This is a genomic window from Streptomyces sp. NPDC014995 (genome assembly GCF_043080745.1).
In the GTDB taxonomy this organism is placed as follows: domain Bacteria; phylum Actinomycetota; class Actinomycetes; order Streptomycetales; family Streptomycetaceae; genus Streptomyces.
Genome location: NZ_JBIBVX010000002.1, coordinates 456,257 through 510,016, shown reverse-complemented (window position 1 = coordinate 510,016; position 53,760 = coordinate 456,257). Strand labels below are relative to the sequence as shown.

Below are 53,760 nucleotides of genomic sequence, written 5' to 3'. Positions count from 1 at the left end.
AACGGGCCAGCAGCCGAGCGATGTTGTTGCCCGACGGAATCATCAGCATCTTCAGCATGTCCTGCTCGCTGAACGTCCGGCCCGCCTCGAGCCCCTCGATGCGGGACTCGTGCCCGGCCTTGCCGTCTTCCACGGTCTGGGCGTCGATCTTGATCTGGGGGCCCTTCTCGTCCTTCTCGAGAGGATGCTCGCGGAGGATCACATAGGCCGTCATGATCTTGGCGATACTCGCCGTCGGGACGGGCTTCTCCTTCCCGAACGTCCAGACGGTGTCCGAGCCCACCACCCTGACCGCGGCCTGTCCCTTCTCGGGCCACGGCATGGAGAACCTCCCGCCTCCGACGGTGAAGGAAGAGGTGGTCTCGCCGAGGGCAAGGGCCGGGTCCGGGAGCGGGCGCAGTGTCTGTACGGCCAGGAAGACGATCCCGAGGAGCGCCACCAGCGGGGTCCAGATCCTGATCCGGCGGGCGAGGCTGCGGGGCAGGGACGGGGGCGGCGCGGGGGTGTCGGTCAACTGCGCGAGCAGTTCGAGTGGGGACTGCGCGTCCTGTTGGGCGACCCGAGCCGCGTCCTGCTCGGCGACCCGAGCTTCGTGCGGCGGGCCGGAGCCGTCCTGGTGGGCCGGCTGATCAGAGGAGAACCCGGGGACCTGGTCGATTGGCGGGGTTTCGGCCTTGGCCGGAGACGCGGTGGCATCGGGGCCGGGACGGTTGTGCGCCGCCGGCTGGGGCGGCTTGACCGGCGGCGCGTCGGCGGAGTTCACCGTGACGAGGTCGCTGGCGTCGGCGTCCGGATCGCCGCCCCGGTCGGGCGAGTCCGCGGTCGGCTCGGCAGAACTCGGGGAGTCGCCGGTTCTTCGGCCGACGGAGGATTCGGCGGGCGGGGTGGTCCGTTCCGCGACGGCCGGTGCCGCGGCCTCCTCGACGCTGTCCGAGGGTTCCGTCTCGTCGAAGGGCTCGCGGAGGCCCTGGGACGGGGACTCGGTCACCGGTGATCCGGGTGCCGCTGCGGGCTCGGGCGTGGTCGCGAGGTCGGCCGCTTCGTGCGCCGGCCGCCGTCCCGCGGCGTCCGTCGGTGGCGACGCCTTCTGCTCGGACGGTCCGGTGGGCGTTTCGCGTAAGGCCGTCGGACTCGGGTCACGTTCGTCGGCGGGGGTTTCTGCCGGCGAGGTGTTCTGATCGGGTGTGTCCGGGGTTCGGCCCGCCATTGATGTCCCTTTCGTGCGCCGCAACTCGGCTTCGTGCTCGGACTGGCACGTCGTGTCCCGATGCCGGGGCCGGCGCCTCTTGCCAGACGGTCCGGGCTTCCGGTCCGGGCTTCCGGTCCGGGCTTCCGGCGGGTGACGTCTCCAGCTGGGTGGATGTGCGAGGGACGCTTGCTACGACAGCGTGTCGGCGACCACGGATGCCGCTTCCGCGATCAGTTCGTCGTCGTGGTCGGCGTCTTTCGTGCCGCGGTTCGACATGATCGCCATGACGATGGGGGCCGCGTCGGGGGGCCACACCACGGCGATGTCGTTGCGGGCACCGTAGAAGAAGCCGCTTCCGGTCTTGTCACCGACCACCCAGCCCTTCGGCACGCCCGCCCTGATGAGCTCGTCGCCGGTGACGTTGGTCCGCAGCCACTGCGTGAGCTGCGCGCGCTCGGGCTCACGGAGGACGTCTCCGAGAACGTACGCGCGCAGATCCCTGGCGAACGCCCGCGGCGTGGTGGTGTCCCGCGTCTCGCCCGGGACCCATCGGCTCAGCTCGGTCTCGTAGCGCTCCATGCGGGTGACGTCGTCGCCGATCTCCTCGAGTGCGGCGTCGAGGGCCTTGGGCCCGCCGAGCGCGTCGAACAGCAGGTTGGCCGCGGTGTTGTCGCTGTGGCGGACGGCGGCGTCGCACAGCTCGCGCAGGGTCATCCCGGTCTCGACGTGCTTCTCGGTGATGGGTGAGTTGGCGATCAGGTCCTTCCTGGAGTACTTGATCACCTTGTCCATCCCGCTCAGCGAGTACTTGCGCAGTACGGCACCGGCGGCCAGAGCCTTGAACGTGGAGTGGTGGCCGAACCGCTCACCATCGCGGTAGGCGACCTCGCGCCCGGTGCCGGTGTCGACGGCGTAGACACCCAGCCGCGCGTCGAACTCGCGCTCGAGCTCCTTGAACTCGCCGGCGTACGGCTTCGCGGCCACACTCGGCCTCGTCGTCGCCGCGGACGGAGACGACGGGGTCGACGTGCCCGACGAGCCCGACGATTCGCCTTGGCCGCAGGCCACGAGCAGGACGAGGGCGAGCGTGGCCGGCACACCAGGAACGGCGCGCCGAGCACGGATGCGCTGCATGGTCCAAAACCTCCGGGGTGTTCCGCAGACGGGGATGCATAGGGGACGTACCGGCACGGAACGGCATGGAAAGGCACGGCTCCATCCCGGTACGTGGTGATGAGTGCCAGAGCCATCCTTGGCCTCGGGCGACCACGCGGTCCAATACGCCGACGCGCTGTTCCATGCCGAACCGGCATGGGACTCGGGTCGTGGATGTGGCGGGAGCGTGTCCCGCGTTCGTCCGGGCAGCTCGTGCGGGAATGGGCGCGGGTCCGCGCCCTCGCGCCGCAACCCGCTGACCGGCCCGCCAACTGACATGGGCTCACCCGGTGACCGGGGCTGTCGAAGGCGGCTCCGACGCGGCGGTGCGGGCAGCGGCGGCCGCCCGTACGACTGCCGTCCTCGCGGGCTGACTGCCACAGGGTGAGCGGGTGGCGCCGTACGGGGCATCCCGTAGAGACACGCCACCGTCTCGGGTCCGTCTCGTTCGGCCGCGTTCACGGTCGGCTGTGGCCGTACTGGTCATCGTCCGCGGCCGTTCGGGGGATAGGCGGGTGGCCTCCGGCGCGTTCCCGCTCCATCGGGGCATTCCTGGGGGGAACGAAAAGGAGACATGATGCCGCTCTATCTATCGAGGTTCAGCTACACGCCGGAGACCTGGGCGAGACTGATCGGCCACCCCGAGGACCGCACGAAGGCCGGTCAGTCGTACATCGAGTCCGTCGGCGGGAAGCTCCACGGCTTCTGGTACGCCTTCGGCAGGCACGACGGCTACTGCCTGTGGGAGGCCCCGGACAACGTGTCCATGGCCGCGGTCGCGCTGGCCATCAGCGGGGGCGGCGCACTCAGCTCCTTCGAGACGACTGTTCTCCTGACCGTCGAGGAGACACTGGACGCCCTGCGCAAGGCCGAGTCCGTCCAGTACCGGCCTCCTGGCGCGTAGGGGTCAGGACCCCGTCGCTCCCCTCGCACGGTGATCGACGACGGCACGTCCCCGGCTCCTGATTCCGCGGTCCACACGCACCTGACCGCGGGGCAACACCTCGTCCACGAGCGCGAGTTCCTCGGGGTCGGCGTCGAACTCCCGCAGTTCATCGGGGCCTTGGCCGAACGGGAGGTGGCCGACGGGCACGGCGGCAACAGCTGCGCGGCGCTGTCGAGCAGTTCCGCGAGGGATCATGACCGCCACCCCGTTCGACCACGCCCACCGGGCCGGGTGCCGACCCACGACGATTTCACGGACCGCTCCCGGCGGTGCCCTCCGACCTCGCGCGAACCCCCAGGTCAAAGACCTGGGGGTTCACCATTGCCGTGAGCGCCCTTACTCGTGCGGGTGCAGAACGACCTTGGTGTAGCCCTCCACTCGCTTGTCGAACTTCTCGTATGCCGACGGCGCCTGGTCGAGGGGGAATTCGTGCGACACGACGAAGCTGGGCTGTGCACGGTCCTCGATGATCAGGTCACGCAGCTGACGGTTGTAGCGCTTGACGTTGCACTGGCCGGTGCCCACGCGCAGCCCCTTCTCGAAGAGGCGCCCAATGGCGACCACCAGCATGCCCTGCTTGGCCTGCTCGTCCGGTCCACCCGGGTCGCGCGGCACGTACAGGCCCGGCACACCCAGAGCACCCGTCGGCCGGACCGTCTCCACCAGCGAGTTCAGCACGGTCGCCGGCTCCTCGCGATCCTCACCGCGCGCCTGGGCCTGGTAGCCGACGGCGTCGATGCCCTTGTCCGTGCCTTCCCCGGCGGTCTGTTCCTGGATCTGCTCGACCGGGTTGCCCTGGGTGAAGTCGATCGGTACGGCGCCGATCTCCTCGGCCTTCTGCAGCCGCTCGGCCACCCGGTCGACCACGAACACCTTGCTCGCCCCCCGGAGGATCGCCGAGTAGGCGGCCATCAGCCCGACCGGACCGCCGCCGTAGACGGCGACGCTCTCACCGGGGCGCACGTCTGCCAGCTCGTTGCCGTGGTAGCCGGTGGGGAAGATGTCGGCGAGCAGGACGAAGTCGGTCTCCTTCTCGGTTCCCTCCGGGAGCTTCAGGCAGTTGAAGTCGGCGTAGGGAACCCGTACGTACTCCGCCTGGCCTCCGACATAGGGGCCCATCGCCACATAGCCGTAGGCGCCGCCGGCGAAGCCCGGGTTCACCGTCACGCAGAAGCCGGTGAAGCCCGCCGTGCAGTTCTTGCAGAAACCGCACGCGACGTTGAACGGCATGACGACCCGGTCCCCACGGCTGAGGGTCGTCACGCCCTCACCGGCGTCCTCGATGACACCCAGGTTCTCGTGGCCGAAGACGATCCCCGGCTCGGCTGCGGTGCGGCCTTCGTACATGTGCAGGTCGGAGCCGCAGATGGCGGTCGACGTGACGCGTACGATCACGTCGTTCGGGTGCTGGATCCGGGGATCTTCCACTTGCTCGACCGCTACCTCGAACGGTCCCTTGTACACGACAGCCCTCATTGTCGAGCACCTCCACTGAGCGTGCTTGCTCGATCACGTATGGAAACGGCAGTCAGGGAGACCTCTCCGTTCGTCGCGGAAACGAGCCTCGATCCACGCATCCCGACTGACCTTCTGTGCTTTTCCTCATATTCCAGACTGGTACACGATGAGATGATTTGCATCTAAGGACTGCGAAGTCTCGTTTCTGTACGGTTCGGAGAGGATCAAGAACCTTGACACGACGTCTCGGCGTGTTGCTCGTCCCGGTGTCAGGGCTGTCCGGCACCAGTTATCCGGTGGGGACCCAGGTGGCCATACGGGGCACCGGAGGATCCGTCGACGGCTTCGTCGGCGGTGACTGGCTGCCGCTCGCCTGGTGGGAGTTCGCCGACACCCAGCCGGACGACACACCCACCACGTGACCCGGGGTGCGAGCTCCGGGCCCGGCCCGCGCGGGCCGGGGGCCTGAGTCGCACTGGCGCTCTCATTCCCGGGCTCGGGCGTCCCGCCTTCCGGCCAGGACGAAGAAGAGGCCCGCGAGGACGAAGAATCCGATGCCGACGGCGATCCCGGTCAGGACCGTGTCGTAGGAGGCGTTCGCCAGCCGGGGCACGCTGTTGGCCGGCGTGCCCGCGCCGGACGGGTGTGACCGAGGGACGCGCCGTGGGCGTCTCGCACCAGCAGGACGCGGCCCGGGACACCGCCGGGGAGAAGTAGGTCAGCAGGCGCACCCGCTCGATCCGGGACCCCTTCGTGCGCTCACCGGTCGGTGTCCGTGCGGCGGACGATCGTCGGGCTCATCGGCAGTCGTACGTGAGGTGGGTGGCGGTCGTGTGGGGGGTGGGGGAGAGGATGCGGAGTTCGGCCCGTGCGGTGTGGTGACCCTTGCCCTGGAAGGTCCACAGCAGGTGCAGACGTGCCTGCCGCTGGCCCTGGACGAGTTTTTCGCGCAGGACGCCCGAGGCGGTGCCGTCGCTGCGGATCCACCGGTAGGAGAGCGTGCCCGGCCGGCCGTTCGTGGTGACGAGGCCGACCAGGTCCGCGGTGTCGTCGCAGCCCAGGGCCGTCGGCCGGGCCGTCACCGCGACCTCGTGCACCGCGACGGGCGGTCCGAGGCGCTGCCAGGCGAGGAACGCGATGACGGAGATCAGCACCAGCGCGGGCAGAGCGTGTCGGCGCGGATGCCGGCGTGGGGGGCGCGGGGTCGGCGGCACGGCGGGCAGCGTCCGGGAAGCGCGGGTGAGCTGTGCGCCGGCGGCGGTGACCCCCGGGCCGAACCGCAGCACGGTGCCCTCGACGCGGTCCGGCCGGGTCGGCGTGACGAGGGTGCTGGTGTCGTCCGGCTCGGGTCGCTGGATCCAGTGGCTGGCGAGCACGGTCGCGCTGTACTCGGTGTCGGCGGATCCGAGCACCCGAGTGGGCTCGCCGTCCTCCGCGGGCCCGGGGATGCGGTCGTTCCGCGCGGTCATCGGAGCTCACACTGCCTGGTCAGGAGTTGCTGCGACGCACCGCCGTCGGCGGCGTCCGGAGTGGTCGTGACCCGCACCGCCCAGTAGCACCCGGCGTTCTGGAAGGTGTGGTCGAGCGTGAGCGCGTACCGGGTGGAGCCGCTGCGTTCGAAGGTCTGGGAGACGCCGTCGGGGCTGCCGAGCCGCCCTTCGGTGGTGCCCGTGAACCACGAGACCGTGAGGGAGACCGGCCCGGTGCCGTCCGTGGTGACCTCGATGACCGCCGTGGCGGTCGTCGCCCCCGTCTGCCGGAAGTCCGACACCGCGACGTCCTTGACGGCGGGAGCGGTCGGCGGGGCGGGGGAAGAGGGCGGCGGCGATGCCTCGCCGGTCGTCCCGCCGGGCGTCGTCGTCCGGGGGTCCGCGACCGTGGGGACGGGCGCCACGGGTTCGCCGGTACCGGTGGTCCCCGGGTCCGAGGGGGACGCGCTGGTGGGCGCCACGGTCGTGGGGATCACGGTGGGCGTCGGGGACGGGGACGAGCCGGCCGACGCGGTGGGAGCGGTGGGGGCTCCCGATTCCGCGGCGGGCTGGGCGCTGGTCGTGGCCAGGGCCTGCGCCGCCTGCTGCGGCGCCGCTCCCGGGGTGCGCTGGCTGCCGTAGGACAGGACGACGGCCAGCACCACGGCCGCGGCGGACACGAGCAGCCCCGGCCGACCGGGCCGCCACGAGCGCGCCCGGCCGTGGCCCGGTTCCCGACCCAGGACGGTGCGTGCGGTGTCGGTGGACGTCCGCGGGGCGCTGCGGGCCGAGGGCAGCAGCAGCGGCAGCAGTGCCACCAGCGCGGCGAGCCGGCCGCGGCCGCGTTCCTCCCAGTCGGGCCCGTAGGCGGCGCGGGCGATCGTCTCGAGTTCGGTGACGAACGCCTCGGCGTGCGCGGGCCGTTCCTCCGGGTCCTTGGCCAGACCCCGCCGCACCAACTGCCGCACCGCCTCGGGGACTTCCTCCGCCGGGACGGGCGCGTCGACGTGTTGCAGCGCGAGTTCGGCGAGATTCTCGCCCCGGTACGGCTTGTGACGCGTCAGGCACTCGAAGAACGTGGCGGTGGCCGCGTACACGTCGGCGGCGGGTGAGGCGGGCGCGCCGGTCCACTGTTCCGGGGCCATGTAGGCGGGGGTTCCCGCCGCGCCGCCGCTGGTCCCGGCGTCCACTGCGATGCCGAAGTCGACGAGTTTGGACGATCCGTCCGGTGCCACCAGGACGTTCTCCGGCTTGTAGTCGCGGTGGACGACGCCGAGACGGTGCGCGTCGGCGAGGCCGAGCAGCGATCCCTTGAGGACCACGAGCGCGGCCTCGGCATCGAGCGGGCCCCGACCGGTCAGCAGGGTCCGCAGCGAGACCCCGTCGACCAGTTCCATCACGATGGCGGCACCGTCCGGGCTCTCGACGTACTCGTACAACACGACGACGTACGGGCTCCGGAGTCCGCCGAGCAGCCGCGCCTCCGCCCTGAAGTCGTGCACGAAGCCCGGCCGGGTGCGCAGTGACTCGCTGAGGTACTTCACCGCGACCGGAACGCCGGTCTCGTCGTGCACGGCCAGCACGACCCGCCCGCTCGCCCCCGACCCGAGCTCGACTGTCTCGGTGTATCCGGGCACTGACCAGCTGTTCATTCCGCCCCCAAGGCCGACGTCGCGCCGGAGCCTCCCCGCTCCGACGTTCGGGCCATGTGCTGGTAGACATGTTTTCGGCCACCGCGGTTGCGGTGCGGCCCCCACGGGTCCGGATCCCGGCGCAGGCCACCTCACCGGTCGGACGGCGAGCGGGGCCGCGGGACGGCATTGGGACGGCATTTCCTCGCCACTCGTGCACCAGGATCCACACCAGGAGCTTCATACCGTTTTTCGTACAGGGATATATGGAGCCTGAATGGCCCCTAGATTAAATAATTATCCAGGCATCCCTTCACCCGTTTGCCGCGCATCTGTCTAAGTGGGGCGACGTTAGTCGGGATATGAATAAGGCAACCAGGGAAGGGCTCTATCGCCTCCTCGTGGATCCCGAGCGAGAGTGTGGGGCCGCCAGTCGGGTGACGCCGGGTCCCTACACCTACGACCCCGCCCCCCTGCGCTCGTCGGTCGCCGGGTGCGAAAGTCCGACAATGGGCGATCTTCCCGTTGCCCCCATGATGGCCGAGTCCCTGCTGCGGGAATTCCTGGACGTCATGAGCGCGCTGGAAGCCGATCTCGCGCAACGATGGATCACGTCCGAAGGTCGATGCCCTTTCCCGAGAGCGGAATAACCAGGCTGCGTCATGTACGACGAAGGAATCGATCATCACCGCGTGCGCTCCGCCGACAACCTGGGGATGCGCAACGACACCGGCATGGGCCGGCACCGAGCCCCGACCCAGGTCTTCTCGGCACCTCTGATGGCACCGGACGCGGCCTGGGACCCGGCGGAAGAACTGGCCTGGATGCTGCAGGAAGCGATGGAGGAGCGGCAGGCCCCGAGAACCCCCACGGCCCGGGACGAGGAATCGGTCACCGCCCCCGCCCCCGGCACGCCCCTGGGGAACCTCCAGGAGATCACGGCGGAACTCCCCCCGTTGCAGGGCATGTCCCGTGGTCACCGTAAGGTGCCTGACCGCAAGCGGCCGAGCGCGATCCAGACCACCAGCTATCTCATCGCCGCGCTGACGGCGGTCATCGCCTCCGTGGTGAGTTTCTTCAGCGGAATGGTCGCCTGCGATCCCCTGCGCGTCGTGGCCGCGGCCCGCGTGCACGGCGGCATCGTCGCCTGGTGGCCCCTGCTGGTGTACGGGCCCTGGCTGGTCGCGTCGCTCTCCATCCTCCGGGCCGCACTGCAGCAGCGCCGCGCCGTGCACTCGTGGTGCATGGTCCTCCTCTTCTCCGCCATCGCGATCTTCCTGTGTGTCGTCCAGGCGCCGAAGACCTTCCTCGACACCACTGCGGCCGCCTTGCCCGGACTCGCTTCGCTGGCCTGCTTCCAGCAGGCCGTCCGTCAGATCACCCTGACCCGCGCGCCCCGACGGTCGATGCCCCGGCACCGGCTGAGGCCCTCGCCCGTGCAGGACACCTCCGACGGAGACCTCACCGGCGCGGTGACGACCGGGGCCGCTCACCCGCAGGGCGCGTGCCGGGCTCACGACCAGCTCCGTCCCGAAGCGGCCACCCGGGGCCGGAACACCAACGCCCCAGCGCCATGACGTGCGGGGGCGGTGGCGTCCGGCCCTCCGGGAGATGAGCGTGCCGGGGCCGTGATCGCCGCCCGCCGGAACAGCGGATCGGGCGCGGCGCCCGTCTCGGCCGGGACGCCCGCCTCCTCGTCATCTGACCGCCCCGTCGGAAGGGACTCGGATGGACCTGCATGACAGCAGCACGACCGAGCAGGCCGTCCTGGCCGTCCTCACCGGTACCCCGCTCGCGGAGGCCGCCGACTGGGCGCGCTTCTCGCCCGAGCATCTCGCCGAGGCCGCCGAGCGGTACCGCTCGGCGGGACGCGCGGCCCTCACGACCCGTCCGGAACCGTCGGGGTGGCACCAGGTGAACATCGAGTTCGCCGACTACCCGACCGCCGAACTCACCTTCCTCACCTACCTGCTGCCGCCCCTTCGGCAGGCGACCGACACCGGGGCGGTCGGGTCCTGGTGGTTCGGCCGCAAGTACCCCTGCTGGCGCCTGCGAGTCGCTCCCGGTCACGAGACCACGGCCCAGGAACTGTCGGAGCACCTCGTGCGTGCGCTGAACAGTGCGGTGTCGTGGGGTGTGGTCAAGCGCTGGTGGTCGACGCTGTACGAACCGAAGACCACGGAGTTCGGCGGCCCGGAGGGCATCAGGATCGCCCACGACCTGTTCCACATCGACAGTGTCGGCGCCCTCGACTACCTGCACCGGACGAGTACCGCCGACAACGGGGTACTGGACGCCAGGACGACCTCGCTGCTCGTCATCAGCGACTTCCTCCGCGCCGCCGGCCAGGAGTGGAGCGACCAGGGCGACGTGTGGGCGCGCGTCGAGGCGCAACGGCCCCTGCCCGACGACGTTCCGGTGGACCGTGTCACCGCCATGACCAGCAGGCTCCACGACCTTCTGACGACGGACGCCGGTCCCGCCCGCACGAACACCGACCACCTCGCGCCGTACGCGGACTGGGCGGCCGGAATGCGGCACGGCGGCCAGGCCCTCGCGCTCGCCGCGAACGCGGGACTGCTCGGCGTCGGCACCCGCGGCATCCTGGCCCGGCACATCCTCTACCAGTGGAACCGCATGGGCTTCACCCCGCGCCAGCAGGGCATCTGGGCGCGAGCGGCACGCGAGACGTTCCTCGGGGCCTGACCACGCGAAGGCCGCGAGCGATCGAGGCCCGACGCCGAGGCCCAAGGCCCGACGCCCGACGCCCGCCACGATCGAGGCCCGAGGACCGACGCCCGCCACGATCGAGGCCCGAGGACCGACGCCCGCCACGATCGAGGCCCGAGGACCGCGCGTCACGACCTCCGGTGGCTGCGGGCCTTCCGGCCCCGCCCGGCCGAGTTCGCCTGCCCGCTCAGAGCATGGTGATCAAGGCGGTGGCGGCGAGGACGGCGAGGAGGACCAGGGCGGGGCCCAGCGGAAGGCCGTGGTCGCGTGTCCGGCTCGGCTCGGTGGGGCGCAGTTCCGCGTGGGCGTGCAGAGCGGCGACTTCCTCGACCATACGGACGTAGGACGGCCGCCGGTTCAGCCGCCGTTCGATCCTCGGCACGCCCAGGCCCGGCAGCTGCCAGGTACCGCCGTCGGACAGGCGCATCTCGACGTTGCCCTCCCTGGTGTACCGGGCGGCCCGCAACCGGTCCCAGGGGACGTGCCGCACCGTGAAGGCTCCGGTCAGCCACAGACCTGTGCTGTCCGCGGTGACACGCCAGTTGAGCAGCGCGGCCGCCTGACCGGTCCACCAGAAGATCCCCACCAGCGGAAGGACGTCCCAGCCGAACCCCTCCGTCGCGAGGGAGTGGGCGAAGTATCCGATGCCCGCCAGGGAACCCGCGGCCAGGGCCAGTCCCCCCGCTCGGGAGACCGGCCCCGGCCCCCAGCGCAGGGGACGTGCCGTGGGCGTCAGGGTCGCGGCGACGCGGTCCGCCCGGCCGGGGGAGCGCGGGTGCTCGGGGTCGGAGGCGGGGTTCGGGTCCGTGCGGTCCCACAGTGCTCCCCCGCCGGTTCGAGGCGGCCGGACCGGGCTGGTGGTGCGGAACACGACGGGGTGCGCGTTGCCGGAGGTGGTGGGAGTCGTGAGAAGGACCAGTTCGCCACCGTCGTGCGGGGCACCGAACATGACGGCGTCGCGCAACCGTGTGTCGCCGGCGGGGAGTCGCTCGTCGAAGTGCGCCGGGCGCTCGGTCTCCCTCGGCACGTCGCCGTCCAGTGCGACCGGGAGGCAGAGGCAGGCGAAGAGGGGGGTACGGCCCGACGGGTCGTCGGCCGCGTAGACCCAGGTGCGGCCGTCGTGGTCGGTGCGGTGCAGCACGCGCAGGGTGGGCACCGGTGCGCGGCGCAGCAGGGCGACGCGGCGGCGGGCGAGGACGCCCACGGTGAGCAGGGACAGGCCGGGCAGTCCGACGGCCAGGGTCAGCAGTTGCCGGCCGAAGGCGTCGTACGGCTCGGCCGCGAGGCGCCGCCACGAACCGTCCTCCAGCACGGTCACCGCGCCGCCGATGCCGTAGTCCTCCGGAAAGGCCGCGTCGACGGTGAGGCGCCGTGCGTCGTCGGTGCGGATCCGCAGCGACTCCTCGCCCCGTCCGATCACCTGCGCCGGGGTGCGTACGGCGCCGGCCGCGTGCCGCTCGTCCGCGCGGATGCCGCTCAGCCCCAGGGCGACCGCCCCCGCGGCCACGGCACACAGCAGCAGGCCGGCAGCGAGGGGGACCGTCCCGCGCCACAGTGGCCCGACGAGTCCCGGCAGCGGGTGCCGTACGCCGGCCGCCCGCTCGGCGAGTCGCCGCTGCCTCGTCCGGGAGCCGAGCCTCGCGCGGGCCGCGGCCCAGCCGAACGCCAGGGCCGCGATCACCGCGATGTTCGCGATCCGGGACGCCGGTTCGGCGCCCGGCAGCTCGACCCACGCCACGACGGCCGCGAGGGCGGGTGCGGCGAGCACCGTCAGCTCCGGCAGTCGGGCGAGCCAGTACAGCAGCCCGGCCGCGAGGCCGTTCTGCACCATGCCGACCCAGTCCGGGCCGCACGGTGCCGCGTCACTGCACACCGGCACCGGTTCCACCGCGATCGCCCAGGCCACGGTGGCCACGAGCGCCAGGACGGACCAGAGCGGCCACGTCCAGGGCGCGGGGCGGGCGTGCGCCCACGCGTCGGCATCGACGGACAGCCAGGCGGGCGCACCCGCGGGACCGGAGCCGGAGGGCGCGGGGACGGGTATCTCGGACACGCGAGGAGTATGCGGCACGGTCCCGCGCCCCTCGCGAGGCGGCCGTGACCGGGCGTCCGCCCAGACCGTGCCCGGGCGTCCGCTCAGGCCATGACCGGGCGTCCGCTCGGCCGTCCCCGGTCCGCTCGGGGAGAAGCTCTGGCGGAAGCGGTCTGGGCCGGGCCGGGTCGTCGCGGATAGGGTGCGAGGAACGCGCCGGGAGCGGCGCGAGGTGTGCCGGGAAGCCTGGTCGGCGCTTGCAGGGGCTCTGTGCCCATGTGTCGACGTGCCCGGAGGACCCGCTGTCTTGCCGCTGCCCCGCGTTCCCCGTACCGGCGCCGGTACGAGTCCGCACGCCCACCCCAGACGGTCTCCCCGACTTCTGCCGGCGCGGCATCCCCACAGCGGCGCCGGCACAGCGGTGCCCCCACAGCCGCCGGCACAGCGGTGCCGGCCGCCCGCCATCTGCTCGGCCGGCCTCGTGCCGGGACGGCCACGGGGGCCGGGCTCTGCCGGACGGGCGCTCGTCGCCCACCCGGTCCACCACGTGGGCGCTCTTCGCCCACCCGGTCCACCACGGCAGACGCCGTTCATCGACCCGCCGGGCAACGGTCCGGCCCGAGTGAGGAGCACCATGCCCCAACGACGTATCGGGTTCGTCCTGACGGCCGTGGGGACACCGCTGTCCCTGGCCGGGGCCGCGATGTACGTCCTGCCCGGACCCGGCCTGCCGTTTCTGGCCATGGGCCTCGCGGCGCTCACCACCGGGTTGGTCGTGCTCGCCGTGACCCGCCGCGCCTGACCCTCCGCCCACCACGACAGGAGTGCACCCATGATCTGGCAGTGGATCGGCCTCGCCCTCTTCTCGCTCACCCTGCTGCCGGTCGGCGTCGCCCTGCTCACCGGGCACGTGCCGCGACGGCTGCGGGACCGGCCGGCCCCGATGCGACCCCGGGGCGTCACCCTCCTCGCCCTCTACACGGCCGTAGCACTGAACGCGATCCCCCGCCTGGCCGGCGCTCCCGAGGCGATCACTTTGGCCGCCACCGCCGTCGCCGGGCTCCTGGCCGTCGCGGGATGCCTGTGGGCGGCGGTCGCCACCCAGCGGACCAGGAGCGTCGCACGATGACCGGCCGCACCCGCGTGTGGCGGCATGCCGGATCCCTCACGGCCTGGTGGCTGCTGCTCGCCCTGGTCCTGTGGGTCCTGGGCCGGGCGGCCGACCAGGATGTCTCCCTTCCCGGTTGCGTCGTCTCCGGCGCGTTCCTGGTCGGCTTGGGCGAAGTCGGGGACTGGCTGCGCCGACGCCGGCGAGCGCACCGCGCGCGACGCACGCCGAGGTGAGCAGCGCCTTCCGGTCACCGGGACGAACGCCGACGCTTCAGCGGGCGTCAGGCGTCGGGCGTCGGGCGACGGGCGACGGGTGGACGGCGGGGACGGCATCGCGGCGCCGGCTTCGTCGATCGCGGTGAGCCCACTCGGTCGGGGGCGCGGCGCGGGACGGGCTCACAGGGCGTTCGGCGAATCCGTGCAGGAGTGTCACACAGACTGCACATAGCCCGTCGCAGGTGTCGTTAGCGTTGCTGCCCACTCCCTTCCCCGTACGAACGCGGCCACACCACGGCCTCGAAGGTCGTCGGCAGGTCAACTCAGGAAGGCCGCAGATGGACTACTGCTCCACGTGTCGTCGGCATCTGAACGGCGCCCTCGTGTGCCCCGGGTGCGGTGCCTACGCACCCGACATCGCACCGAGCGTCGTCGACGGTCGCACCGTTGTCGCGCGGGTCGCCACCGCGCCCACGGGCACGGTGACGAGCGGCGCGGGGGCGTGGGAACCGACGGGCCGGGCGGCCTGGCACGAGGAGCCTGCCGGTGACACGACGGCGGTGGGGGCCCGCACGGATGGACGGGACGAGGCCCCACAGGCCGACCCGTCCGGTGACCCGGTGGCCGTGGCGACCGCGCCGCCGGGGCGGGCGGCACGGCGTCGGCAGCTGGCACGTTGGAAGAAGACGCAGCGCCGTGCCCTGGTCGCGACGGCCGTCGCCTTCGTCGGAGGCGGCCTGACCGTTGCCTCGAACCCGTTCGACCGGCATTCCACCGACCGGGCCCTGGCGACCACGACACCGGACACGGCGGGCATGGGCGTCGCGGAGAAGCCGCTGGAGCAGCACGACCTGCCGGTGGCGGACGCGCCCACCACTCCCTCGCCCTCTCCCACCCGACCCGCTCGGTCGACCGTGGCCGAGGACGCGCGCCGCGAGCCCACCACGCCGCCGGCCGCCCGGCCGGACGCCGCGGCCGTCCCTCCGGCTGCGGTGCCGGCGGCGCCGCAGCCGCGGACCACTCCGGTCTCCGGCTCCGACGCCGCCGTTTCCGACGCCGCCGGTACCGGCGCCGTGGGCGATACCGGTGCGGCGGTGCCGCAGTCGGCGGCGCCGCCGGCTGTCGACGACGCCGCGGACCCGGAGGCGTCGCAGCCGAGCCCCGAGCCGTCGGCGACGTCGCCGGAGAAGGTCTGCCTGCTCGTGATCTGCCTCGGCTGAGCGAGCCACGGGCTGATGCGCCGCGCCTCGCGGCCGGTGCCAGTGATCCCGGCCCCTCGACGAGGCCGTTCCTGCCGGACGCGCGGCGTCGGGCAGGAACGGTGGGTGGAGCGGCGGTTCAGCGGAAGTTCACGTCGCTGCACAGGAAGTACGTCTGGTCCATGTGCGACGCCTGCCAGATCGTGTAGACGACGTGCCGGCCGCTCAGGCCCGACGTGTTCACGTCGATGGAGTAGTTCTGGCTGGGCGCGTACTTGCCGGTGCGGGCGACCAGTTGCAGGTCGCTCCAGCGCAGCGGCTGGGTCGTGGGGTCGACGCCCTGGCGGGTGACGTAGACGAGGAAGTAGTCCGCGCCGTGGCTGGCCTGGTCGTAGAGCCGCACGGTGAAGTTGCTCGAGACGTCCGTGGTCTTCCAGGCGCCCACGGTGTCCAGGGAGTTGTAGCGGCCGCCCTCGGTGCGGCCGCCGCTGCACAGCTGGCCGTCGGGGACGACCGCCTGGAAGTTGCCCGCGGAGCCGTTGCGGTACAGGCCGTTCCAGTTCCACATGGCGTTGGGGTTGTCCTGCCATGCCTGCCAGCACATGGGGTCCTGCTGGGCCATGGCCGGGTTCTGGAAGTCGCTGCCCCAGCGCAGCCAGCAACCGTAGTTGCGGGACGCCGGGTCGACGACCGAACCGTGGGCGGCGGCGGTGCCGCCGGGGATCAGGCTGAGGAGCAGTGCGGCGAGCACGCTCAGCAGGAGGGCCGGACGGAACCGGGCTCGACGCATGTCGTGATCATGACAAGATGTACGGCGTAACACGGTCTCCCTCTTTCCATGTGGGGGATGTGGAGGGTGGCGGGGTGCGGGAGCTGCCGCTGTGGGGGGTGCGGGGTCGCCCTGGGAGCGCTCCCACACTGGACAGGCTGCGCCTCGCCAAACATGGTCGCAACGTCGGATCGCGCCACTTTCGCGCCGTCCGTGGCGCATTCGATCCGGTTCCGGGCCGCCGAAGGCCGAGGGGTGGTACCGGACGCCGCCGTCGCGGGCTTGGCGCGCAATTCGCGGTACGCGGCGACCGTTCCGGGGGGGCGGCGAGACGGCGCCGGTGAGATCCGGCTGTGGGCGTCGAGGAACCGGCGGCCTGGGAGCACACGGCGTCAGCGGCGCGCGAAGGCCGTACAACAGTGGGAGCGAAGTCCTGACAGTCCCTTGGGACGGTACGGCCCGGACAGCCCCCGGGCGGTCCGGTCGGTACAGCCCCCGGGCGGTCCGGTACAGCCCCCGGGGCGGTCCCGTCGGTACGGGCGGCGGCCGGCCCCGGCGTCTGTCAGTGACGTCGGGGAGACGCCGGGGAGGCGCCGGGGCCGGCCAGGTCCGCGGCTACAGGGCCGCGGCCTCCTCGGTGGTGAGGAAGCGGAGGTTCTGCACGTGCTCGTTGACGAACATGGGCACGCCGTCCGAGGCCAGGTACCACCGCGGCTTGCCGACGCTGTCGGCGATCACCCGTCCGTTGACGCGGAGGTTCTCGAAGGTGACGTCCTTGACGAGGTGCTCGGCGTCGAGGCCGACGATCATCGAGAGGTCGGCGTTCTTGCCGTTGTAGGTGAGGTCCTTGACGTAGACGTTCTCGATGCCGCGGCCGGCCGAGGTGTTGTACTTCGGGTTGTACTCGACCCGCATGTGGATGAGCTGGCCCCAGCGGAAGTCCTCCACGCGGATGTCGTCGAACGTGACGTCCCGGACGAGGTTGCTGTCGCCGACCATGAAGGCGATGGCGCCCTGGTAGGTCACCTGCGGCTCACGGTGGTCGAGGATGTCGATGTTCTCGTAGGTCAGGTTCTCCAGCATCTCGGGGTTGTCGGAGTTGCCGTGCACGCCGATGTTGATCGGGTGGGCGACGTCGGCCCAGAGGGAGCAGTTCTTGACCGTGATGTTGCGGGTGTCGCCGTAGAAGTCCCAGCGGTGGGTGTAGAGGGCGATGCTGTCGTCGGAGGTGCGCAGGAAGCAGCCGTCGATCGTGACGTTCTCGGAGCAGTAGAGCTGGATGCCGTCACCCCAGCCCTGGTGGCTGAAGGCGCGCACGTTCTTGATGCTGATGTTCTGGCACTCGGCGACCCGGATGTTCTCGTACCGCGGGTTGAGGATCGTGATGCCGTCGATCGTGACGTTCTCGCACTTGCGGATCAGCATCGCGCCCCACTTGGAGTTGTAGATCACTCCACGGCCGGTCACCCGGGAGTTCTCCACCCCCTGGATGTCCACGAAGGCGTTGAGGACCGCACCCGGAGCCAGGTAGACGGTGGTGTTGCTGGGCACCTTCAGCTCGCCGTCGGCGGGCGTGTGGAAGCCGGGCCCGAAGTACATGACGTTCTTGTCGCCCTCGGCGGGCGGGTTCTGCTCGATCGGGTTCGCGAGCAGGTGCAGGCAGTCGAAGATCTTGTCGTCCGCCTGGACGACGACGTTGCGGGGCCGGTCCAGGGTGAAGCGCGCGGTGCTGCCCAGTACCTCCGGGGTGATGCCGTACGAGTCCGGGCGGACCCGGAACTTGTCGACGCCGCCGGGGTTGTAGGTGACCTCGACCTCGACGGTGCCGGAGAAGTCGAACATGGCCACGGAGGAGTTCTGGAACCTGTTGCTGCCGCTGACGGGGTCGATCTGCGACAGCTTGGCCAGGTAGACGTCGAGTCTCTGCCAGCTGCCCCCTGCCGGGCGGACCTTCACGGTGAAGGCGTTGTTGAGGGGCACCTGCGGAAGGGTCGGGTGGCTGACAACGATGTCGGCGGCGGCGGAGGTCTTCTGCTGCGGGGCGGCAGCGGCCTGCGTGGCGCCCACGACACTGCCGGCGAGGCCGGCGACAGCGACGGCGCCGGCTGCCTGGAGGGTGGTTCGCCGGGACATGGACGAGCTCATGGGGACTCCTTGACGGACGTGGCGGCGCGGCCATCTGTCGCCGGGGGTGGAGTCCGGCACCGCGGTCGCCGCCCTACCGGCCGGCCGCCGGGACGTACGGGGCCGACGGCCGGGGAGGCGTGCGGTGGAGCACCCACCGTGGGTACAGATGTGGCGCAGGGTCGTACGGGTGTGGCGTAGGGGGCGGCCTGATCTTGTGGCCACGCGGAAACGCGCGTCAAGGAATCGGCTGATTTTCGAAAATACCGGGGTACGTCCGCCGGGTATCCCGTCGGGGCGCAACGGGGGTCTCACGGGGGCGGTGCGCGCTTGGGGGTCAGTGGGCTGGTGGGTTCAGTGGCGCGTGAGGTTCGCTGGACGCGTGAGGTTCGGTGGGCACCCGTGAGGTTCGGTGGGTGTCAGGGCCGGGCGGAGGTCTGGGTGTCAGGGCCGGGCGGAGGTCGTGGGTGTCAGGGCCGGGCGAGCGCGCACGGCGGCCCGCTCAGTTCGTCTGCCACCCTCTTCGGCTGTCGATCCGCTCCCACTCCGCGGCCCACTGGGCCAGACGGCGTCGCTCCAGTCCCAGCCGCACCACCCAGACGAGGCCCAGGACCGTCCCGCCGGCGGCCGCCGCCGCCAGCACACCGCCCGAGACGGCGTGCAGCCGGCTCTCGACCTCGGTCAGCGGCTCGGCCGTGACGCGGCCCTTGCCGTCCGTCCACACGGGGACCGTGCTCCCGGACGGCGCCTTGGGCGCCACCCTGACCTCGTCGGTGTACGTCCGGCCGTCCGGCGCGGTCCAGCGCACCGTCGCCCAGACGCGGTGGTCGGTCGTCGCCCGCGCGGCGACCCGGTCCTTCGCGTCCTCGACCAGCACGGCCGAGACCTGGCGGTTCTGCACCCGCTGGCGTGCGGCCTCCGCCTCGACGGCGTCCGCCGTCGCGAAGCCCGCGACCAGGCCGCCCAGCAGGGCGCACACCCAGGCGGCGAGGACGATCCACGCCTCGACGAGGTCGCTGCGGCGCCTGAGCGGATTCCGCCGCCACCTCCACAGACGCACCCTTCGACACTGTGGCGCAGCCATCGGCCGACACCCCCTCGTGAGCATCGACAGCCCGCTTCCAGTGTGCGCCCCTCGGAGGCGCCGCGTATGTTTCGCGTCCGGGTTCTGGCTTGCGCCCGACCGGTGTACGACCCTGGGCACAGGTACGTTTCCGCGGATGAGGAGCCGACCGTGCGCGCTCGTGACCTGGCGGTCGAATACGAGACGGTGAGCGTCGACAGCGACGCCATGGAGGCGGCCCGGCTGATGGCCGAGCACAGGCTGCCGGGCCTGCTGGTCCTCGACGAGCGGGGGGAGCCGAGGGCCATCCTGCCCGCCTCCCAGATGATCAAGGTGCTGGTGCCCGCCTATGTGATCGAGGATCCGACGCTCGCCTCCGTGGTGGACGAAAAGCACGCGGACCGGCTCTGCCAGGCGCTGGCGGGCCGCCGGGTCGGGGACTGCCTGCCCAGCAAGGTGGATCCGCCGCCGATCGCCGACCCCGACGACACCGCGCTGGAGGTGGCCGCGCTCATGGCCCGGGTGCGCAGCCCCTTGGTGGCGGTGGCGCGGAAGGCGAAGGCGGGGCCGGGCGGCGGGCGGGGGCGCGGACACGCGCACGGACGCGGGCACGGTCACGGGGACCGGGACGGTCACGGGGACCGGGACGGTCACGGGCCCACCCAGCTCCTCGGCGTGATCACCGCCTCGCATCTCCTGCACGAACTGCTCGGCGCCGCGGAGCCACCGGTCGCGCCCTGATCACCACCGGTACGCGCCGCGGACGACCGTCGGGCACGGCGGACAGCCGTGGCGGTGACCGCGGTGGCGACCGGTGGCGACCGTGGTGGCCGACGGCCTCGTGGTGAGGATCTTCGGAGACGCGGCGGAGCGGCCGACGTCGGTGGGGCCGGTGAGGGCTCCAGGCCCGCGCGGTACTCGTGAAGCGGGCGTGCCGACGATTTTCGGGGCTGACGTATACCCCCTAGGGGTATAGACTGGCGTGCGTGAGGCCCCGACCGAGGCCACACTGGATGGGATTGGGGATGAAGGTCATGGACCACAGCGCTCATCACACCGACACCACGCACGGCCACACCGCCCACGACGGTCAGGGGCACGTCGCCCACCAGGGGCACGGTCAGGCCGGGCACGACGGTCACGGTCCCGCCGGGCACACCGTGGCCCACGGTGCTCACGCGGGGGCGTCCTGGGGCACGGCGGTGAAGGCGACCCTGCACTGCCTGACCGGCTGCGCCATCGGCGAGATCCTCGGCATGGTCATCGGCACCGCGCTGCTCTGGGGCAACGTGCCCACCATGGCCCTGGCGATCGCGCTGGCGTTCCTCTTCGGCTACTCGTTCACCCTGTTCGCGGTGGTCCGGGCCGGGCTGTCCCTCAAGGCCGCGATCAAGGTGGCGCTGGCCGCCGACACCCTCTCGATCGCCGTGATGGAGTTCGTCGACAACGCCATCATCGCCCTCACGCCGGGCGCGATGGACGCCCACCTGTCGGACGGACTGTTCTGGTCGGCCCTGCTGGGCGGGTTCGCCGTCGCCTTCCTGATCACCACCCCGGTCAACAAGTGGATGATCGGCCGGGGCAAGGGCCACGCGGTCGTGCACGCCTACCACTGACACCGCCCCGCTCGGTCGTTCCGCAGGGCGGTGAACCCGGGCACCGACACGGACGTACTCCATGTGGACACCACCGTCGCGCCCGCGTCACAGCCCCCACCTAGGATGAGGCCCGTGAACCGTTCCGAGCAGCGCACCGCCCGACCGCCCGCGCGGCGGTGGCGGGCGCTGCTCGTGCTGGGGCTGCTGGCAGGGCTGCTGGGCATGCACGGTCTGGCGCCCGGCGGTGCCATGCCGGAGCACTCGCACGCGGAGCCCGTGACGGCCACCGCCACGGCGGCCGCCGCCCACGACGGCTGCTCCGGACACGGGGACTGCGGCGGGAACCCCGTCCACCACGCCGATCCGACCTGTGTGTCGGCCGGGGTGAGCGGCGGGCCGGTGCTGCCCGCGCTCGTTCCCGACGCGGTCGCCGTACCCGTACACGCCGACGCGGTGTGCCCGTACGCGGCCGTCGCCCCGGACGGCGCCCGCGCGCCACCGTCCCTGGCGGAACTCCAACTCCTGCGGATCTAGACACCGCTCACCGCACCGCGTCGCACGACCTCCGTGACGTGGCGCACCGGCCTGTCGACATCCCTTTCACCGAGCAGGAGTTCACGCATGACCACCACCCGTACCCTGACGCGCCGCCCCGCCCTGACGCGCCGTGCCGCCCTTGCGGCCTCGGCCGTCACCGCCGCACTCGTCCTCGCCGCCTGTGGAAACGACGACGGCGGCAGCGCCGCCGGCAGCGGGCACGCGGGCCACAGCGCCTCGTCGTCCGCGAGCGCCGACGCCACCGCCGGCGCGCACAACGCCCAGGACGTCGCCTTCGCGCAGGGCATGATCCCGCACCACCAGCAGGCCCTGGAGATGGCGCGGCTCGCCGCCGACCGGGCCTCGTCCCCCCAGGTCGTGGACCTCGCCTCCCGGATCGAGAAGGCCCAGGACCCGGAGATCAGGACGATGAGCGGCTGGCTGAAGGCGTGGGGCGAGGACGTGCCGGCGTCCGGTGGCGCCACGGAGTCGTCGATGCCGGGCATGGACCACTCGGCGCACTCCGGCATGCCCGGGATGATGGACGGCGAGGACATGGAGAAGCTGGAGAAGGCCTCCGGTAAGGCCTTCGACACCATGTTCCTGACCATGATGATCGAGCACCACGAAGGTGCCGTCGAGATGGCCACCACCCAGAAGAGCAAGGGTGAGTACGGGCCCGCCACGGCGATGGCCGACGACATCGTCACCGCGCAGACCGCCGAGATCACCGAGATGAACAAGCTTCTCGGCAAGAACTGACGCCCCCGGGAGGGGCGAGGCCCGTGCCGCCGTGCCGGCCACCGGTCTCCCCCTCCCGCCCCTCGGCAGCCCGGCCTCGGCCCGGCGCGCCCGACGGGCGGTCACCCGGCGGACGCGGCGCCGCCCCCTCGGGCGATCTCGTCCGGGTGGGTCCGGTCGGCGGGAGGCCTGCTGCTGTCGAGCCAGGAGTCGAGGGCGGCGGAGTCGTCCGAGCAGTCGAGTGTGAGGTGGAGCCTGGTCCCCGTGCCCGACGGGTACGCGGGATAACTGCGTTGCTCGCCGCCGGCGAAGAGGTGCCGGAGGGCGTCGGCCACGCGGCGGGCGGCTTCCGGGTGCTCGGAGACGATGCGGACCTCCACCCGGACCCGCTTCCCGGGACCCTTCCCGGACTTTTCGGGCGTGCCGGACATATCAGAACGGGGTGCGGTGTCGGATGCCATGCGGCGGAACCTACCCCGGACCCGGACGGCCCGCGTTGCCCAGCGCCCGAGGACGAGACCGGCCCGGTCACCGGTGTACGACGTGCCCTCGGTCACGTCCACGCTACTCCCGGGGCCGGGGCGACGACGGGAGCGGGAACGCGACGGGTCGGTGTTCGCACGCGGGACTGTTCCGCGCGATGGCGGCAATCTGTCACGGCAGCAGCACATATCCGCGCCCGGCGGAGTTAGGGTTGTGGCACCAGGCAGATGGTGCTGAGTCTTCGGAGCACGGGTGCCGAGCACGCCCGGGTCCCTCGCCGCGTCCCCGAAACGAAGGTGCCATGCCCGCTGAGAACCCCCCTGCCGTCGGCAACCTCGACAACGACGACTACCCCGCCTACACCATGGGGCGAGCCGCCGACATCCTCGGCACCACCCCCGCTTTCCTGCGGGCCCTCGGCGAGGCCAAGCTGATCACACCCCTGCGCTCGGAAGGCGGCCACCGGCGTTACTCCCGCTACCAGCTGCGGATCGCCGGCCGCGCCCGGGAGCTCGTCGGCCAGGGCACCCCCATCGAGGCCGCGTGCCGCATCATCATCCTCGAGGACCAGCTCGACGAGGCCCTCCGCCTGAACGAGGAAATGCGCGAGAAGCTGGGCGGGCGCGGTACGGATATCTAGTGCCGCCACCACAGAAATTCCCGCGGCCACGGGATGGGGGCCGGGAAACGCGTGGGGTTTTCGGCTGACGTGTGTTAGCGTGATACCAGTTGCAGTTTTGGTTACCAGAGACTTGTTTCTTTGCGGCGCTTTCCGGGTCTTTCCGGAGGGGTGATCATCGCGGCGACTCGGTATCCGTAAAGTGCGGATACCGGCACTGCCCCCAAGGGAGATTCAATATGGCATCTGGCACCGTGAAGTGGTTCAACGCGGAAAAGGGCTTCGGCTTCATCGAGCAGGACGGCGGCGGCGCTGACGTGTTCGCCCACTACTCGAACATCGCCACCTCCGGCTTCCGCGAGCTTCAGGAGGGCCAGAAGGTGACCTTCGACGTCACGCAGGGCCAGAAGGGCCCGCAGGCCGAGAACATCGTTCCCGCCTGACGCTGACGCGAACCAATGTGGCTGGGGCCCGCACTCTCGGGGTGCGGGCCCCAGCCACATTGTTTTCCCGTAACACGGCCAGGACTGGCCTTTTTTTTCGCGTTTCTTCGGCTCATTCTTGCGAATCCTCGTGCGGCTCTGCACCGCCGGAAGGAATTCCTCGATACGTGCCGCATCGAGGAAGGTTCCCCATGAACCCCGCACGTAGCACCGCTCGGGGCAACAACCGCTTCCGCACGCAGGACACCCGTCGGCAGGGCGCCCGCCCGGCCACCCGGCGCACGAACGGCCAGGGATCCCGGCCCCCCGCGCGCCGCGGGGAGTTCGCCCTGCCGGCCACCCTCACCGAGGCGCTGCCGGCGGTCGAGGCGTTCGCCGAGCTCGACATGCCCGCGCCGCTGCTGACCGCGCTCCGGTCCGAAGGCGTGACCGTGCCCTTCCCGATCCAGGCGGCGACGCTGCCGAACGCGCTGGCGGGCCGGGACGTCCTGGGCCGCGGGCGCACCGGTTCGGGCAAGACGCTCGCCTTCGGCCTGCCCCTGCTGGCCCGGATGGACGGACAGCGCGCCGAACCCCGGCAGCCCCTCGCCCTCGTCCTCGTCCCCACCCGGGAACTGGCCCAGCAGGTCACCGACGCGCTCACCCCCTACGCCCGGGCGCTGCGTCTGCGGCTCGCCACGGTGGTGGGCGGCATGTCGATCGGCCGGCAGGCCAGCGTCCTGCGCGGCGGCGCCGAGGTCGTCGTGGCGACACCCGGCCGTCTCAAGGACCTCATCGACCGGGGCGACTGCCGTCTGGACCGGGTCGCCGTCACCGTCCTGGACGAAGCCGACCAGATGGCCGACATGGGCTTCATGCCGCAGGTCACCGCCCTGCTCGACCAGGTGGACCCGGGCGGCCAGCGGCTGCTGTTCTCGGCCACGCTCGACCGCAACGTCGACCTCCTGGTCCGTCGCTACCTGCACGACCCCGTGGTGCACTCGGTCGACCCGCCCGTGGGCGCCGTCACCACCATGGAGCACCACCTGCTGCACGTGCACGACGCCGACAAGCACGCCACCGCCACGGAGATCGCCGCCCGCGACGGACGAGTGATCATGTTCCTGGACACCAAGCACGCCGCGGACCGGCTGGCCAAGCACCTGCTGTCCGTCGGTGTGCGCGCCTCGGCCCTGCACGGAGGCAAGTCCCAGCCGCAGCGCACGCGCACGCTCGCCCAGTTCAAGGACGGCCACATCACCGTCCTGGTGGCCACCAACGTCGCGGCCCGCGGCATCCACGTCGACAACCTCGACCTCGTGGTGAACGTCGACCCGCCCGGCGACCACAAGGACTACCTGCACCGCGGCGGACGTACCGCCCGGGCCGGCGAGTCCGGCACCGTCGTCACCCTCGTCCTGCCGCACCAGCGGCGCGCCGTGGACCGTCTGATGGCCGACGCCGGCATCACCGCCCGCACCGCCCGGGTCCGCCCGGGCGAGGCCGAGCTGATCCGCATCACCGGCGCCCGGACCCCGTCGGGAGTGCCCGTCGTACTCGCCGCCCCGGTCGCCGAACGCCCCAAGCGCGCCGGGGCCGCCGGCCGCGGTCGGAGCGGACGGGCCGGCCGGGGCCGTCGTTCCTCCCCGAACGCCGCCCGCTAGGCCGGCCCCGACGAAGCGAGCAGCCTTGCCGAGAGACGCCTTGCCGAGAGACGCCGTGCACGCGGAGGAGAAGCCCTTGACGCCCGTTCCGACCCTGCCCCACTGGGCCGACCAGGCCTACGGCACCGGCCTGACCGCCCGTGACGCCATGGACGTTCCCGGACCGCAGGTCGACGACCGCATGACGGTGGACGTGGCCCTGTCGGTCCTCATCGGCGCCCGGGTCCCGCACCTGCTCGTGCGGGACGACGACGGCCGCTGCTGCGGCCTGGTCACCCGGGCCCAGCTCGCCGCCCACCGCGGCGGCTCGTGGTACAGCGACCGGACGCGGCTGCGGGACATCCCCCTCGACCGCGGCCCGTTCACCTCCTCCGCGGCGGGCCTCGGCGACGCCGAGGCCGCCATGCGGGTCCGGACACTGGACGTGTCCCCCGTGGTCGACGCGCAGGGCTACGCCCTGGGCGTCCTCGCGCTCACCCCCTGACCGCTCGCGCGCGGTCGCCCCTCCGGCGTTCCTCCCACACCCTGTTGAGGCATCATGCGCTGTGTCATCGCACGTTTCCCCTTCGACCTGATCAAGAGCGAGGTCGAGCAGTCGATGGAGGGCATCACGCCCGAGCCCGTCACCGGAGTGTCGGTGACCATCGGCCGCCGCAAGTACCCCGTCAAGCAGGTCGGGGAAGTGATCACCAAGCAGGACCGGCGCGACTTCACCGCGCACGAGATGCGCAGGGCGCTGACCCGGCTCGGCTTCACCTGCCACGACGCCCCCGCGGTCACGCCGGCCCCGGAGGTCCCCTCCGGAGCGGCCCCGTGGATCAGGTAACCCCTGTTTCGTGCCCCGCGCCGTCGGCCCACTCGACTAGGCTCCTCAGGCATGTCGCACCCTGACGATCTGCTCGTGGACATCGCCGCGCTGGTGGAGTCGGAGCACAGCAGTCGGATGTCCCTGACCGTGGTGGTCCCCGGAGCCGTCATCACCGGCCGGCTGGCCCCGGAAGCCATGTGGAAGGAGCGCGTGGCCGAAGTGCTGCGCGACTCCGCGGACCTGGGGCACTTCGCCGCAGCGTTCACCGCGGCCGACGACAGCGGCGCCGCACCGGAGGACGGGAACCGGCCCACGCACCTGCACTTCCATGTCGCCCGGATCCTCCAGGGCAGCTTCGGCATCCCCGACACCGGTGGCATGTACCGCGTCGCGTTGCGGGACGTGAGTGCCTGGACGGTCGGGGACATCGGCTACTCGGACCAGTGAGCCGAATCGGCGGCCGGACGTAGTCCGGCTTCACCGCGGACGGCCGGGTGCCGTCCGGGACGGGACGGGATCGCACCATGGACGTGACCGCGCGCACCTACCGGATGCCCCTGCCCCGGCTGACGCTCTCCCCGGGCGCCGGCCACGGCCCGCTGGACGGCGCCTGGTGGCCCCGCTGCGACGCGCTGGAACTGGAGCTGCCGGCGCTGGTCGGCTCGCTCGACCCGGGTCTGGGCACCGTCACCCGGGTCACCGTGGACACCGCCGCCTGGCCGGACGCCCCGCGAACGGTCCTGGCCCCCGGCCACGCGATCGAAGTGGCCCTGACGGACGTCGATGTCGAGGCGCACGCCATCACCCTGGACTGCGGCACCGTGGGGCGCCGGCAGCTGCTGGTCATCCCGCCCGGCGAGTCCGTCGCGGCGGCCACCTGGCTGCTGACCGTCGCCGCCGATCCGCGCAACGCGCTGAACGCCCCGCATATGCTGGCCCTCGCCGAGTCCGGCTTCGACGACGAGGCCGACCGGCGGCGGGACGGAGGTCCCGGCATCTGGTGACACGGCGGCGAAGACGCCCTCCCCGCGCAGACCCCCCAGGAGAGTCGCGCACGGTCAGCCGGTCTCCCGCGCGGTGGGGTCGAAGCGGTAGCCCACGCCCCACACGGTCTGGATCAGGCGGGGTCGTGCCGGGTCGTCCTCGACCTTTCCGCGCAGCCGGCGGACGTGGACGGTGACGGTCGACAGGTCGCCGAAGTCCCAGCCCCACACCTCCCGCATCAGGTCCTCGCGGCCGTACGCCCGTCCCGGGTGCCGCAGGAAGAAGGCGAGGAGGTCGAACTCGCGCAGGGTGAGGGCGAGTTCGGTGCCGTTCTTGGTGGCGCGGCGGGCGGTGGGGTCGACGGTCAGGCCGGCCGCGCCCAGCGGGTGCGCGGCCGCGGCGGGCCGGGTGCGGCGCAGCACCGACTCCACGCGCAGGACGAGTTCGCGCGGGCTGAACGGCTTGGTGACGTAGTCGTCGGCGCCCACCTCCAGACCGAGGATGCGGTCGTCCTCGTCGCCTCGGGCGGTGAGCATGATGACCGGCACGGGGCCCTGGCCGCGCAGCCGGCGGCACACCTCCAGGCCGTCCATGCCGGGCAGCATCAGGTCCAGCACCACCAGGTCGGGCCGGTGCGCGGCGGCCCGGGCGAGGGCCGTGGGGCCGTCGTCGGCACGGTCGACGACGTAACCGGCCCGGTCCAGGTATCCGGCGACGACCTCCGCGACCGTGGGGTCGTCGTCGACGACCAGGACCCGGGCGGAGGCCGTGCGCGGGGCCGGTGACTCGTACGGCTGCTGCATGCGTCCAGCCTCGCACCGCGCCCCCGGTCCGTGCCGCCGCCCGGGGTTCCGCGCGCCCGGACGTCCGCGTTTCGTAAGGAGCCGAAGCCCGGTATGTCCTATTGGCGTTCGTAGGGTGAGAGCCGTGACCACCACACCGCAGGACGTCGACGTCGTGCTCCCCTGCCTGAACGAGGCCGAGGCCCTCCCCTGGGTGCTGGCCCGGATCCCGGCCGGCTGGCGCGCCCTGGTCGTGGACAACGGCTCCACCGACGGTTCGGCCGACGTGGCCCGCGCGCTGGGCGCGACCGTCGTCCACGAGCCGCGCCGGGGCTTCGGCGCCGCCTGCCACACCGGGCTGACCGCCGCCACCGCCGACGTCGTGTGCTTCTGCGACTGCGACGCCTCCCTCGACCCGGGGCTGCTCGTGCCCTTCGTGCGGGAGGTCCGGGCCGGTGCCGCCGATCTGGTGCTCGGGCGCAGACGGCCGCACGGCCGGGGCGCCTGGCCCGCGCACGCCCGGGCCGGGAACCTCGCGCTCGCCCGGCTGCTGCGCCGCCGGACCGGTCTGCGGCTGCACGACCTCGGCCCGCTGCGCGCCGCCCGCCGCGAGCCGCTGCTCGCCCTCGGCCTCACCGACCGGCGCAGCGGCTACCCGCTGGAGATGGTGGTGCGTGCCGCCGACGCGGGCTGGCGGATCACCGAGCACGACGTCCCGTATCTGCCGCGTACCGGCGCCTCGAAGGTGACGGGCACCTGGCGCGGCACCTGGCGGGCGGTGCGGGACATGAGCCGCGTGCTGAACGAAGCCCCCGTGCACGAGGGAGGGACCGCCCGGTGACCACACTCCTCGTCATCGCCAAGGAGCCGCTGCCCGGCCGGGTCAAGACGCGGCTCACCCCGCCGTTCACACCGCGGGAGGCGGCGGCCCTCGCCGAGGCCGCCCTGGCCGACACGCTGCGGGCCGTGGCCGCGACGCCGGCCCGCCGGCGGGTGCTGGTGCTCGACGGGCGGCCGGGCCCGTGGCTCCCGTCCGGCTTCGACGTCGTACCGCAGTGCGCCGGCGGGCTCGACGAGCGGCTCGCGGACGCCTTCGCCCGGTGCGACGGGCCCGCCCTGCTGATCGGGATGGACACCCCGCAGGTGACGCCGGAGCTGCTCACCGTGGACTTCGCCGACTGCGACGGGTACTTCGGGCCGGCCGAGGACGGCGGCTTCTGGGCCCTCGGGCTGGCCGAGCCCGATCCGGGTCTGCTGCGGGGGGTGCCCATGTCGACCGCGGTGACGGGGGCCGTGCAGCGGGAGCGGCTCGTGCGGGCCGGGCTGCGGGTGCGGGACCTGCCGCGCCTGCGCGACGTCGACACCGCCGCCGACGCCCGGGCCGTCGCCGCGCTGGCCCCGCACGGCCGGTTCGCCGCGCGGCTGGCCCGGTTCACGGCGGCGGCGAGCCGATGAGCACGACGGTCCCGCCGGCCCCGTCTCCGTGGGCCGTCTCCGATCCCTACGCCGCCGCCCTGCGGGCCGGCCGTGGCCCGCTGTTCCTGCGCCGCGGCGACGGCCGGCTGCTGCCGCTGGAGGTGGAACGCTGGTGCGGGCGCGCCGACGCGGTCGACCGGGCGGTGCTGGACCGGTGCGAGGGGGCCGTGCTGGACGTGGGCTGCGGGCCCGGCCGGCTGGTGGCGGAACTCGCCGCCCGGGGCCGTACCGTCCTCGGCATCGACGTCAGCGAGGCCGCCGTCGCCCACACGGTACGGCTCGGCGGGCAGGCGCTGCGGCGCTCCGTGTTCGACCCGCTGCCGGGGACGGGGCGCTGGGGCACCGTCCTGCTCATGGACGGCAACGTCGGCATCGGCGGCGAGCCCCGCGCCCTGCTGGACCGCGCGGCCGCGCTGCTCGCTCCCGGCGGCCTGCTGGTGGCCGAGACCGCGCCGGTGGACGTGGACGAACGCGCCCAGGTGCAGCTGGTCGACGCCACCGGCACCCGCGCCGCCGGCCGCCCCTTCCCGTGGGCGCGGCTCGGCACGCCGGCCCTGCTCGGGCACGCGGCCCGGGCGGGCTGGCGGGCCGCCGATCAGTGGACGGCGGGCGGCCGCCGCTTCGTGGCCCTGCGCAGCCGCAGCGCCAGCAGCAGCGCGGAAACGCCGAAGAGTACGGCCGTGATCAGCAGCCAGCGGACCAGGAAGCCGTCCGCCGACAGCCCCGCGCCCAACCGGTAGCGCCGGTCCGCCCGGCCGCTGATCAGCGGGAACCACACGAGCAGGAGCAGGCCGGAGAAGGCCGCCGGCACGCGCACGTACGGGGTCCACTCCCGGTGCCCGGCCGCGCCCAGCCCTCGTACGACCGCACGGTCGGCCGCCGCGTACAGGGGCAGCAGCACCAGGTCGTGCAGCAGCGCCGCCCCCACGAACCACAGGGCCACCCCGAACCAGTCGTCGGCGAACAGCCGGACGCCCGCGTAGGCGGCGAGCGCGAACGAGCAGGCCAGCAGGAGGAGTTGGAGAGGGCTGCCGATCACGAGCCGGCGGCGGGTCGGTCGCATCACAGGTCTCCGAACGTCATGCGGGCCACCCACTTGGTGTTCAGCACGCCGGGTGCGGCGGGCACGATGATCCGGGCCGGGTAGCCGTGATCGGGGCTCAGATCCTCGCCGTTGACGGACAGGGCGAGCAGGGAACGCGGGTCTGCGACCTGGTTGGCGCGCAGGGCGGCGCGGCGGAAGGCGCCGCGCCGCTGGAGGGATTCCACGAAGAGGTCCGGTGGGTCCCCGTCGTGTCCCACGAGTGCGGCGAGGTCCCGCAGCCGTACGCCCCGCCACCACTGGTCGGACGTCGACCAGCCCTCGACGCAGGCGATGGGCAGCGACGAACTGTGCGCGGGGAGCCGGAGGAGGTCGGCACGGCTGAGGCGGACGGTTCCGGTACGGCCGGTGAGCACGAGCCGCCACGCGTCCTCGCTCGTCGCCGCCGCGGTGATGCCCGCGTAACGGGCCGTCTTGTTGATCTGGAAGCCGTTCGGGCCGCTGCCCGGGTCGGGGCCGCCGTGCGGGGTGAGCAGGGCGGTCTCCCGCAGCGGCCCGTCGAAGCTGCGGCCGGCGCTCGTGCCGAACAGCAGCAGCGAGCCGCCGCCGACCAGCCACAGCGCCCCGCGCCGGGAGACCGTGGGCGGGCCGGGGCGGGGCGACACCAACGAGTCGCCGGGATCACCGCCCTCGCCGCCGTCGTCCCCGCCGCGCACGTCCCCGCCCACGCCGCCGCCCTCCTCCCGCATCCGCCGCACGTTCCGCACGGCCGCCGGCGCCTTCAGGACGGCGTGGACGACGAACGCGGTGAAGAACACCCATGCGCCGTAGAAGTGCAGCGGGTAGAAGGAGCCGGGGAAGACGTAGTCCAGCTGGACGTTGAGGACCCCGGTCACGAACTCGAACAGCGCTCCCCCGACCAGCAGGAGCAGGGAGATCCGTTCCAGCGCGTGGGCGAGCGAGCGGGCCGGCGGCAGCGCGAACAGCCTGGGCACGACCGACCACAGCTTGGCCAGCAGCACGGGGATCAGGGTGATGCCGAGGGTGACGTGGACGCCCTGGGTGAGCCGGTACAGCCAGTGCGGGTCGGTCGGCCAGGCGAAGAGGTAGAAGCCCAGGATCCCCTTGTCCGGTGTCTTGTCGTTCACCGGGGACAGGTCCGGGTTGTAGGCGGCGTACGAGACGAGTCCCGTCACGAACAGCACGGTGATGCCGGCGAGCAGCACCAGGCCGAGCACGGAGGTGAACCAGGGGCCGCGCAGGGGGCTGCGCCAGAAGCCGGGCGAGGTGGGGAGCCGTGGGACGTCGGGGTCGCGCATGTCCCGACGGTAGGCCGGGACACCCCCGGGACGGGGTGCGCGACCCATGACGAAACGCTGACGTCCGGCCCGGACGACGCCGCGCGGCCCACCGCCCGGCCTAGCGTGCCGCTGTGACCCGCACCCACCGCCGCGATCTGTACGCCGTCCTGGCCGCCGCCCTGCTCGTCACCGCGGCCGTACTGGTCGGCCGCCACATCGAGCGCACCCATCACACCCTGCACGTCAACTGGCCCCCGCTGCTGGGCTCCTGGGGGCCGCACGCCGGCCCCGGCACCCCGGCCGCCCTGCTGGTGGCGGTGGCCGTGGTGGCGTACGGACCGGTCCTCGCCGCCCGCCTGCCCTGGCGGGCCCTGCTCACGGCGGTCTGGGGGACCACCACGGCGTGGATCCTCTCCCTCGCCCTGATCGACGGCTGGCAGCGGGGCATCGCCGGCCGGCTCACCACCCGCCATGAATACCTCCAGGTCATCGACCGCTTCCACGACATCCCCGGCGCCCTGGGCGACTTCACCGGGCACATCCTGCTCGACTCCCCCGACAACTGGCCCGCGCACGTCGCCGGTCACCCGCCGGCCGCCACGCTCACCTTCGTCCTGCTCGACCGGCTCGGGCTGGGCGGCGGTGGCTGGGCGGGGACGTGGTGCGTCGTCGTCGGCGCGACGGCGGGCGTGGCCGTGCTGGTCGCGGTGCGGGCACTGGCCGACGAGGGGCTCGCCCGGCGGGCGGCGCCGTTCCTGGTGCTGGCCCCGGCCGCCGTGTGGATGGGCACGTCGGCCGACGCGTACTTCGCGGCGGTCGCCGCCTGGGCGGTGGCGCTGCTGGCCCTCGCGGTCACCGGACGGTCGCCGGGCCGCGCGGCGGCCTCCGGACTCCTGTTCGGGCTCACCTGCTACCTCTCCTACGGCCTCACCCTCTTCGCGCTGATCGGTGCGGCGGTGCTGCTGCTCGGCCGGCGCCACGTCCGGGAGCGCCCGGTGCTGCTCGCCTGGCTGCTCGCCGGGGTGGCCGTCGTACCGACGGCGTTCACCCTGGCCGGGTTCGACTGGTGGGAGGCGTACCACCTGCTGGTCACCCGCTACTACCAGGGCGCGGGCGGCGTCCGCCCGTACGGCTACTGGGTATGGGCGAATCTTGCCTGCACGGTGCTGATCACGGGCCTGGCGACGGCGGCGGGGCTGCGGCGCACCGGCGCCGTGCTGCTGCGGCCGCGCACCGAGCCGGGCGGTCGCGTCCACCTCTCTCTCCTCGTGGCCGCCGCCGTGCTCGCCCTCCTCGTCGCCGACCTGTCCGGCATGAGCAAGGCCGAGACGGAACGCATCTGGCTCCCCTTCGCGCTGTGGCTGCTCCCGTCCTGCGCGTTCCTCACCCGCCCCCGCGCCTGGCTGACCGCCCAGGCGGTGCTCGCGCTGCTCCTCAACCATCTGCTGCGCACCGGGTGGTGACCCGGGGCGGGAGCGCGGAAGCTGAAGCCATGACCGTCGACGTGACGGCCGAGCGGGTCGTCCCGCTGCCGCCCGACCGCGTGGCCGCCTACGAAGAGGGGTGAGCACGGCGATGGCGTACGACGAAGGCCTGGCGCAGCGCGTCCGCGAACGGCTGGGCACCGACCCGGAGATCGCGGAGAAGCGCATGTTCGGCGGGATCGCGTTCCTCGTCCGCGGCAACATGGCCGTGGGCGTCACCGGCGACGACCTCATGGTCCGGGTCGGCCCGGACGCCACGGACGCGGCGCTCTCCCGGCCGGGCACGCGCGTCTTCGCCATGACCGGCCGCCCCATGCGCGGCTGGGTCCTGGTCGACGGCACCGCGCTCGCCGAGGACGACACGCTCGCCACCTGGATCGACGAGGGGCACGCCTTCGCCGCGTCCCTGCCGGCCAAGTGAGTCGGGCGCGAGCCACGCCCCGAGCGCGATCGCGCCTGCCACTGCCCCTGCCCCTGCCCCTGTGACCGTGACCGTGAGTGTGACTGTGACGCAGGTCACTTTCTGTTGCCGATGACCTCGCGTGCCCCCGCCGGTCCTCCCTACGAGAACACCGCAGCACTCCAGGACGGACGGGACACCACCGACATGACCGCAGCCGTGAAGGGCCCCGCCAGCTACTTCCCCTCCATCGAGAAGAAGTACGGCCGGCCCATAGCGGAGTGGAAGGAAATCATCCGCTCCTCGCCGCTGACCAGGCACATGGAGCTCGTGAACTGGCTGAAGGCCGAGCACGGGCTGGGGCACGGTCACGCCAACGCGCTCGTCGCGCACACGCTCGCGGAGGCCGACGGTCCGCGTTAACCTCCGCCCAGTCGACCGGTTTGACCAGTTAAGGGAGTTTTCATGGCTTCGCTTCTCAACCCGTATCTCAGCTTCGACGGCGACGCCCGGCAGGCGCTGGAGTTCTACCAGGAGGTCTTCGGCGGCACCCTGGCGCTCAACTCCTACGGCGACTTCGGCCAGTCGGACGCCCCGCAGGCCGACAAGGTCATGCACGGCATGCTGGAGACGCCGAACGGCTTCACCCTGATGGGCGCCGACGCCCCGCCCGGCATGGACCTCACCCCCGGCAACACCTTCGCCGTGAGCCTGAGCGGCGACGACGACGCCGAGCTGCGCGGCTACTGGGAGAAGCTGTCCGCCGGCGGCTCGGTGTCCGTGCCGCTCGAGAAGCAGGTGTGGGGCGATGTCTTCGGCATGTGCACCGACCGGTTCGGCGTCCCGTGGATGGTCAACATCATCGCGTCGCAGAGCTGATCGCAGAGCTGATCGCAAAGGTGACCGAAGGCCCCCGGGTCAGGGGGCCGGCGGTGCGGGCGGGGCGGCCTGGACGAGGCCCGTCTGGTAGGCGACGACGACCAGTTGGGCACGGTCGCGCACGCCCAGCTTGGTCATCGCGCGGTGGATGTGGGTCCGTACGGTCAGCGGGCTGAGCACGAGGACCTCGGCGATCTCGGTGTTGGACCGTCCCTCGGCCGCCAGCGCCATCACCTCGCGCTCGCGGCCCGTGAGGTCGGCCAGGCGTTCCGGGGGTGCCAGGTGGGTGCCCGGGGCGGGGGACGCCAGGAACCGCGTGATGAGGGTGCGGGTGGCGCCGGGTGAGAGGAGGGCCTCGCCGGAGGCCACCGTGCGCAGCCCGTCCAGCAGGGTGTCGGCGGTGACGTCCTTGCCGAGGAAGCCGCTGGCACCGGCGCGCAGCGCCTGGGCGACGTAGTCCTCGGTCTCGAAGGTGGTCAGGATCAGGACGCGGGTGGCGGCCAGCTCCGGGTCGGCGCAGATCGCGGAGGTGGCGGCGAGACCGTCCGTGCCCGGCATCCGGATGTCCATGAGGACGATGTCGGGGTGGTGGGCGCGGGTCAGCTCCACCGCCTCAGCGCCGTCGGAGGCCTCGCCGACCACCTCCATGTCGTCGCAGGAGTCGATCAGGATCCGGAAGGTGGCCCGCAGCAGGGCCTGGTCGTCGGCGAGCAGGACACGGATCGTCATGGCGTTCGTTCTTCTTCCGGGGCATGCGAGTGCAGCGGGAGTGCCGTGGTGACTTCGAAACCGCCTTCGGGGCGGCGGCCGGCGCGGAGGTCGCCGCCGACGGACTGGGCGCGTTCCCGCATGCCCATCAGGCCGAAGCCACGGCCCTCCTCGGCGGTCGGAGCGGTGGGGGTGGCCGGTGTGGCGCCGGCGGTCGCGGTTCCGTCGTCGGTGACCGTGATCGTCAGCCGGCTTCCGGAGTAGGCGAGGCGGATGTGCGCCGCCTGCGCGGCGGAGTGCTTGGTGACGTTGGTGAGCGCCTCCTGGACGATCCGGAAGGCCGTCAGGTCCACTCCCGGTGACAGGGGCCGCGGCTGCCCGTCGGTGGTGACCGCTACCTCGAGCCCCGCGGACTCGCACGCCGAGACCAGTTCGGGGAGGCGGTCGAGTCCGGGGGACGGCTCCAGGGATCCGGCGTCCGGGTCGTTCGGCTCGCGCAGCAGGCCGACGGTGGCCTTGAGTTCGCGCAGCGCCGAGGAGGTGGTGCCGGTCAGGTCGTCGAGGATCTTCCGCGTCTGCGCGGGATGAGTGCGGGACAGGTGGGCCGCGGTGCCGGCCTGGGCGTTGGCCAGGGCCAGGTGGTGGGCGACGACGTCGTGCAGCTCGCGGGCGATGCGCATGCGCTCCTCGGCGACCCGCAGCCGCGCCTCCTCCTCACGGGTGCGTTCGGCGTGCTCGGCGCGGGCCTGCACCGCCTGGAGGTAGGCGCGCCGCAGCCGGGTCATGTTGCCGGCGGCCAGGGGCAGCAGCAGCCAGAAGAACGGGCCGATCGTTCTGAGCAGCAGCGACAGGTGGTCCATGGAGTCGGACACCGCCGCCGCGACGACCACCGCCACCATGGTGGTGATGCCGTAGACGCGGGTGGTCCTCCGTTCGGTGAGCGTGGCCAGCCAGTAGAGCGCCGCCATGACGGGAGCCAGCAGCAGGGGGGTGAGCAGATACCCCAACGCGATCGTGATGCTGGTGCAGACCGCCGTCACGACGACGGCGGTGCGCGGGTGGCTGCGGTGCTTCAGCAGGGCGAGGCAGGACACGCCCATGAGGAGGGTGGCGGTGCTGTCCTGGTCCGGCGGGTCGGCACCGGGCAGGGTGAGCAGGCTGCCGAGGGTCGCGCAGCCCATCAGCGGCAGGACCATGGCCAGGTCCACGACGAAGGGGTGTCGGTACGAGAACTCCTCCAGGCGGTCGGCGTAGCGACGCTCCAGGCTGGTGCTCATCGGGCTCTCCGGTCGGTGGGCTGGGTCCATCGTGGACGTCTCCGGACGAGGACGGCGAGCGGGGCCGCCCGTGACCTGGGCCACGAACGGCCCCTCCGGGCGGCCCCTGGTGGGGGCGGGACGGTGGGTCAGGAGTGCGCCGCTTCCAGGCCGGCCGCCTCGGCCGGGGCCGGGTCCGTCTCGGAGCGGCCGCTGAGCGCCTCTCCCTCGACGTCGACGCGGGGCAGGATCCGGTCCAGCCACTTCGGCAGCCACCAGGCCTTGTCTCCGAGGAGGGCGAGCACGGCGGGCACGATCGCCATCCGGACGACGAAGGCGTCGAGCAGGACGGCGGAGGCCAGGCCGAACCCGATCATCTTGATCATGGAGTCGCTCTCGCCGATGAACCCGGCGAAGACCGCGATCATGATCAGGGCGGCGGCGACCACCACGCGGGCGCTGTGCCGGAAGCCGGACGTGACCGCCTGGCCGGGCCGCTCGCCGTGGACGTACGCCTCCCGCATCCGGGAGACGAGGAAGACCTCGTAGTCCATCGCGAGCCCGAAGACGATGCCCACCAGGAAGATCGGCATCAGGCTCATGATCGGGCCCGTCTGTTCCACACCGAGGAGCTCCGCGCCGTGCCCCTGCTGGAAGACCACGACGACCGCGCCGAGGGAGGCCAGCACCGACAGCAGGAAGCCGAGGGCCGCCTTGAGCGGGACCAGCAGGGACCGGAACACCACCAGCAGCAGCACGATCGCCAGGCCGACCACGACGATCAGGTACGGGACCAGCGCGGCCTGCACCTTGTCGGCGATGTCGATGTTCAGCGCGGTGGTGCCGGTGACCTCGAAGGCCGCCCCGGTCTCCGACTCGACCCCGGGCCGCTCACCCCGGATGGTCTGCACCAGCTCCTTGGTCCTCTCGTCGGTCGGCGCGGTGGACGGCACGACCTGGAAGACGGCGGTGTCACCGGCGGCGTTGAAGCGGGCCGGGGAGACGGACACGACGCCGTCGGTGGCGCCGATCTCCTTCGCGATCGTCTCCGCGGCACCCTTCGCGTCGTCGTCCCCCTTGGCGTCCACGACGACGGTCAGCGGCCCGTTGAAGCCCGGCCCGAAGCCTTCGGCGAGCGCGTCGTAGGCACGGCGCTCGGTGGTGGAGGTCGGCTTGGCCTCGTCGCCGGGCATGCCCAGTTGCAGGTCCGTCATCGGCACCGCGAGGGCCCCGAGCCCGATCACGCCGAGGAGCAGCACGGGGACGGGCCGGCGCAGCACGAACCGCGCCCAGCGGGTGCCCCCGTTGTTCTCGGTGCTCTCCTCGATACGGCCGCTCTTGCGGGCCCGCCGCCGGAGCACGGCGTTCGGCCAGAACCCGAGGAACGCCGGGACCAGCGTCAGCGCGATCAGCACGGCGACGACGACCGCGCCGGCCGCGGCGAGACCCATCTTGGTGAGCATCGGGATGCCGACCACCGCGAGCCCGGCGAGCGCGATGACGACGGTGAGCCCGGCGAAGACGACCGCCGACCCGGCGGTGCCCACCGCCAGCCCGACCGCCTCCTGCGGCGCACGGCCCCGGGCGCGCTCCTCGCGGTAGCGGGAGACGACGAACAGGGCGTAGTCGATGCCGACGGCGAGGCCCAGCATCATCGCCAGGGTGCCGGTCGTGGTCGACAGGCCGAGGGCGTCGGACAGGGCGAGGATCGTGGCCATGCTGACGCCGACGCCGATGACGGCGGTCAGCAGCGGCAGCCCGGCCGCGGCCAGCGAACCGAAGGTGACCAGCAGGACGACCGCCGCTATGGCGATGCCGATCACCTCGGCCGTCCCGCCCGCGCCGCCGCTCTCGCCCATCGCGCTCCCGCCGGCCTCGACGGTCAGCCCGGCGTCCCGGACCCCGTCGATGGCCCGCTCCAACTGCGCCTTGCTGGCGTCGGTGAGGTCGGTGGCCTTGACCTTGTAGGTGACGGTCGCGTACGCCGTCGTACCGTCCTCGCCGACCGCCCTCGCCCGGAACGGGTCGACGGCGCTCGCCACCTGCGTGCCGTCGGCCAGCTCGGCCACGGCCTGCTCGACGGCCCGCCTGTTCTCGGCCGCGGTCACCTTCTCACCGCCCGGCGCGACGAACACGACCCGCGCGGTCGCCCCGTCGGCCGTGGCCCCGGGGAAGCGCTCCTCCATCAGGTCGAACGCCTTCTGGGACTCGATGCCCGGCATGGAAAACTCCTCGTCGGAGGCTCCCGGTGCCTTGAGCGCGCCCAGTCCGACGGCGGCCAGGACGGCCGCCCAGACCAGGGCGACGTACCAGCGTCGCCGGAAGGCCAGACGGCCCACTCGGTAAAGGAAAGTAGCCACGACAGGGGATCTCCACATCTGATGCCGACGGTCCGCCCAGGCTCCCCGGGCCGGGCCCGTCCTGTCGTCGTGCACCTGCCGACAATCCCCCCTACTGAGAACGCAGTACGAACCGGCCACCGGATCCACCACGGGGACTAGTGGGGGGGGCCGGCGGATCGGAGCGCGGAGGCGAACGCCGGTCCGGCGGCTCGGGGCGCGCGCGTGATGCGGGTCCGGCGAATCGGACGCGAACGTGATGCGGGTGCGGCGGATCGGGCGCGGGCGTGATGCGGGTCCGGGGGATCGGGGCGCGGGGCCGTTCCGCGTCCCGGTCCGGCGGGGCCAAGGCACGGAGGCCGGCGCCGGTCGGGGCGCACCAGGGCACGGAGACCGCTCCCGGCCCGGCGCACCAGGGCACGGGGCTGGTCCCGGCCCCGAGGGCACGCAGGCTGGTGTCGGTCCGGCGGATCAGGCCGCGGGCGGCGGGCGGTGACTCACCGTCGGCGACCGACGGCAAGGCAACCCCCCGACGCGCGAGCAGGGCCTGACCGGCGAAGCATGCCGGTCAGGCCCTGGCACCGCCGTCCTGCGCGGGTGTCATCCGCCGTCAGTGAGAGGAGCGCGGGCCGGGAGGGTGCCGGGGGTGGCGCGGTCGGCGCCGGCCGCGTCGGCGAGGGCCTCGGCAGCGGCTTCGGCGGCCTGTGCCGCGTCGTCGGCGGCCTGGGCGGCACTGTCGTCCGAGGGCCGCTCGCGGGTGGCCGGCGACTGGGGAAGCACCTCGCTGAAGGCGCGGGACACACCCTGGAGCGCGGACGTCATCTCGCTGGGGATCACCCAGAACGTGCTGCCCGAGCCCTGCGCGAGCTGGGGCAGCATCTGGAGGTACTGGTAGGCGAGCAGTTTGGGGTCGGGGTCGTTGCGGTGCACGGCCTGGAACACCTCGTCGATGGCCCGGGACTGGCCCTCGGCCTGGAGGATCGCGGCGGTGCGGTTGCCCTCCGCGCGCAGGACGGCAGCCTGCTTGTCGCCCTCGGCGGTGAGGATCTGCGACTGGCGTTGTCCTTCGGCGCCGAGGATCGCGGCCCGCTTGTCCCGCTCGGCCCGCATCTGCTTCTGCATCGCGTCCTTGATGGACTGCGGGGGGTCGATGGCCTTGATCTCCACCCGGTTGACCCTCAGCCCCCACTTGCCGGTGGCCTCGTCCAGCACGCCACGGAGCTGGCTGTTGATGGTGTCGCGCGAGGTGAGGGTCTTTTCCAGATCCATGGAGCCCACCACATTGCGCAAAGTGGTGACGGTCAACTGCTCGACGGCCTGGAGGAAATTCGCGATCTCGTAGAAGGCCGCCCGCGGGTCGGTGACCTGGAAATACAGGACGGTGTCGATCTCGACGACCAGATTGTCCTCGGTGATGACCGGTTGCGGTCTGAAGGAGACGACCTGTTCCCGGAGGTCGATAACCGGATGGACGCGGTCGATGTAAGGAATGACGAGGCTGAGGCCGGGTTTCAGTGTCCGGTGGTAGCGGCCGAGTCGCTCGACATTGCGAGCACGCGCCTGGGGCACGATACGGACCGCCCGCACCACGGTGAAAACCGCGATCAGTGCGACGATCAGGCCAGCGATGAAAAACGCCGAGGTCTCCATGGTTTCAGTCCCGTGGGTAGACGAGCGCGGTGGTGCCACTGATCTCTATGACGTCGACGGTCGCTCCGGGAGGGATCACCAGAGTCTCGTCGTAGGCGCGGGCCGTCCACTCCTCGCCGTCGATGCGGACCCTGCCGCCCAGGCCCGTCACCTCGGAGACGACATAGGCGGCTCTGCCGATCAACGCGTCTATGCCGAATCGCTCCGCCTGGGGCTGGAGCACGTGGCGCAGCGCGATGGGCCGCAGGAACACCACGCTGACCGTGGCACCGACGGTGAAGACCAGGAACTGGAAGGGAAGCGGCAACCCGACCGCGGCGGCTCCCGCGGTGACCAACGCGGCCGCGCCCAGCATGCCGAGCGCGGCGGTGAGCGTGAAGATCTCCGCCACGGCCAACACAGCTGCGATGATCAACCAGATCAGCCATGGATCCATTGCACGCCTCTTCTGACTGGTGCGGCTGTGAAAGAGCTGAACCGTCACTCTTCGGTCACCGACACACCCCATCAGTAATTTTACCCATTCCTGAAAGAATGGACCCTTTCCGGCGGAATCCGAAAAGGAAGCGCGTGAACCCCCGGTCCTGGGACCGGGGGTTCCGGGTCACACGCCTATCCGTCGTCCCCGCGGCGGCGCGGACCGGTCACCGCGGCGGTCACAGCGTGACCTGTTTCCCGCCGAGGGTCACGACGAGCCGGCCGTCCGAGGCGAAGGACCAGCCCAGGGCACCGCTGTACGAGGAGCAGCGGGAGCCGTTGGAGCCGGTCCAGAACTGGTTGGAGCTGTCGGCGTCACCGACGGTCTTGTCGTTGGAGCCGCTGACGGTGAAGCGGCACGACGTGTTGTTCCGGAACACCGACGTCCCGGCGTCCCAGGAGTAGTTGCGCTGGGTGTTGTCGACGCTGAGGTTGTTGGAGACGGCCATCGAGCCCGGGTTGCTGTTGTACGTGAACCCGTGCTTGCCGTTCTGATAGGCGATGCTGCGCCGGACGACGTGGTTGACGGCGATGTCGTCGCCGCCGAGCTTGTAGCCGTTGCGGTCGCCGTTGGAGTTCACGGTGCCGTCGCTGAGCGTGCCGTTGCCGTAGGCGAGGGAGTCCTCGATGGTCACCGGGCCGATGGGGCCCGTGTCCGGCTTGGTGTAGAGGTCCCAGCCGTCGTCGATGTTGTGGTGGGCGACGGCGTAGCGGAAGACGTTCCCGGTTCCGGTGGTGAGCTTCGCGGCGAACCCGTCGGCGTCCTCGCCGTCGGAGTCGGCGTTGTCGTGCGACTCGGCGCTCAGGACCAGGTTGCCGGACGGCCACTGGGCGGTGGGGGTGCTGGAGGAGATCCGTCCGAGCTGGAGCCCCGTGTCGCGGTTGTAGCGGGTCACGGTGCGCTCGATGACGTTGTGGCTGCCGCCGACGTAGATGCCGTTGTCACCGGCGCGCTCGACGACGATGCCCTTGACGTGCCAGTACGAGCCGTACAGCTGGAGTCCGCGGTTGGCCGCGCTCTCGGTCTGCGCCGCGAAGTTGAGGACCGGGGTCTCGCCCGGGTAGGCGGTCAGGGTGGTACGGGCGCCGGCGGTGCCGCTGTTGGTCTGCGGGATGGTGACCGTCGACGCGTGGGTGTACGTCCCGCCGCGCAGGTAGATCGTCCCGCCGGCGGCGACGCGGCTGATCGCCGAGGTGAGGGTGGTGGGGGCGGACTGGGTCCCGGCCGCGCCGTCGGTGCCGTTCGGCGCCACGTACAGCGCGCCGCTCGCCGGAGGTGTGCTGCCGCTGGTCTCCACGTCGAGGTAGTCGATGTTGGCGAGTCCGGCGGCCGTGGTCGGGCTGAGCCGGACGGTGTTGCTGCCCGCGTTCAGCGTGACCGTCAGGGTCTTGGTGACCCAGGTCGACCAGGCGCCCGTGGCCTCGAAGGACGGCGTCTGCACCGTGGTGCCGTTGACGACGAGCGAGGCCGGACGGGCGGTGGTGGTCCCGTTGGCGAAGCGGACGTTGAGCGTCGCGGTGCCCGCGGTGGCCGCGTTGACGGTGAACTGGGCGTGGGCGCCGGTCGCGTTGGTGCCGTTGCAGAATCCGCTGCCGGAGTAGCCGGCCCAGTCGGAGTCGATGGTGCCGGTGCAGACCGCCGGGGAGGTCTCGGCCTCGTAGCGGGTGGTCGCGGCCTGCGCCGCGGGGCCGGACAGCGCGGCGAGCGCGCCTGCCAGCAGGCCGGCGCACGCTATGGCGGATCTCAGACGCATCGTGGGGTCTCCCTCTCCAGGACGGTGCGGGTCGTCGTCTGGCTGGAAAGCGCTTTCCATGGGCAGCTTGGAGGTCCGGCCTGAACACGTCAATAGACCTGTACGTGATTTTCGTTCACATGAGTGGACGACGGGCGGCCGAGGGCCGGCCGGATCGAGGGCTGCCGCGGGTGTCATACCAGGGAATGAAGGAGGCAGGGGTTCCCTCGTCCTGACCGAGTGGTCAGCTGTCTGATCGCCCTCAGGCTGCGCGCAGAGCGGCGTCCAGGGCGCGGACGAGATCGCCCACGCGCCCGCCTCCGGGCGGTGCCGCGGGCAGGCGGCCGAGTACCGCGACGACCGCTGGTGGTGCGTGATGACGCGCCCACGCGAGGGTCCCCGAGGTGACCCGCTGCTCTTCTCCCGATGCCAGCTCTTCCGCTCGCGCCGCGTGCGCCGCCGCACCGAGGATGTGCTTCACCTGATGGGCGCTCGCCTTGGGATGAAGGTACGCGGCGGCGGCCGCGTGGCTTGCCGCTCGTGCCGCGTCGGCCGCACCGGGCGAAGCGGCTTCCCGTACCGCTTCCTGCCCCTGTCCCTGTCCCTGTGCCTGTGCCGCTTCCTGTGCCGCTCTGTACGCCGCCCACGCGCTCTGCCGCAGAGCGGCCGTGCGCCGGCCGCCCGCGGCGAAAGCCCGTGCCGCATCGATCGCGTGGCGCGGGCGCGTGTCGGCGGGAAGGCTCCGTTCGAAGACCGACAGCACTCTGCGCGCGCACTCAGCCGCGTAGCCCGCGATCTCACGCAGTTCGTCTTCGCCCAGCTCGATCGTCTCCGGCTCCGTTGGCACGGCTCCATCCTGCCAACTCGCCGATCGGCGCGGAGACACTCTCACGAGATCGTCTCCGCTCACCCGCCGGCCACCGCCCGCAAACCGCCTCCGGCATGGGAAAGTTGTTGTGCCACGTGATCGGATACGCCTAGCTTTGCCCGTCATGACCATGACGCGCAGAGCGATCCTCAAGGGCATGGCGGCCTCCCCGTTCGTCGGAGTCGCCGGCAGCCTGATCTCCCCCACCGCCGCGCACGCGGCCACCATCGACGCCGGGCAGTTCACGCTCACCAGCCGCTCCGCCAACCGGTACGGCGAGTTCGCCGACCTGGCGGCCGGGCTGGCGGGCGTGCTGCCCAAGGTGGACGCCGCCACGGTCATCGCCGGGACCAACCGCAGCGCCACGCGCCTGACCGCCGCCCCGAGCACGGCCGAGGCCTTCCAGACCGGGTTCGCCTGGGACCCCGCCGACCAGGCCGTCGACTACTGGATCCCGCAGGGCGTCACCACCAGCGCCGACGCCTTCGGCAACGGGCTCTATCCGGCGGGCGGCGGCAACAGGGTCGTCCTCGTCTCCTGGTTCTTCGAGACCGACCCCGACGCCGACGGCGTCGACGAGTACCCGCTCGACAAGGGCATGCGGCTGACCTTCGTCGACTACAACGACCCGGCCGCCCCGCGCTACCAGCACGTGCTGCTGGTCGAACCCGTCACGACCGCCACCGGCGCCCCCTCCTTCAGCCCGGTCCGCAAACACGCCGGCGGCATCATGTGGTACGGCGACCTGCTGTACGTCGTCGACACCTACAAGGGGCTGCGCGTGTTCGACCTGCGCACCCTGTTCAGGGTGACCACCGGGGAGGGCGACGTGTGCGGTCTGCACACCGACGGGCAGTACTACGGCTACGGTTACCAGTACGTCCTGCCGCAGAGCCACGCCTACGACAACGCGGGAACCTACCTGCGCTACACGACGATCGGCCTCGACCGCGCCAGCACCCCCGACTCCCTGGTGATCAGCGAGTACTCGACCTCCGGCACCGTCAGCTACACGGACGGCGCCTTCAACGGCACGGGTGCGCCCAGCACCGCCACCCCCAAGGTGGTCCGCTGGAACCTCGACTACACCACCCGCCATCCCGCCTCGCTCACCGCGACCGAGGCCGTGAGCGTCGCCCAGCAGAAGATCCAGGGCGTCGTCTCCCGCAACGGCAGGCACTACCTGTCCGTGAGCAACGGCCCGTCCGGCACCGGCGCCCTGCGCACCTTCACCTCCGGCGCCGCCACCGCGAGCACCGTCTGCGACCTGGCCGTGGGCTGCGAGGACCTCAGCTACCACAGCAGCGGGGCGTCCGGCTGGGCGTACGGCGAGTCCGTGATCTGGAACGTCAGCGAGTACGCCGGCAAGCGCTACGTGTACGCGGTCCGGGCGGACGGCTCCTAGACGTCCGCCCGGTCCTGAGGTGGGCCGCGGTCGGCTGATCGGCGGCCGGGAGACCTCCGGGGGCGTGCAGGCGCCGGACGCCCCCGGGTGCCGCTTTCCTAAACCGCGCTCTACTGCCAGGTCGCGGTGTCGGGGTCGATGCCGTGGGCGCGCGCGCCGGCGTCGATGATGCGACGGAACCACCCGGCAAGGCCGGCGCGGATGCCGTCGTAGTGGGCGGCGAATCCCGGATCGGCCTCATACATGCGGCCGAGACAGACCTGCATCTGCCTGGTGAGGGGGAAGTACGAGGAACTGAAAATCTCGCGGTGCCACTCGACGAGTCGATTCGCTTCCGGGCCACCAGGTGTGACGCCGGCGTCCATCGCATCCCCGAGGGCGCGTTCGAGGCCGGCCATGGCGTCGGCGACTGCCTGCCATTCCTGCGGACCGCGGGAGGCCGAGAGTTCGGCGTACTGCCGCCATTGCGTCGTGTCTCCGTAGCGCCGACGGGCTTGGGCGGGCCAGTCCGGGTTCCACCGGGGGCCGAAGATCGCGGCCTGCTGCTCGGCGGTCAGCAGCAGGCCTCGCTCGTGGGCGTCGATCATCCGGTCCAGTCCGGCGCTGAGCTGCTGGAGGCGGTCGATCCGCTCGGCGACCTGGGCGCGTTGCGCGCGCAATGCGCCGGGCACGTCCGCGGTCGAGTCGTCCAGGACGGCCTGGATCCTGTCCAGGCCCAGACCGATCTCGCGGTAGACGACGATGCGGTGCAGGCGTTCCAGATCACCGGCGGTGTAGAGCCGGTATCCGGCGGCCGTGCGCAGCGACGGTCGCGCCAGACCGATCTCGTCCCAGTGGTGCAGCGCGCGGACTGTCACGCCCAGACGCGTCGAGACCTGACCGACGGTCAGGCCATCGACGTCAGTGGCATCAGGCATGCCCCCCATTGTCGCCGCGGCCGTCGCCCGGTGCGGTGATACCCACGGCTTCAAGGTTCCGCGCCTCCTGACTGGCCGGATCGAGGGGCTTCGCCGCGGTGAGGACGATCCGTGCGTTCTCGGGGGTGATCACCTCCACATCGCGGGTGTTCCAGGGGGTGTCCCGTGGACCGTCGACCGAGTCCGGGCGCAGCGCACGACAGGCCTCGACGAGGGAGTCGACCTGGCCGAGCACGCACGCGAAACTGAGGCTCATCGCCGGCGTCTCCTCCGGAACGCTCTCCGCCGAGACGAGGAGCACGTCCTGGAACGCCCACCGGCGCAGATGCGCGAGCCTGCCGGGGATGCCGAACAGCTCGAAGAACCCGAGGCCACGAGTCCAGAAGTCCACCGACGCCGCCAGATCGCTCGTGGGGATCGTCACGAACGCGGGCATTCCGTAGATGCCACGGAACAGCTCCGGCGCAACGGCGTCCGGGCCGGGCGCGGGCACGGGACTCATCTCGAACGCGTTGAAGTAATCGTTCATGCGCCCCACCTTCCGGCCTCACGCAAGGTGAGGGTCAAGCCGGTTCCATGAATCTCGCCCGCCCCGGCGACGCGCCCGACGTTGTGGCCGGGTACGCCTGGGGCCGGGCCGTCACCGTTCCCCGTCCGCCGGGACACGATCGCGGGGTCCCGGCGGCACGGGCGCGTGGCGGACGGGTTCTCGGCGGACAATGGGCCCATGAGCATCGTCAAGATCAACGTACTCACGGTTCCCGAAGAGCAGCGCGAGACGCTGGAGAAGCGGTTCGCCGCCCGGGCGGGCGCGGTGGAGGGCTCGGACGGCTTCGAGTGGTTCGAGCTGCTGCGCCCGGTGGAGGGCACCGACACCTATCTGGTGTACACCCGCTGGCGTACCGAGGAGGACTTCCAGAAGTGGATGTCCGGGCGGGGTCAGGCGGCGCACGGCGGCGGCTCCGCGGAGGGTGGCGGCGAGCGGCCGAGGCCCGCCGCGACGGACGCGACGCTGTGGTCCTTCGAGGTGGTCCAGCAGGCGGCACCGAAGCAGGGCTGACCGCCCGTCCCGGGCGGCCGGGTGGGTCCCCGGCCCGGCGGCGGGTGCGCCGGGCCGGGGACCGCCGTCGTCAGGCGCCGTCCGTCACGGTGAGCGTGCCCTTCAGGCTCAGGCCCGCTCCCGTGCCGTCCTCGGGCGCGGCCGTCAGTTCCCAGGTGTACGTGCCCGCGGCGACCGGTGTGCCGTCGGCGAGCGTGCCGTCCCAGCTCGCGGTCAGGGCGGCGCCCGCGGCGGTGGCGTCGAGGGTGCGCAGGACCTTCGTCTTGCGCTTGATCACCAGGCGGGCTCCGGTGGCCGGCTTCGACAGTCGCCACACCGGGTTCCAGGTGGCGCCGGCCGTGCGGGTGTGGACCGCGGGCACGGTGCTCGCGGTCACGGCGAGCGGCTGGGCCGGGACGCCGCTCGGGACGACGTGGGCCTGCCCGGCGCCGTCCAGCCAGGCGACGCCGCCGCCGAACTTGTCGACGTCGTGGTTCTTCCAGTTCGACACGGCGGGCAGGTCGGTGAGGGTGCGCGGCTCGCTCGCGGTGCCGGTGTGGAAGTCGGTGAGCCGGAGCTTGCCCGCGGCGGTGTCATGGTTGACGACGAAGCCGTCGCCGAGCTCACCGCGCTCGGGCAGCCCGATGGTGGCGCCGGTCGCCAGGTCGTACACGCCGAACGGGGTGGACTGGTCGCCGCCGACGACGTCCTGGCCCAGGCAGTCCCAGTACACCCAGCGGCCGACGGTCTGGATGTCGCGGATCACGCAGGAGGCGCCGACCGTGTACGAGGTGACCGTGCCGGTCGCCAGGTCGCGGGCCTCGATCCGTCCCCCCGTACCGTCCGTGGTCCACAGCCTGGAGCCCCACAGCGCGGCCGCCGGGGTGGTGAGCCGCTGCACCACCGCCGCCCCGCCGGGCGCCTCGAAGTCGATGACCGCCCGCTCGTCGCCGCCGCCGTACACCGCGTACCGTCCGGCGGCGTCGCGCAGCCCGCGCCCGGTGGTGGCGGGGGTGTAGCGGTCGAAGGGGACGACCTGGGTGCGGGAGCCGGACGCGGTGGCGCGCACGACGATGTCGCGCTGGGTGGCGTCGTCGTGCCGGACGTGGACGACGGAGCCGTCCCCGGCGCCCAGCGGCTGGCCGTAGGCGTCGCCGAGCGGTGCGGTGGTCAGTTCGGAGCGCTCGCCCGCCGACGGCGTCCCGGTGAGCGTCACCTTCCGCGTCAGGTAGGCGGGGCGCGGCGCGCTGTCCTCCTCCTTGGTGACCAGTTGGCCGCCGGAGAGCGCGATCCCGCGCACCACGGCCGGTCTGGAGGGCACCCCCGACAGCGTGCGCAGGACCGGAGCGCCGTCGGCCGCGACCTCGACCCGCCGCACCGCCCAGTCGCCGGCGTCCGCGCCGCCCACGGTGACCGCGCCGCCGCCGGGGACCTGGAACAGGTCGGGCTGGGCGGCGGCCAGCAGCGTGACCGGTGAACCGCCGCCGATCGGGGTGGCCCTGAGGGGGCCGCCACGGCGCAGCGGCGGGTTCTGCTCGGTCGCGGCGGCGGGCCGGTAGCCGGTCAGCAGCCAGTCGCCGGCCAGGCCGACGACGGGGATGTCCTCGCCGTTCGACGGTACGGCGACGGAGGTCCGGGTCCCGGCCGGGTCGTCGCGGCGGACGACGCGGGCCGTGCTCATGCCCTGCTGGTACCAGGCGATGTGGGTGGGCGAGACGGCGGCCTGGATGTTCCAGGACTCGTCGACGGCGACGCCGGAGGAGACGGGCGTGAGGGCGCCGGTGGTCAGGTCCAGGACGCCGAGCGTCCGCCCGTGCAGGAACCGCACGACGGCGACCTGTCCGTCCCCGGCCACGACCGGATACCGGTCGAACCGCTCCCCCTCCGCCGGGTCGACCGGGGTGTCGACGGTGACGCCGTCCCGGACGCGGAGGAGGTGCAGCCTGTCCACCTGCCACACCTCGTTGTACGACACCGTCAGCACCGTCCGCCCGAACGAGCCGACCGTGTACTGCCCGTCCGGCACGGTCAGTTGCGTCGACTCGCCGGTCGCCGGGTCGCGCAGCTCGACGACGCCGCTCGCGTCGACCGGCACCGGCAGGATGTCCGTCCCGGCGCCGTAGTAGCCCTGCTGGCCCGGTACCTTGCCGGTGAAGTTCTCGACCGTGCGCTCGGTCCCGTCGTAGCCCCGCCACTGGTACGTCGGCGTCGAGCCGTCGGTCGTCTCGCGGCGGTGGAGGTAGCCGGTGTCGCCGGCGGCGTACAGGGTGTCCTGCACCGGGACGTACTTCACCGGGGTGGGCAGGACGAGTTCCGAGGCCGTCGTCGGGTCCACGGCGTGGGCGGCCGGAGGAAGGGCGAGGACGGGGACGGTGGCGACGGCCACGACGAGGGCCAGGCGGCGGGCGCGACGGCCGGCGGGCGGGAACGGGAGACGACGAGCGTTATCGGGCGTGCGTTCGAATGTGAGGCGCATGTTGATCACAGCGCAGGGGGCGGTGGAAACGTCACAGCCGACGCACAGGCGGTCACGCGGGCGGCCGTACGGGCAACTGCGCCACCTCACGCACCGGTTACATTTGCCTCAACCCCTGGTTGCGGCGCGGTGATCGAGCCACCATGGGCCCATGACTCTGGCCGAACGCGCCATGGAACGACTGCGAGGCTGGCCCGACCTCAGTACGGGACAGGCCAGTTGTGGCGCAGGACGGGCACTGCGCTCCGTCCACAGCGAGATACTCCACTTCCACTCCGACCGGGACGTGGACCTGCACCTCACCGTCCCGGCCATCCAGCGCATCCATCGCGACCTGCGGGAGTCGACGGCGGTACGGCTGGTGCCGGGCTCCCGCTGGGTCACCGTCCACCTCGACTGCGACACGGACGTCGACCTGCTGATGAGCCTGGTCAGCGTCGCCCTGAAGGCGCACCTGGCACAGGCGCCGGACACCGGGCCGTCCGCCGCCTCCTGCAACTTCCGCCGCGTGACGCTGGTGCCGCGCGACGACCCCGACGAGCGCTGAGAGCGCGCGGACGGACGGGGGGTCGGCGTGGTGTTGAGGGGGCGGCGCCGGCCCGTCAGGCCGGTGGCTCCCCCAGTCCCGTCGCCCGGCCTTCCGCGTCCCAGCGCACCTCGAGGACGCGGGTGACGGCGTCGCGGTCGAGGGGGCCGAAGACGTGCGGGAACAGGGTGCCGTCGGGGACCCCGGGAGGCGGGGCGGGCGCCGCCGCCTCCCACGCGCAGCGCGCGCCGAGGCGGTCCTCGTCGAGGACCAGGGCCAGGAGCGGCCGGGGCGCGGCACGGTAGAAGGCGTTCACGACGGCGAGGGTGGTGGCCTCGTCGGGCGAGCAGTGCACGAAGCCGTCCTCGTCGAGGGAGGCGGGCGCGTAGGGCCGGCCGGGGTGGGCGTCCCACTCGGCCCTCGGTACGACGTGGTAGATCATTCGCCCGTTTGTACAGCAACCCCGGCCGCCGCTCACCCCGCCGCCGCGGCCAGGAGCGCGTACGGGACGAGGATGGCGGGGAGGGTCAGCAGGCGGGGCGCGAGCGGGCGCTGCTTCGACTGGGGCCGCAGGATGTCGAAGACGAGGATGAGGAGCAGGACCAGGGCGCCGAACAGGAGCAGCCCGAACCGGACGAACCCGCTGCTCTCGATCTGGTCGTACGTGCAGTAGTCCATGGTGGGCGCCTGGAGGTCCTCGTACGCGCAGTGGCCGTGGGCGGCGTACCAGCGGGCGCACACGACGACCAGGACGGTCGGAATGCCGATCAGCAGATTCACCAACAGGCCCGCCAGGTACCGGCGGACGGTGACGGCGGGCGAGTTCCCCACGGGGGCGGCGGCGGACATCCCGCCACCCTACGGCGTGCTGATCGGCTCAGTCCTGGACGGCGGCGTAACCGACGAACTCCGCCCAGGCCCCGGGGGCGAGGGTGAGACAGGGGCCGTCGGTGACCTTGGAGTCGCGGATGTGGATGGTGGCGGGGGTGGTGGCGACTTCGACGCAGGAGTCGCCGTCAGGGCCGCTGCTGTGGCTGCTCTTGAACCACGCCAGCGCGACCTCGACGCAGGAGTCGCCTTCGGAGCCGCTGCTGTAGCTGCTCTTGAACCACACAAGGTCGTCGCGGGTCATGTCTCCCCCAGCAGTTGCTTGATGAAGGCCACCGACTCACGCGGCGTGAGCGCCTGAGCCCGGATGATGCCATACCGCAGTTCAAGGATACGGAGGTGCTTGGGCTCAGAGACCGGTCGGCCGTTGAACACGGCCGGAGAACGCCCCATGGATGAGCCGTCACCGAACTTCAGCACCTCAATACCCCCGTCCACCCCAGCGTGTTCCTCGCGATCCATTGGCATGACCTGAAGCTCGACGTTCCGCAACTGACCGATTTCCAATAGGTGTTCCAACTGGCGCCGCAGTCCGGCCTTCCCTCCGAGCGGACGCCGTAGCGTCCACTCCTCAAGGACGAATCCGAGTTCGGGGGCCGGGTCACGCTCAAAAATCGACTTGCGGGCCACACGAGCGGCAATGAACCGCTCCACCTCGGCCTCGGTGTACGCAGGACGGCGCATGAGTAGCAACCCGCGCCCGTACTCGGGTGTCTGCAACAACCCATGGATGCTCAGCGGATCGTAGAGCTGGAGCTCCACCGCCTTCGCCTCGAGCTCGGCGATCTTCCGTACCTTCTTGGGGTACTGGACCTTCTCCACGTCCTTCTTCATCGCCGAGAGCAATCCCCCCGCCCCCAACACCTCGTCCGCCTTGTCCAGATACTCAGGCCGAGGAATCCGCTTCCCGCTCTCGATCTTGTAGACGAGATCCTCGCCGTACCCGACCGCCGCCCCGAACTCCGCGGCCCGCATCCCCACCGACTCCCGCCGCAGCTTCAGCTGCCGTCCCACCGTCTCGACGACCGCCACACCCCACTCGTCGTCCGGATCCACCTCCCACCCCGGCTCGTCCGCCTCGCCCTTGAGTCGTGCCGCCTCGCCGTCGACCAGCATTCCGTGCCCCTCCTGTCGTACCCGCCGCCGACAAGCCCGGACACCACCGGACAACCAGCGGACAGTCACCGTACGCAACGGCTTCGTCACTGTTCACGGTAAGCGCGCCCGGCCACTCTGGGTGACGTGATCGGAGAAACCCCTCAACTCGGCTCCCCCATTCGCAACTTCTACGTCCAGCTGTCCCCGACGCCGCGCGGCGCCCGCCTCGCCCGTCTGCTCGCGACCGGGCAACTCCGTTCCTGGGGCCTGTCCTTGGACCCCGCGGAGCTGATCGTCGGCGAGCTCGCGGCGAACGCCGTCACGCACGGCCGTGTCCCCGGCCGGGACTTCCGCCTGCTCCTCCACGTCATCGGCGACACCCTCCGCATCGAGGTCACGGACACGCGCAGTGACCGTGTGCCGTACGTGGGACAGGGCGGCGTGGACGGCGAGTCGGGCCGGGGACTCGTCCTCGTGGACGCGCTGGCCGTCCGCTGGGGGGTGAGCGAGGGCCCGGCGCCACGCAAGACGGTGTGGGCGGAGGTCCGTCTGCCACCGGAACCCGGGGCACCGTGCCGCGGTGCCAGGGGCGGTCTTTCCCAAGGACCACATGGGTGAAAGAACCCGACCAAGCCCCACCCCTCCCGCCCGAGCCGCAAACTCACTCGCCTGGGTGAATATGCCAACTCAACTGGATTTGGGGGCCATTGCCTGCTCTACGCTCAGCGCGACCACGGCAGACATGCGACGGCCCCCGCCGGGACGGCAATCCCAGTGCGAGGGCCTAGCCACAGAGGAAGCAACACCTTCCCAATGGATACGCAAAACCCTAGCGCGCCCACGCCCGCCGAGTCCGGACTTGCCGAGAACAACCACCCGAACCGGGGGCACCGTCACTCCGGGCACGGCGGTCTCGTCCACGAGAACTCCCGGCACACCGAGCAGTTCACGGTGATCGGCAACCACCTCGCCCAGCACCAGGACCTGTCGCTGCTCGCGATCGGCCTGGGCGTGCACATCCAGTCGCTGCCGAAGGGTGCCCGGGTCGACATCAAGTCGCTGGCCGCCCGCTTCCCCGAGGGAGCCACCCGGATCGCCGCCGCCCTGCGGGAGCTGGAGACCCACGGCTACCTGCGCCGCACCCGCGAACGCGTGCCCGGCGGCCGGATCGTCACCCGCACGGTCTCCTGCAACCGGCCCGGCCACCGCCGTCCGGCAGCCGACGACCACAGCCCCTCCCCGCCGCCCCGGAAACGCCCGGCGCCCCGCAAGGCGTTGCCCGCCGTCCCGCGACCGTCGTACCCGGCCCCCGACCTCCTCAGGACGGCCACCGAGGTCCTGGCGGGCCTGCGACGCCACGACCCCCGTCTCCTCCTGTCCGCCACCGACGCCGAACACCTCGCCCCCGGCGTGGCCGCCTGGCTGGAACGGGACGTCACCCCCACCGCCGTACGCCACGCGCTCACCAGCGACCTGCCACCCGAGCCCCTGCGCCGCCCGGCCGCCCTCCTGGCCCACCGCCTCGCCGCCCAGCTCCCGCCCCCACCCCCCTTCCGCGCCCCCGAACCACCCCCGCCCGCCCGGCACCCCCTCCGCAACTGCGACACCTGCGACCGCGCCTTCCGCGCCCCCGAACCGGGCCGCTGCCGCGACTGCCGATCCGATCCCCCCGGAGTCCACCTGGCATGAAAGCGACGCTCCTTGCCCCTGGGCACGGACGACGAGGAGCGAGCACCGTGACCATCGCCCCGGAGAACGCGCGGCAGGGCGCCTCCCACCGCTACCGCGCCACGCGGGACGCCCCCTCGGGCCCCTGAGGTCTCACGCCTCTTCCTCCAGGGCCTCCCGCAACTCCCCGCGTCGCCGTATCCCCAGCTTCCGGTAGGTGCTGGTCAGGTGGGTCTCCACGGTGCGGCGGGCCACGTGCAGCAGGTCGGCTATCTCCGTGTTGGTGCGGCCGTCGGCGGCGAGTCCGGCGATGCGGCGTTCGCTGTCGGTGAGGGCGGCGGAGCCGGTGTGGGCGGTGGCGCGGCGGCGGGCGCCGCCCGCGCGGAGGGCGTCCTCGGCGC

60 protein-coding genes (2 of these 60 only partly in view) are annotated in these 53,760 nt (G+C 72.2%); 32 read left to right on the top strand and 28 right to left on the bottom strand.

The window, feature by feature from the left end; genetic code table 11:
- Together ACF1A1_RS06735 and bla are read right to left on the bottom strand one after the other, a co-directional pair.
- On the bottom strand, positions 1-988 hold the 5' portion of the coding sequence (locus ACF1A1_RS06735) for a D-alanyl-D-alanine carboxypeptidase (RefSeq protein ID WP_391646133.1). Its footprint begins 767 nt before the window's first position; the window shows 988 of its 1,755 coding nt (coding positions 1-988); the start codon lies at positions 986-988; the stop codon falls past the left edge of the window.
- Between the two features lie 390 nt (positions 989-1,378).
- Entirely contained in the window at positions 1,379-2,323 is a 945-nt protein-coding gene (bla, locus tag ACF1A1_RS06730) for a class A beta-lactamase (RefSeq protein ID WP_391646131.1), read from the bottom strand.
- Between the two features lie 598 nt (positions 2,324-2,921).
- Between bla and ACF1A1_RS06725 the strand changes: the two genes are divergently transcribed.
- Both ACF1A1_RS06725 and ACF1A1_RS06720 read left to right on the top strand, forming a co-directional pair.
- Positions 2,922-3,248 carry a GYD domain-containing protein gene (locus ACF1A1_RS06725; protein WP_391646409.1) on the top strand — a complete coding sequence of 109 codons (327 nt, stop codon included), beginning with the start codon at positions 2,922-2,924 and terminating at the stop codon, positions 3,246-3,248.
- 30 nt (positions 3,249-3,278) lie between these two features.
- Complete coding sequence (locus ACF1A1_RS06720; protein WP_391646130.1) at positions 3,279-3,620, top strand: hypothetical protein; 342 nt, start codon at positions 3,279-3,281, stop codon at positions 3,618-3,620.
- A gap of 6 nt (positions 3,621-3,626) precedes the next feature.
- Here the strand turns inward: ACF1A1_RS06720 and ACF1A1_RS06715 are convergent, their stop codons facing one another.
- Positions 3,627-4,766 carry a glutathione-independent formaldehyde dehydrogenase gene (locus ACF1A1_RS06715; protein ID WP_391646128.1) on the bottom strand — a complete coding sequence of 380 codons (1,140 nt, stop codon included), beginning with the start codon at positions 4,764-4,766 and terminating at the stop codon, positions 3,627-3,629.
- Between the two features lie 215 nt (positions 4,767-4,981).
- On the opposite strand from ACF1A1_RS06715, the gene ACF1A1_RS06710 reads away from it, so the two are divergent.
- The gene (locus ACF1A1_RS06710) at positions 4,982-5,170 is read left to right on the top strand and encodes a hypothetical protein (protein WP_391646126.1); all 189 of its coding nucleotides are present in this window, start codon (positions 4,982-4,984) and stop codon (positions 5,168-5,170) included.
- Positions 5,171-5,232: 62 nt separating this feature from the next.
- Here ACF1A1_RS06710 and ACF1A1_RS06705 read toward each other — a convergent pair whose 3' ends face one another.
- The 3 genes from ACF1A1_RS06705 to ACF1A1_RS06695 all read right to left on the bottom strand — a co-directional run bounded on the left by ACF1A1_RS06705 (position 5,233) and on the right by ACF1A1_RS06695 (position 7,869).
- A complete protein-coding gene (locus ACF1A1_RS06705; RefSeq protein WP_391646124.1) occupies positions 5,233-5,361 on the bottom strand; it encodes a hypothetical protein in 129 nt (42 codons plus the stop codon).
- 184 nt (positions 5,362-5,545) lie between these two features.
- Entirely contained in the window at positions 5,546-6,217 is a 672-nt protein-coding gene (locus tag ACF1A1_RS06700) for a hypothetical protein (RefSeq protein ID WP_391646122.1), read from the bottom strand.
- The gene (locus ACF1A1_RS06695; protein WP_391646120.1) at positions 6,214-7,869 is read right to left on the bottom strand and encodes a protein kinase; all 1,656 of its coding nucleotides are present in this window, start codon (positions 7,867-7,869) and stop codon (positions 6,214-6,216) included. Before ACF1A1_RS06695 ends, ACF1A1_RS06700 begins: the two co-directional genes overlap by 4 nt.
- 671 nt (positions 7,870-8,540) lie before the next feature.
- Here ACF1A1_RS06695 and ACF1A1_RS06690 point away from each other — a divergent pair.
- Together ACF1A1_RS06690 and ACF1A1_RS06685 are read left to right on the top strand one after the other, a co-directional pair.
- Positions 8,541-9,425, top strand: a complete 885-nt coding sequence (locus ACF1A1_RS06690) for a DUF2637 domain-containing protein (protein WP_391646118.1) — start codon at positions 8,541-8,543, stop codon at positions 9,423-9,425.
- 151 nt (positions 9,426-9,576) lie between these two features.
- A complete protein-coding gene (locus ACF1A1_RS06685) occupies positions 9,577-10,554 on the top strand; it encodes a thiopeptide-type bacteriocin biosynthesis protein (RefSeq protein ID WP_391646116.1) in 978 nt (325 codons plus the stop codon).
- A 211-nt stretch (positions 10,555-10,765) separates the two neighbouring features.
- On the opposite strand, the gene ACF1A1_RS06680 is transcribed toward ACF1A1_RS06685, so the two are convergent.
- The gene (locus ACF1A1_RS06680; protein WP_391646114.1) at positions 10,766-12,631 is read right to left on the bottom strand and encodes a hypothetical protein; all 1,866 of its coding nucleotides are present in this window, start codon (positions 12,629-12,631) and stop codon (positions 10,766-10,768) included.
- Positions 12,632-13,244: 613 nt separating this feature from the next.
- Between ACF1A1_RS06680 and ACF1A1_RS06675 the strand changes: the two genes are divergently transcribed.
- From ACF1A1_RS06675 to ACF1A1_RS06660, 4 genes are all read left to right on the top strand, one after another.
- Positions 13,245-13,412, top strand: coding sequence for a hypothetical protein (locus tag ACF1A1_RS06675; protein ID WP_391646112.1), 168 nt, complete (start codon positions 13,245-13,247; stop codon positions 13,410-13,412).
- 30 nt (positions 13,413-13,442) lie between these two features.
- Positions 13,443-13,739 (top strand): hypothetical protein, encoded by a 297-nt coding sequence (locus tag ACF1A1_RS06670; RefSeq protein ID WP_391646110.1) that lies wholly within the window; start codon positions 13,443-13,445, stop codon positions 13,737-13,739.
- Entirely contained in the window at positions 13,736-13,954 is a 219-nt protein-coding gene (locus tag ACF1A1_RS06665) for a hypothetical protein (RefSeq protein WP_391646108.1), read from the top strand. The genes ACF1A1_RS06670 and ACF1A1_RS06665 overlap by 4 nt, the downstream gene beginning before the upstream one ends.
- Positions 13,955-14,274: 320 nt before the next feature.
- Positions 14,275-15,156: a hypothetical protein gene (locus ACF1A1_RS06660; protein ID WP_391646106.1), complete on the top strand. Its 882-nt coding sequence runs from the start codon at positions 14,275-14,277 to the stop codon at positions 15,154-15,156.
- Between the two features lie 118 nt (positions 15,157-15,274).
- Here the strand turns inward: ACF1A1_RS06660 and ACF1A1_RS06655 are convergent, their stop codons facing one another.
- The 3 genes from ACF1A1_RS06655 to ACF1A1_RS06645 form a co-directional block, all read right to left on the bottom strand.
- Positions 15,275-15,925, bottom strand: coding sequence for a lytic polysaccharide monooxygenase (locus ACF1A1_RS06655; RefSeq protein ID WP_391646104.1), 651 nt, complete (start codon positions 15,923-15,925; stop codon positions 15,275-15,277).
- Between the two features lie 594 nt (positions 15,926-16,519).
- A complete protein-coding gene (locus ACF1A1_RS06650) occupies positions 16,520-18,049 on the bottom strand; it encodes a glycosyl hydrolase family 28 protein (protein ID WP_391646102.1) in 1,530 nt (509 codons plus the stop codon).
- Positions 18,050-18,530: 481 nt separating this feature from the next.
- Positions 18,531-19,088, bottom strand: coding sequence for a hypothetical protein (locus tag ACF1A1_RS06645; protein WP_391646100.1), 558 nt, complete (start codon positions 19,086-19,088; stop codon positions 18,531-18,533).
- Positions 19,089-19,262: 174 nt separating this feature from the next.
- On the opposite strand from ACF1A1_RS06645, the gene ACF1A1_RS06640 reads away from it, so the two are divergent.
- The 4 genes from ACF1A1_RS06640 to ACF1A1_RS06625 all read left to right on the top strand — a co-directional run bounded on the left by ACF1A1_RS06640 (position 19,263) and on the right by ACF1A1_RS06625 (position 21,988).
- Entirely contained in the window at positions 19,263-19,832 is a 570-nt protein-coding gene (locus ACF1A1_RS06640) for a CBS domain-containing protein (protein ID WP_391646098.1), read from the top strand.
- A gap of 293 nt (positions 19,833-20,125) precedes the next feature.
- On the top strand, positions 20,126-20,707 hold the full coding sequence (locus tag ACF1A1_RS06635; protein WP_391646096.1) for a DUF4396 domain-containing protein: 582 nt from the start codon (positions 20,126-20,128) through the stop codon (positions 20,705-20,707).
- Positions 20,708-20,821: 114 nt separating this feature from the next.
- The gene (locus ACF1A1_RS06630; protein WP_391646094.1) at positions 20,822-21,223 is read left to right on the top strand and encodes a DUF6153 family protein; all 402 of its coding nucleotides are present in this window, start codon (positions 20,822-20,824) and stop codon (positions 21,221-21,223) included.
- Between the two features lie 87 nt (positions 21,224-21,310).
- Complete coding sequence (locus ACF1A1_RS06625) at positions 21,311-21,988, top strand: DUF305 domain-containing protein (protein WP_391646092.1); 678 nt, start codon at positions 21,311-21,313, stop codon at positions 21,986-21,988.
- A gap of 101 nt (positions 21,989-22,089) precedes the next feature.
- On the opposite strand, the gene ACF1A1_RS06620 is transcribed toward ACF1A1_RS06625, so the two are convergent.
- Complete coding sequence (locus ACF1A1_RS06620) at positions 22,090-22,428, bottom strand: hypothetical protein (protein ID WP_391646090.1); 339 nt, start codon at positions 22,426-22,428, stop codon at positions 22,090-22,092.
- Between the two features lie 323 nt (positions 22,429-22,751).
- Here ACF1A1_RS06620 and ACF1A1_RS06615 point away from each other — a divergent pair, with 323 nt between their 5' ends.
- From ACF1A1_RS06615 to ACF1A1_RS06585, 7 genes are all read left to right on the top strand, one after another.
- Positions 22,752-23,090 (top strand): MerR family transcriptional regulator, encoded by a 339-nt coding sequence (locus ACF1A1_RS06615; RefSeq protein WP_391646088.1) that lies wholly within the window; start codon positions 22,752-22,754, stop codon positions 23,088-23,090.
- A gap of 218 nt (positions 23,091-23,308) precedes the next feature.
- A complete protein-coding gene (locus ACF1A1_RS06610; protein WP_007383480.1) occupies positions 23,309-23,512 on the top strand; it encodes a cold-shock protein in 204 nt (67 codons plus the stop codon).
- A gap of 191 nt (positions 23,513-23,703) precedes the next feature.
- Positions 23,704-25,155 carry a DEAD/DEAH box helicase gene (locus tag ACF1A1_RS06605; RefSeq protein ID WP_391646087.1) on the top strand — a complete coding sequence of 484 codons (1,452 nt, stop codon included), beginning with the start codon at positions 23,704-23,706 and terminating at the stop codon, positions 25,153-25,155.
- Positions 25,156-25,303: 148 nt separating this feature from the next.
- Positions 25,304-25,639: a CBS domain-containing protein gene (locus tag ACF1A1_RS06600; protein WP_391646407.1), complete on the top strand. Its 336-nt coding sequence runs from the start codon at positions 25,304-25,306 to the stop codon at positions 25,637-25,639.
- Between the two features lie 54 nt (positions 25,640-25,693).
- Positions 25,694-25,981, top strand: a complete 288-nt coding sequence (locus tag ACF1A1_RS06595) for an SCO5918 family protein (RefSeq protein WP_391646085.1) — start codon at positions 25,694-25,696, stop codon at positions 25,979-25,981.
- A gap of 51 nt (positions 25,982-26,032) precedes the next feature.
- Positions 26,033-26,410 carry a hypothetical protein gene (locus tag ACF1A1_RS06590; protein WP_391646083.1) on the top strand — a complete coding sequence of 126 codons (378 nt, stop codon included), beginning with the start codon at positions 26,033-26,035 and terminating at the stop codon, positions 26,408-26,410.
- A 77-nt stretch (positions 26,411-26,487) separates the two neighbouring features.
- Positions 26,488-26,967, top strand: a complete 480-nt coding sequence (locus ACF1A1_RS06585; RefSeq protein ID WP_391646082.1) for a DUF5994 family protein — start codon at positions 26,488-26,490, stop codon at positions 26,965-26,967.
- 54 nt (positions 26,968-27,021) lie between these two features.
- On the opposite strand, the gene ACF1A1_RS06580 is transcribed toward ACF1A1_RS06585, so the two are convergent.
- The gene (locus ACF1A1_RS06580; protein WP_391646080.1) at positions 27,022-27,750 is read right to left on the bottom strand and encodes a response regulator transcription factor; all 729 of its coding nucleotides are present in this window, start codon (positions 27,748-27,750) and stop codon (positions 27,022-27,024) included.
- Between the two features lie 115 nt (positions 27,751-27,865).
- On the opposite strand from ACF1A1_RS06580, the gene ACF1A1_RS06575 reads away from it, so the two are divergent.
- The 3 genes from ACF1A1_RS06575 to ACF1A1_RS06565 are packed head-to-tail and all read left to right on the top strand — an operon-like array spanning position 27,866 to position 29,945.
- Complete coding sequence (locus ACF1A1_RS06575; protein ID WP_391646078.1) at positions 27,866-28,570, top strand: glycosyltransferase family 2 protein; 705 nt, start codon at positions 27,866-27,868, stop codon at positions 28,568-28,570.
- A complete protein-coding gene (locus tag ACF1A1_RS06570) occupies positions 28,567-29,184 on the top strand; it encodes a DUF2064 domain-containing protein (protein WP_391646076.1) in 618 nt (205 codons plus the stop codon). Before ACF1A1_RS06575 ends, ACF1A1_RS06570 begins: the two co-directional genes overlap by 4 nt.
- Entirely contained in the window at positions 29,181-29,945 is a 765-nt protein-coding gene (locus ACF1A1_RS06565; protein ID WP_391646074.1) for a class I SAM-dependent methyltransferase, read from the top strand. The genes ACF1A1_RS06570 and ACF1A1_RS06565 overlap by 4 nt, the downstream gene beginning before the upstream one ends.
- 322 nt (positions 29,946-30,267) lie before the next feature.
- Here ACF1A1_RS06565 and ACF1A1_RS06560 read toward each other — a convergent pair whose 3' ends face one another.
- Positions 30,268-31,566 (bottom strand): molybdopterin-dependent oxidoreductase, encoded by a 1,299-nt coding sequence (locus ACF1A1_RS06560; RefSeq protein ID WP_391646073.1) that lies wholly within the window; start codon positions 31,564-31,566, stop codon positions 30,268-30,270.
- Between the two features lie 113 nt (positions 31,567-31,679).
- Between ACF1A1_RS06560 and ACF1A1_RS06555 the strand changes: the two genes are divergently transcribed.
- The 4 genes from ACF1A1_RS06555 (at position 31,680) to ACF1A1_RS06540 (ending at position 34,311) form a co-directional block, all read left to right on the top strand.
- On the top strand, positions 31,680-33,011 hold the full coding sequence (locus tag ACF1A1_RS06555; protein WP_391646071.1) for a hypothetical protein: 1,332 nt from the start codon (positions 31,680-31,682) through the stop codon (positions 33,009-33,011).
- Between the two features lie 112 nt (positions 33,012-33,123).
- On the top strand, positions 33,124-33,453 hold the full coding sequence (locus ACF1A1_RS06550) for a TfoX/Sxy family protein (RefSeq protein WP_391646069.1): 330 nt from the start codon (positions 33,124-33,126) through the stop codon (positions 33,451-33,453).
- Positions 33,454-33,639: 186 nt separating this feature from the next.
- Complete coding sequence (locus tag ACF1A1_RS06545) at positions 33,640-33,855, top strand: DUF4287 domain-containing protein (RefSeq protein WP_391646405.1); 216 nt, start codon at positions 33,640-33,642, stop codon at positions 33,853-33,855.
- A 42-nt stretch (positions 33,856-33,897) separates the two neighbouring features.
- On the top strand, positions 33,898-34,311 hold the full coding sequence (locus ACF1A1_RS06540) for a VOC family protein (protein ID WP_391646067.1): 414 nt from the start codon (positions 33,898-33,900) through the stop codon (positions 34,309-34,311).
- A gap of 39 nt (positions 34,312-34,350) precedes the next feature.
- Here ACF1A1_RS06540 and ACF1A1_RS06535 read toward each other — a convergent pair whose 3' ends face one another.
- The 7 genes from ACF1A1_RS06535 to ACF1A1_RS06505 form a co-directional block, all read right to left on the bottom strand.
- A complete protein-coding gene (locus tag ACF1A1_RS06535; RefSeq protein WP_391646065.1) occupies positions 34,351-35,040 on the bottom strand; it encodes a response regulator in 690 nt (229 codons plus the stop codon).
- Positions 35,037-36,296 (bottom strand): sensor histidine kinase, encoded by a 1,260-nt coding sequence (locus ACF1A1_RS06530; RefSeq protein WP_391646063.1) that lies wholly within the window; start codon positions 36,294-36,296, stop codon positions 35,037-35,039. The genes ACF1A1_RS06535 and ACF1A1_RS06530 overlap by 4 nt, the downstream gene beginning before the upstream one ends.
- 128 nt (positions 36,297-36,424) lie before the next feature.
- On the bottom strand, positions 36,425-38,635 hold the full coding sequence (locus ACF1A1_RS06525) for an MMPL family transporter (protein ID WP_391646061.1): 2,211 nt from the start codon (positions 38,633-38,635) through the stop codon (positions 36,425-36,427).
- Positions 38,636-39,214: 579 nt separating this feature from the next.
- Positions 39,215-40,264: an SPFH domain-containing protein gene (locus tag ACF1A1_RS06520; RefSeq protein WP_391646059.1), complete on the bottom strand. Its 1,050-nt coding sequence runs from the start codon at positions 40,262-40,264 to the stop codon at positions 39,215-39,217.
- A gap of 4 nt (positions 40,265-40,268) precedes the next feature.
- Complete coding sequence (locus ACF1A1_RS06515) at positions 40,269-40,700, bottom strand: NfeD family protein (protein ID WP_391646057.1); 432 nt, start codon at positions 40,698-40,700, stop codon at positions 40,269-40,271.
- Between the two features lie 220 nt (positions 40,701-40,920).
- On the bottom strand, positions 40,921-42,495 hold the full coding sequence (locus ACF1A1_RS06510; protein WP_391646055.1) for a carbohydrate-binding protein: 1,575 nt from the start codon (positions 42,493-42,495) through the stop codon (positions 40,921-40,923).
- A gap of 241 nt (positions 42,496-42,736) precedes the next feature.
- Entirely contained in the window at positions 42,737-43,321 is a 585-nt protein-coding gene (locus ACF1A1_RS06505; RefSeq protein ID WP_391646053.1) for a putative immunity protein, read from the bottom strand.
- 145 nt (positions 43,322-43,466) lie between these two features.
- Here ACF1A1_RS06505 and ACF1A1_RS06500 point away from each other — a divergent pair, with 145 nt between their 5' ends.
- On the top strand, positions 43,467-44,747 hold the full coding sequence (locus ACF1A1_RS06500) for a hypothetical protein (protein ID WP_391646051.1): 1,281 nt from the start codon (positions 43,467-43,469) through the stop codon (positions 44,745-44,747).
- 110 nt (positions 44,748-44,857) lie between these two features.
- Here the strand turns inward: ACF1A1_RS06500 and ACF1A1_RS06495 are convergent, their stop codons facing one another.
- Positions 44,858-45,664, bottom strand: coding sequence for a MerR family transcriptional regulator (locus ACF1A1_RS06495; protein WP_391646049.1), 807 nt, complete (start codon positions 45,662-45,664; stop codon positions 44,858-44,860).
- Complete coding sequence (locus tag ACF1A1_RS06490; RefSeq protein WP_391646403.1) at positions 45,657-46,193, bottom strand: VOC family protein; 537 nt, start codon at positions 46,191-46,193, stop codon at positions 45,657-45,659. The genes ACF1A1_RS06495 and ACF1A1_RS06490 overlap by 8 nt, the downstream gene beginning before the upstream one ends.
- A 198-nt stretch (positions 46,194-46,391) precedes the next feature.
- Here ACF1A1_RS06490 and ACF1A1_RS06485 point away from each other — a divergent pair, with 198 nt between their 5' ends.
- Entirely contained in the window at positions 46,392-46,724 is a 333-nt protein-coding gene (locus ACF1A1_RS06485; protein ID WP_391646047.1) for an antibiotic biosynthesis monooxygenase family protein, read from the top strand.
- Between the two features lie 70 nt (positions 46,725-46,794).
- On the opposite strand, the gene ACF1A1_RS06480 is transcribed toward ACF1A1_RS06485, so the two are convergent.
- The gene (locus ACF1A1_RS06480) at positions 46,795-49,179 is read right to left on the bottom strand and encodes a FlgD immunoglobulin-like domain containing protein (RefSeq protein WP_391646045.1); all 2,385 of its coding nucleotides are present in this window, start codon (positions 49,177-49,179) and stop codon (positions 46,795-46,797) included.
- 151 nt (positions 49,180-49,330) lie between these two features.
- On the opposite strand from ACF1A1_RS06480, the gene ACF1A1_RS06475 reads away from it, so the two are divergent.
- A complete protein-coding gene (locus ACF1A1_RS06475) occupies positions 49,331-49,726 on the top strand; it encodes a luciferase family protein (protein WP_391646043.1) in 396 nt (131 codons plus the stop codon).
- Between the two features lie 55 nt (positions 49,727-49,781).
- On the opposite strand, the gene ACF1A1_RS06470 is transcribed toward ACF1A1_RS06475, so the two are convergent.
- The 4 genes from ACF1A1_RS06470 to ACF1A1_RS06455 are packed head-to-tail and all read right to left on the bottom strand — an operon-like array spanning position 49,782 to position 51,709.
- Positions 49,782-50,147 (bottom strand): DUF952 domain-containing protein, encoded by a 366-nt coding sequence (locus tag ACF1A1_RS06470; protein ID WP_391646041.1) that lies wholly within the window; start codon positions 50,145-50,147, stop codon positions 49,782-49,784.
- 32 nt (positions 50,148-50,179) lie between these two features.
- On the bottom strand, positions 50,180-50,554 hold the full coding sequence (locus ACF1A1_RS06465; RefSeq protein WP_391646039.1) for a hypothetical protein: 375 nt from the start codon (positions 50,552-50,554) through the stop codon (positions 50,180-50,182).
- Positions 50,555-50,582: 28 nt separating this feature from the next.
- Entirely contained in the window at positions 50,583-50,837 is a 255-nt protein-coding gene (locus ACF1A1_RS06460; RefSeq protein ID WP_391646037.1) for a DUF397 domain-containing protein, read from the bottom strand.
- Entirely contained in the window at positions 50,834-51,709 is an 876-nt protein-coding gene (locus ACF1A1_RS06455; RefSeq protein WP_391646036.1) for a helix-turn-helix domain-containing protein, read from the bottom strand. The genes ACF1A1_RS06460 and ACF1A1_RS06455 overlap by 4 nt, the downstream gene beginning before the upstream one ends.
- 117 nt (positions 51,710-51,826) lie before the next feature.
- Here ACF1A1_RS06455 and ACF1A1_RS06450 point away from each other — a divergent pair, with 117 nt between their 5' ends.
- Both ACF1A1_RS06450 and ACF1A1_RS06445 read left to right on the top strand, forming a co-directional pair.
- Positions 51,827-52,309: an ATP-binding protein gene (locus tag ACF1A1_RS06450; RefSeq protein WP_391646401.1), complete on the top strand. Its 483-nt coding sequence runs from the start codon at positions 51,827-51,829 to the stop codon at positions 52,307-52,309.
- A 195-nt stretch (positions 52,310-52,504) separates the two neighbouring features.
- A complete protein-coding gene (locus ACF1A1_RS06445) occupies positions 52,505-53,380 on the top strand; it encodes a helix-turn-helix domain-containing protein (protein ID WP_391646034.1) in 876 nt (291 codons plus the stop codon).
- A 132-nt stretch (positions 53,381-53,512) separates the two neighbouring features.
- On the opposite strand, the gene ACF1A1_RS06440 is transcribed toward ACF1A1_RS06445, so the two are convergent.
- Positions 53,513-53,760, bottom strand: partial view of an ATP-binding protein gene (locus ACF1A1_RS06440; protein WP_391646032.1) — the final stretch only. 2,476 nt of this gene lie beyond the right edge of the window; 248 of the gene's 2,724 nt are visible here — the last part of the coding sequence; the start codon falls outside the window, past its right edge; the stop codon is at positions 53,513-53,515.

Coding starts and splice junctions, on each gene's coding strand:
- ACF1A1_RS06465 (WP_391646039.1), bottom strand. CDS start 50,554: ATGTCCGCCGCCGCCCCCGTGGGGAACTCGCCCGCCGTCACCGTCCGC.
- ACF1A1_RS06480 (WP_391646045.1), bottom strand. CDS start 49,179: ATGCGCCTCACATTCGAACGCACGCCCGATAACGCTCGTCGTCTCCCG.
- ACF1A1_RS06625 (WP_391646092.1), top strand. CDS start 21,311: ATGACCACCACCCGTACCCTGACGCGCCGCCCCGCCCTGACGCGCCGT.
- ACF1A1_RS06695 (WP_391646120.1), bottom strand. CDS start 7,869: ATGAACAGCTGGTCAGTGCCCGGATACACCGAGACAGTCGAGCTCGGG.
- ACF1A1_RS06585 (WP_391646082.1), top strand. CDS start 26,488: ATGGACGTGACCGCGCGCACCTACCGGATGCCCCTGCCCCGGCTGACG.
- bla (WP_391646131.1), bottom strand. CDS start 2,323: ATGCAGCGCATCCGTGCTCGGCGCGCCGTTCCTGGTGTGCCGGCCACG.
- ACF1A1_RS06670 (WP_391646110.1), top strand. CDS start 13,443: ATGATCTGGCAGTGGATCGGCCTCGCCCTCTTCTCGCTCACCCTGCTG.
- ACF1A1_RS06605 (WP_391646087.1), top strand. CDS start 23,704: ATGAACCCCGCACGTAGCACCGCTCGGGGCAACAACCGCTTCCGCACG.
- ACF1A1_RS06530 (WP_391646063.1), bottom strand. CDS start 36,296: ATGAGCACCAGCCTGGAGCGTCGCTACGCCGACCGCCTGGAGGAGTTC.
- ACF1A1_RS06500 (WP_391646051.1), top strand. CDS start 43,467: ATGACCATGACGCGCAGAGCGATCCTCAAGGGCATGGCGGCCTCCCCG.
- ACF1A1_RS06685 (WP_391646116.1), top strand. CDS start 9,577: ATGGACCTGCATGACAGCAGCACGACCGAGCAGGCCGTCCTGGCCGTC.
- ACF1A1_RS06715 (WP_391646128.1), bottom strand. CDS start 4,766: ATGAGGGCTGTCGTGTACAAGGGACCGTTCGAGGTAGCGGTCGAGCAA.
- ACF1A1_RS06580 (WP_391646080.1), bottom strand. CDS start 27,750: ATGCAGCAGCCGTACGAGTCACCGGCCCCGCGCACGGCCTCCGCCCGG.
- ACF1A1_RS06560 (WP_391646073.1), bottom strand. CDS start 31,566: ATGCGCGACCCCGACGTCCCACGGCTCCCCACCTCGCCCGGCTTCTGG.
- ACF1A1_RS06650 (WP_391646102.1), bottom strand. CDS start 18,049: ATGAGCTCGTCCATGTCCCGGCGAACCACCCTCCAGGCAGCCGGCGCC.
- ACF1A1_RS06665 (WP_391646108.1), top strand. CDS start 13,736: ATGACCGGCCGCACCCGCGTGTGGCGGCATGCCGGATCCCTCACGGCC.
- ACF1A1_RS06545 (WP_391646405.1), top strand. CDS start 33,640: ATGACCGCAGCCGTGAAGGGCCCCGCCAGCTACTTCCCCTCCATCGAG.
- ACF1A1_RS06610 (WP_007383480.1), top strand. CDS start 23,309: ATGGCATCTGGCACCGTGAAGTGGTTCAACGCGGAAAAGGGCTTCGGC.
- ACF1A1_RS06600 (WP_391646407.1), top strand. CDS start 25,304: ATGGACGTTCCCGGACCGCAGGTCGACGACCGCATGACGGTGGACGTG.
- ACF1A1_RS06455 (WP_391646036.1), bottom strand. CDS start 51,709: ATGCTGGTCGACGGCGAGGCGGCACGACTCAAGGGCGAGGCGGACGAG.
- ACF1A1_RS06445 (WP_391646034.1), top strand. CDS start 52,505: ATGGATACGCAAAACCCTAGCGCGCCCACGCCCGCCGAGTCCGGACTT.
- ACF1A1_RS06470 (WP_391646041.1), bottom strand. CDS start 50,147: ATGATCTACCACGTCGTACCGAGGGCCGAGTGGGACGCCCACCCCGGC.
- ACF1A1_RS06655 (WP_391646104.1), bottom strand. CDS start 15,925: ATGCGTCGAGCCCGGTTCCGTCCGGCCCTCCTGCTGAGCGTGCTCGCC.
- ACF1A1_RS06660 (WP_391646106.1), top strand. CDS start 14,275: ATGGACTACTGCTCCACGTGTCGTCGGCATCTGAACGGCGCCCTCGTG.
- ACF1A1_RS06550 (WP_391646069.1), top strand. CDS start 33,124: ATGGCGTACGACGAAGGCCTGGCGCAGCGCGTCCGCGAACGGCTGGGC.
- ACF1A1_RS06535 (WP_391646065.1), bottom strand. CDS start 35,040: ATGACGATCCGTGTCCTGCTCGCCGACGACCAGGCCCTGCTGCGGGCC.
- ACF1A1_RS06490 (WP_391646403.1), bottom strand. CDS start 46,193: ATGAACGATTACTTCAACGCGTTCGAGATGAGTCCCGTGCCCGCGCCC.
- ACF1A1_RS06700 (WP_391646122.1), bottom strand. CDS start 6,217: ATGACCGCGCGGAACGACCGCATCCCCGGGCCCGCGGAGGACGGCGAG.
- ACF1A1_RS06615 (WP_391646088.1), top strand. CDS start 22,752: ATGCCCGCTGAGAACCCCCCTGCCGTCGGCAACCTCGACAACGACGAC.
- ACF1A1_RS06495 (WP_391646049.1), bottom strand. CDS start 45,664: ATGCCTGATGCCACTGACGTCGATGGCCTGACCGTCGGTCAGGTCTCG.
- ACF1A1_RS06565 (WP_391646074.1), top strand. CDS start 29,181: ATGAGCACGACGGTCCCGCCGGCCCCGTCTCCGTGGGCCGTCTCCGAT.
- ACF1A1_RS06520 (WP_391646059.1), bottom strand. CDS start 40,264: ATGGAGACCTCGGCGTTTTTCATCGCTGGCCTGATCGTCGCACTGATC.
- ACF1A1_RS06485 (WP_391646047.1), top strand. CDS start 46,392: ATGAGCATCGTCAAGATCAACGTACTCACGGTTCCCGAAGAGCAGCGC.
- ACF1A1_RS06510 (WP_391646055.1), bottom strand. CDS start 42,495: ATGCGTCTGAGATCCGCCATAGCGTGCGCCGGCCTGCTGGCAGGCGCG.
- ACF1A1_RS06540 (WP_391646067.1), top strand. CDS start 33,898: ATGGCTTCGCTTCTCAACCCGTATCTCAGCTTCGACGGCGACGCCCGG.
- ACF1A1_RS06635 (WP_391646096.1), top strand. CDS start 20,126: ATGGACCACAGCGCTCATCACACCGACACCACGCACGGCCACACCGCC.
- ACF1A1_RS06675 (WP_391646112.1), top strand. CDS start 13,245: ATGCCCCAACGACGTATCGGGTTCGTCCTGACGGCCGTGGGGACACCG.
- ACF1A1_RS06515 (WP_391646057.1), bottom strand. CDS start 40,700: ATGGATCCATGGCTGATCTGGTTGATCATCGCAGCTGTGTTGGCCGTG.
- ACF1A1_RS06590 (WP_391646083.1), top strand. CDS start 26,033: ATGTCGCACCCTGACGATCTGCTCGTGGACATCGCCGCGCTGGTGGAG.
- ACF1A1_RS06725 (WP_391646409.1), top strand. CDS start 2,922: ATGCCGCTCTATCTATCGAGGTTCAGCTACACGCCGGAGACCTGGGCG.
- ACF1A1_RS06620 (WP_391646090.1), bottom strand. CDS start 22,428: ATGGCATCCGACACCGCACCCCGTTCTGATATGTCCGGCACGCCCGAA.
- ACF1A1_RS06475 (WP_391646043.1), top strand. CDS start 49,331: ATGACTCTGGCCGAACGCGCCATGGAACGACTGCGAGGCTGGCCCGAC.
- ACF1A1_RS06460 (WP_391646037.1), bottom strand. CDS start 50,837: ATGACCCGCGACGACCTTGTGTGGTTCAAGAGCAGCTACAGCAGCGGC.
- ACF1A1_RS06595 (WP_391646085.1), top strand. CDS start 25,694: ATGCGCTGTGTCATCGCACGTTTCCCCTTCGACCTGATCAAGAGCGAG.